47 protein-coding genes (2 of these 47 cut by a window edge) are annotated in these 57,671 nt (G+C 66.9%); 27 read left to right on the top strand and 20 right to left on the bottom strand.

What is annotated here, in order from left to right; translation table 11 throughout:
- The 3 genes in view from glnA (ACIQTX_RS12510) to ACIQTX_RS12500 are tightly spaced (at most 49 nt apart) and all read left to right on the top strand, a layout consistent with a single transcriptional unit that may run on beyond the window.
- A protein-coding gene (glnA, locus tag ACIQTX_RS12510) for a type I glutamate--ammonia ligase (protein WP_017830463.1) crosses the window boundary here: on the top strand, positions 1-951 show its 3' portion. 387 nt of this gene lie to the left of the window's left edge; 951 of the gene's 1,338 nt are visible here — the last part of the coding sequence; the start codon falls outside the window, past its left edge; its stop codon occupies positions 949-951.
- 9 nt (positions 952-960) lie between these two features.
- Positions 961-3,936, top strand: coding sequence for a bifunctional [glutamine synthetase] adenylyltransferase/[glutamine synthetase]-adenylyl-L-tyrosine phosphorylase (locus ACIQTX_RS12505; protein WP_402972459.1), 2,976 nt, complete (start codon positions 961-963; stop codon positions 3,934-3,936).
- A 49-nt stretch (positions 3,937-3,985) separates the two neighbouring features.
- Positions 3,986-4,906, top strand: coding sequence for a diacylglycerol/lipid kinase family protein (locus tag ACIQTX_RS12500; RefSeq protein WP_402972457.1), 921 nt, complete (start codon positions 3,986-3,988; stop codon positions 4,904-4,906).
- Positions 4,907-4,942: 36 nt separating this feature from the next.
- Here the strand turns inward: ACIQTX_RS12500 and ACIQTX_RS12495 are convergent, their stop codons facing one another.
- Positions 4,943-6,076: an AI-2E family transporter gene (locus tag ACIQTX_RS12495; protein ID WP_402972455.1), complete on the bottom strand. Its 1,134-nt coding sequence runs from the start codon at positions 6,074-6,076 to the stop codon at positions 4,943-4,945.
- Between the two features lie 105 nt (positions 6,077-6,181).
- Entirely contained in the window at positions 6,182-7,657 is a 1,476-nt protein-coding gene (locus ACIQTX_RS12490) for a LuxR C-terminal-related transcriptional regulator (protein WP_402972453.1), read from the bottom strand.
- Between the two features lie 216 nt (positions 7,658-7,873).
- Here ACIQTX_RS12490 and ACIQTX_RS12485 point away from each other — a divergent pair, with 216 nt between their 5' ends.
- The 4 genes from ACIQTX_RS12485 (at position 7,874) to ACIQTX_RS12470 (ending at position 12,419) form a co-directional block, all read left to right on the top strand.
- The gene (locus ACIQTX_RS12485) at positions 7,874-8,248 is read left to right on the top strand and encodes a PLDc N-terminal domain-containing protein (protein ID WP_402972451.1); all 375 of its coding nucleotides are present in this window, start codon (positions 7,874-7,876) and stop codon (positions 8,246-8,248) included.
- A 31-nt stretch (positions 8,249-8,279) separates the two neighbouring features.
- On the top strand, positions 8,280-9,221 hold the full coding sequence (locus tag ACIQTX_RS12480; RefSeq protein WP_402972449.1) for a DUF1214 domain-containing protein: 942 nt from the start codon (positions 8,280-8,282) through the stop codon (positions 9,219-9,221).
- 57 nt (positions 9,222-9,278) lie between these two features.
- Positions 9,279-10,085 carry a tyrosine-protein phosphatase gene (locus ACIQTX_RS12475; protein ID WP_402972447.1) on the top strand — a complete coding sequence of 269 codons (807 nt, stop codon included), beginning with the start codon at positions 9,279-9,281 and terminating at the stop codon, positions 10,083-10,085.
- A gap of 93 nt (positions 10,086-10,178) precedes the next feature.
- Positions 10,179-12,419: an arylsulfatase gene (locus ACIQTX_RS12470; protein ID WP_402972445.1), complete on the top strand. Its 2,241-nt coding sequence runs from the start codon at positions 10,179-10,181 to the stop codon at positions 12,417-12,419.
- A gap of 86 nt (positions 12,420-12,505) precedes the next feature.
- Here the strand turns inward: ACIQTX_RS12470 and glnA (ACIQTX_RS12465) are convergent, their stop codons facing one another.
- On the bottom strand, positions 12,506-13,930 hold the full coding sequence (gene glnA, locus ACIQTX_RS12465; protein ID WP_028501741.1) for a type I glutamate--ammonia ligase: 1,425 nt from the start codon (positions 13,928-13,930) through the stop codon (positions 12,506-12,508).
- A gap of 164 nt (positions 13,931-14,094) precedes the next feature.
- Here glnA (ACIQTX_RS12465) and ACIQTX_RS12460 point away from each other — a divergent pair, with 164 nt between their 5' ends.
- Entirely contained in the window at positions 14,095-14,505 is a 411-nt protein-coding gene (locus ACIQTX_RS12460) for an RDD family protein (RefSeq protein WP_402973056.1), read from the top strand.
- Between the two features lie 9 nt (positions 14,506-14,514).
- Here the strand turns inward: ACIQTX_RS12460 and ACIQTX_RS12455 are convergent, their stop codons facing one another.
- Complete coding sequence (locus ACIQTX_RS12455; protein WP_402972443.1) at positions 14,515-15,006, bottom strand: ATP-dependent zinc protease; 492 nt, start codon at positions 15,004-15,006, stop codon at positions 14,515-14,517.
- Between the two features lie 18 nt (positions 15,007-15,024).
- On the opposite strand from ACIQTX_RS12455, the gene ACIQTX_RS12450 reads away from it, so the two are divergent.
- On the top strand, positions 15,025-16,212 hold the full coding sequence (locus tag ACIQTX_RS12450; RefSeq protein WP_028501744.1) for a RimK family alpha-L-glutamate ligase: 1,188 nt from the start codon (positions 15,025-15,027) through the stop codon (positions 16,210-16,212).
- A 63-nt stretch (positions 16,213-16,275) separates the two neighbouring features.
- On the opposite strand, the gene ACIQTX_RS12445 is transcribed toward ACIQTX_RS12450, so the two are convergent.
- The gene (locus ACIQTX_RS12445; RefSeq protein ID WP_028501745.1) at positions 16,276-16,986 is read right to left on the bottom strand and encodes a DUF4191 family protein; all 711 of its coding nucleotides are present in this window, start codon (positions 16,984-16,986) and stop codon (positions 16,276-16,278) included.
- A gap of 163 nt (positions 16,987-17,149) precedes the next feature.
- On the opposite strand from ACIQTX_RS12445, the gene ACIQTX_RS12440 reads away from it, so the two are divergent.
- Positions 17,150-18,622, top strand: coding sequence for a hypothetical protein (locus ACIQTX_RS12440; protein WP_402972440.1), 1,473 nt, complete (start codon positions 17,150-17,152; stop codon positions 18,620-18,622).
- A gap of 10 nt (positions 18,623-18,632) precedes the next feature.
- On the opposite strand, the gene sucB is transcribed toward ACIQTX_RS12440, so the two are convergent.
- The 3 genes from sucB to ACIQTX_RS12425 form a co-directional block, all read right to left on the bottom strand.
- Positions 18,633-20,339 carry a 2-oxoglutarate dehydrogenase, E2 component, dihydrolipoamide succinyltransferase gene (gene sucB, locus ACIQTX_RS12435; protein WP_402972438.1) on the bottom strand — a complete coding sequence of 569 codons (1,707 nt, stop codon included), beginning with the start codon at positions 20,337-20,339 and terminating at the stop codon, positions 18,633-18,635.
- A 67-nt stretch (positions 20,340-20,406) separates the two neighbouring features.
- Positions 20,407-21,780 (bottom strand): dihydrolipoyl dehydrogenase, encoded by a 1,374-nt coding sequence (gene lpdA, locus ACIQTX_RS12430; RefSeq protein ID WP_105525273.1) that lies wholly within the window; start codon positions 21,778-21,780, stop codon positions 20,407-20,409.
- A 3-nt stretch (positions 21,781-21,783) separates the two neighbouring features.
- Positions 21,784-23,256, bottom strand: coding sequence for a leucyl aminopeptidase (locus ACIQTX_RS12425; protein WP_402972436.1), 1,473 nt, complete (start codon positions 23,254-23,256; stop codon positions 21,784-21,786).
- 113 nt (positions 23,257-23,369) lie between these two features.
- On the opposite strand from ACIQTX_RS12425, the gene ACIQTX_RS12420 reads away from it, so the two are divergent.
- The 3 genes from ACIQTX_RS12420 to ACIQTX_RS12410 all read left to right on the top strand — a co-directional run bounded on the left by ACIQTX_RS12420 (position 23,370) and on the right by ACIQTX_RS12410 (position 26,428).
- Positions 23,370-24,311, top strand: a complete 942-nt coding sequence (locus ACIQTX_RS12420; RefSeq protein WP_028501750.1) for a proteasome assembly chaperone family protein — start codon at positions 23,370-23,372, stop codon at positions 24,309-24,311.
- A 168-nt stretch (positions 24,312-24,479) separates the two neighbouring features.
- Positions 24,480-25,724 carry an RNA polymerase sigma factor gene (locus ACIQTX_RS12415; RefSeq protein ID WP_028501751.1) on the top strand — a complete coding sequence of 415 codons (1,245 nt, stop codon included), beginning with the start codon at positions 24,480-24,482 and terminating at the stop codon, positions 25,722-25,724.
- Positions 25,721-26,428 (top strand): coenzyme F420-0:L-glutamate ligase, encoded by a 708-nt coding sequence (locus ACIQTX_RS12410; RefSeq protein WP_402972433.1) that lies wholly within the window; start codon positions 25,721-25,723, stop codon positions 26,426-26,428. Before ACIQTX_RS12415 ends, ACIQTX_RS12410 begins: the two co-directional genes overlap by 4 nt.
- Before the next feature lie 59 nt (positions 26,429-26,487).
- Here the strand turns inward: ACIQTX_RS12410 and ACIQTX_RS12405 are convergent, their stop codons facing one another.
- Complete coding sequence (locus tag ACIQTX_RS12405) at positions 26,488-27,504, bottom strand: sugar-transfer associated ATP-grasp domain-containing protein (RefSeq protein WP_105525275.1); 1,017 nt, start codon at positions 27,502-27,504, stop codon at positions 26,488-26,490.
- A gap of 80 nt (positions 27,505-27,584) precedes the next feature.
- Here ACIQTX_RS12405 and ACIQTX_RS12400 point away from each other — a divergent pair, with 80 nt between their 5' ends.
- Together ACIQTX_RS12400 and ACIQTX_RS12395 are read left to right on the top strand one after the other, a co-directional pair.
- Entirely contained in the window at positions 27,585-28,289 is a 705-nt protein-coding gene (locus ACIQTX_RS12400; protein WP_258131183.1) for an alanine racemase, read from the top strand.
- Entirely contained in the window at positions 28,286-29,326 is a 1,041-nt protein-coding gene (locus tag ACIQTX_RS12395) for an alanine racemase (protein ID WP_105525276.1), read from the top strand. The genes ACIQTX_RS12400 and ACIQTX_RS12395 overlap by 4 nt, the downstream gene beginning before the upstream one ends.
- An 18-nt stretch (positions 29,327-29,344) precedes the next feature.
- Here the strand turns inward: ACIQTX_RS12395 and ACIQTX_RS12390 are convergent, their stop codons facing one another.
- Positions 29,345-29,563, bottom strand: a complete 219-nt coding sequence (locus ACIQTX_RS12390; RefSeq protein ID WP_021200689.1) for a hypothetical protein — start codon at positions 29,561-29,563, stop codon at positions 29,345-29,347.
- A gap of 178 nt (positions 29,564-29,741) precedes the next feature.
- On the opposite strand from ACIQTX_RS12390, the gene ACIQTX_RS12385 reads away from it, so the two are divergent.
- Positions 29,742-31,883 (top strand): type IIA DNA topoisomerase subunit B, encoded by a 2,142-nt coding sequence (locus tag ACIQTX_RS12385; RefSeq protein ID WP_402973053.1) that lies wholly within the window; start codon positions 29,742-29,744, stop codon positions 31,881-31,883.
- Between the two features lie 42 nt (positions 31,884-31,925).
- On the opposite strand, the gene ACIQTX_RS12380 is transcribed toward ACIQTX_RS12385, so the two are convergent.
- Entirely contained in the window at positions 31,926-34,367 is a 2,442-nt protein-coding gene (locus tag ACIQTX_RS12380; RefSeq protein ID WP_402972430.1) for a DNA topoisomerase (ATP-hydrolyzing) subunit A, read from the bottom strand.
- A 44-nt stretch (positions 34,368-34,411) separates the two neighbouring features.
- On the opposite strand from ACIQTX_RS12380, the gene ACIQTX_RS12375 reads away from it, so the two are divergent.
- The gene (locus ACIQTX_RS12375; protein WP_402972428.1) at positions 34,412-35,533 is read left to right on the top strand and encodes an alkaline phosphatase family protein; all 1,122 of its coding nucleotides are present in this window, start codon (positions 34,412-34,414) and stop codon (positions 35,531-35,533) included.
- A 29-nt stretch (positions 35,534-35,562) separates the two neighbouring features.
- Here ACIQTX_RS12375 and sepH read toward each other — a convergent pair whose 3' ends face one another.
- Positions 35,563-36,615 (bottom strand): septation protein SepH, encoded by a 1,053-nt coding sequence (gene sepH, locus ACIQTX_RS12370; RefSeq protein WP_402972426.1) that lies wholly within the window; start codon positions 36,613-36,615, stop codon positions 35,563-35,565.
- 196 nt (positions 36,616-36,811) lie between these two features.
- Between sepH and ACIQTX_RS12365 the strand changes: the two genes are divergently transcribed.
- Entirely contained in the window at positions 36,812-37,105 is a 294-nt protein-coding gene (locus ACIQTX_RS12365) for a DUF4193 domain-containing protein (protein WP_028501760.1), read from the top strand.
- A 74-nt stretch (positions 37,106-37,179) separates the two neighbouring features.
- Here the strand turns inward: ACIQTX_RS12365 and ACIQTX_RS12360 are convergent, their stop codons facing one another.
- The gene (locus ACIQTX_RS12360; protein WP_402972424.1) at positions 37,180-37,644 is read right to left on the bottom strand and encodes a DUF3093 domain-containing protein; all 465 of its coding nucleotides are present in this window, start codon (positions 37,642-37,644) and stop codon (positions 37,180-37,182) included.
- Positions 37,645-37,656: 12 nt separating this feature from the next.
- Here ACIQTX_RS12360 and dut point away from each other — a divergent pair, with 12 nt between their 5' ends.
- The 5 genes from dut to dxs all read left to right on the top strand — a co-directional run bounded on the left by dut (position 37,657) and on the right by dxs (position 44,526).
- Positions 37,657-38,130 carry a dUTP diphosphatase gene (gene dut / locus ACIQTX_RS12355; RefSeq protein WP_181156669.1) on the top strand — a complete coding sequence of 158 codons (474 nt, stop codon included), beginning with the start codon at positions 37,657-37,659 and terminating at the stop codon, positions 38,128-38,130.
- A complete protein-coding gene (locus ACIQTX_RS12350; RefSeq protein ID WP_402972421.1) occupies positions 38,123-38,710 on the top strand; it encodes a DUF3710 domain-containing protein in 588 nt (195 codons plus the stop codon). Before dut ends, ACIQTX_RS12350 begins: the two co-directional genes overlap by 8 nt.
- A complete protein-coding gene (locus ACIQTX_RS12345; RefSeq protein ID WP_105525283.1) occupies positions 38,707-39,441 on the top strand; it encodes a DUF3159 domain-containing protein in 735 nt (244 codons plus the stop codon). The genes ACIQTX_RS12350 and ACIQTX_RS12345 overlap by 4 nt, the downstream gene beginning before the upstream one ends.
- A gap of 153 nt (positions 39,442-39,594) precedes the next feature.
- Positions 39,595-42,429: an aconitate hydratase gene (locus ACIQTX_RS12340; RefSeq protein WP_402972419.1), complete on the top strand. Its 2,835-nt coding sequence runs from the start codon at positions 39,595-39,597 to the stop codon at positions 42,427-42,429.
- Between the two features lie 156 nt (positions 42,430-42,585).
- Complete coding sequence (gene dxs, locus ACIQTX_RS12335; RefSeq protein WP_402972417.1) at positions 42,586-44,526, top strand: 1-deoxy-D-xylulose-5-phosphate synthase; 1,941 nt, start codon at positions 42,586-42,588, stop codon at positions 44,524-44,526.
- 30 nt (positions 44,527-44,556) lie between these two features.
- Here the strand turns inward: dxs and ACIQTX_RS12330 are convergent, their stop codons facing one another.
- The 3 genes from ACIQTX_RS12330 to ACIQTX_RS12320 all read right to left on the bottom strand — a co-directional run bounded on the left by ACIQTX_RS12330 (position 44,557) and on the right by ACIQTX_RS12320 (position 47,418).
- Positions 44,557-45,252, bottom strand: coding sequence for an SPFH domain-containing protein (locus tag ACIQTX_RS12330; protein WP_028501765.1), 696 nt, complete (start codon positions 45,250-45,252; stop codon positions 44,557-44,559).
- Between the two features lie 139 nt (positions 45,253-45,391).
- Entirely contained in the window at positions 45,392-46,843 is a 1,452-nt protein-coding gene (locus ACIQTX_RS12325; protein ID WP_402972414.1) for a glycerol-3-phosphate dehydrogenase/oxidase, read from the bottom strand.
- Positions 46,840-47,418, bottom strand: coding sequence for a TetR/AcrR family transcriptional regulator (locus ACIQTX_RS12320; protein ID WP_402972412.1), 579 nt, complete (start codon positions 47,416-47,418; stop codon positions 46,840-46,842). The genes ACIQTX_RS12325 and ACIQTX_RS12320 overlap by 4 nt, the downstream gene beginning before the upstream one ends.
- Positions 47,419-47,438: 20 nt before the next feature.
- Between ACIQTX_RS12320 and ACIQTX_RS12315 the strand changes: the two genes are divergently transcribed.
- Genes ACIQTX_RS12315 through ACIQTX_RS12305 form a run of 3 tightly spaced genes read left to right on the top strand, consistent with a single transcriptional unit; the run spans position 47,439 to position 51,583 of the window.
- The gene (locus tag ACIQTX_RS12315; protein ID WP_402972410.1) at positions 47,439-49,061 is read left to right on the top strand and encodes an FAD-binding oxidoreductase; all 1,623 of its coding nucleotides are present in this window, start codon (positions 47,439-47,441) and stop codon (positions 49,059-49,061) included.
- Between the two features lies 1 nt (position 49,062).
- Positions 49,063-49,968 (top strand): YegS/Rv2252/BmrU family lipid kinase, encoded by a 906-nt coding sequence (locus ACIQTX_RS12310; RefSeq protein ID WP_402972408.1) that lies wholly within the window; start codon positions 49,063-49,065, stop codon positions 49,966-49,968.
- The gene (locus tag ACIQTX_RS12305) at positions 49,961-51,583 is read left to right on the top strand and encodes a GMC oxidoreductase (RefSeq protein WP_402972406.1); all 1,623 of its coding nucleotides are present in this window, start codon (positions 49,961-49,963) and stop codon (positions 51,581-51,583) included. The genes ACIQTX_RS12310 and ACIQTX_RS12305 overlap by 8 nt, the downstream gene beginning before the upstream one ends.
- A 45-nt stretch (positions 51,584-51,628) precedes the next feature.
- Here ACIQTX_RS12305 and ACIQTX_RS12300 read toward each other — a convergent pair whose 3' ends face one another.
- From ACIQTX_RS12300 to ACIQTX_RS12285, 4 genes are all read right to left on the bottom strand, one after another.
- Positions 51,629-53,773 (bottom strand): 3-hydroxyacyl-CoA dehydrogenase NAD-binding domain-containing protein, encoded by a 2,145-nt coding sequence (locus ACIQTX_RS12300; protein WP_402972404.1) that lies wholly within the window; start codon positions 53,771-53,773, stop codon positions 51,629-51,631.
- An 8-nt stretch (positions 53,774-53,781) separates the two neighbouring features.
- Positions 53,782-54,987, bottom strand: a complete 1,206-nt coding sequence (locus ACIQTX_RS12295; protein ID WP_105525291.1) for a thiolase family protein — start codon at positions 54,985-54,987, stop codon at positions 53,782-53,784.
- A gap of 72 nt (positions 54,988-55,059) precedes the next feature.
- On the bottom strand, positions 55,060-56,253 hold the full coding sequence (locus tag ACIQTX_RS12290) for a ribonuclease D (RefSeq protein WP_402972402.1): 1,194 nt from the start codon (positions 56,251-56,253) through the stop codon (positions 55,060-55,062).
- Positions 56,246-56,827: a DUF3000 domain-containing protein gene (locus ACIQTX_RS12285; RefSeq protein WP_028501774.1), complete on the bottom strand. Its 582-nt coding sequence runs from the start codon at positions 56,825-56,827 to the stop codon at positions 56,246-56,248. Before ACIQTX_RS12285 ends, ACIQTX_RS12290 begins: the two co-directional genes overlap by 8 nt.
- Before the next feature lie 25 nt (positions 56,828-56,852).
- Between ACIQTX_RS12285 and ACIQTX_RS12280 the strand changes: the two genes are divergently transcribed.
- Positions 56,853-57,671, top strand: partial view of an alpha/beta hydrolase family protein gene (locus ACIQTX_RS12280; RefSeq protein ID WP_402972400.1) — the 5' portion only. The gene runs 336 nt beyond the window's last position; only the first 819 of its 1,155 coding nucleotides appear in the window; its start codon is at positions 56,853-56,855; its stop codon lies beyond the right edge, outside the window.

The following is a 57,671-nucleotide window of genomic DNA, read 5'->3' as shown; positions in this document are numbered from 1 at the left end:
GAGATCGAGTTCTATCTGCTGAAGTCCTCCTCGTTCGGACCCGACGGCCCGGTGCCGGTCGACTCGGCCGGGTACTTCGACAACGTTCCCGGCGGCACGGCGCACGACTTCCGTCGCCGTTCGGTGCGGATGCTCGAAGACCTCGGCATCTCCGTCGAGTTCAGCCATCACGAGGGCGGCCCTGGTCAGAACGAGATCGACCTCCGTTACGCCGACGCGCTCACGACGGCCGACAACGTCATGACCTTCCGCACGGTGATCAAGGAGGTGGCGATCGAGCAGGGCGTCTACGCGACGTTCATGCCGAAGCCGCTCAGCGGCCAGCCCGGCAGCGGCATGCACACGCACATGTCGCTGTTCGAGGGCGATCAGAACGCGTTCTACGAGGAGGGCGCGAAGTACCAGCTCTCGAAGACAGGGCGGCACTTCATCGCAGGGCTCCTCAAGCACGCGAACGAGATCTCCGCGGTCACGAACCAGTTCGTGAACTCGTACAAGCGACTGTGGGGCGGCGACGAGGCTCCGAGCTTCATCACCTGGGGCCACAACAACCGTTCCGCGCTCGTGCGTGTGCCGATGTACAAGCCCAACAAGGGGCAGTCGTCGCGCGTGGAGTACCGTGCGCTGGATTCGGCCGCGAACCCGTACCTGGCGTACGCGCTCATGCTCGCCGCAGGGCTCAAGGGCATCGAAGAGGGCTACGAGCTTCCGCCCGAGGCAGAGGACAACGTCTGGGCGCTCAGCGATGCCGAGCGACGGGCATTGGGCTATTCGGCACTGCCGGCGAGCCTCGACCACGCGCTCGAGTACATGGAGGCGTCCGAACTCGTCGCCGAGACGCTCGGGGAGCAGGTGTTCAACTACGTGCTGCTCAACAAGCGCAAGGAGTGGGAGGCCTACCGCGGTCAGGTCACTCCGCTTGAGCTGAAGAACAACCTCGAGCTTCTCTGAGGGGCGTGCATGGCCCGTCCGGACGATTCGGTCTCGCTCTCGGCGCTGGCCAGGCTCGGGTTCGCCGAGCTGAGCGAGGCCGCCGCATCCCTCTCGGAGCTGGCGACGATCCTCGATCAGCCACGCTCGGTGCTGCTCGAGGCTGCGGACGCCGCAGATCCAGACGCTGCGGTGCGTGGGCTCCTGCACGTGGCGCGCAGAGACGCGACACCGTTGCGGTCGCTGCTCGGTGACGAGCAGACGCGTCGGCGGGTCTGGCGGGTTTTCGGCGCCTCGGAAGGACTCGCCGAGTTCTTCCTTCGTCATCCGGAGCAGCTCTCCGTCCTCGAGGAGCCGATCACGGGTCTGCCGTCGGCAGAGCAGCTGCAGGAACGTCTGTTGGCTTCGGTCGGTGCGCACGACGGTTTCGCCGAGTCAGGTGACGACGACGCGGTCGTCGCGATCCGGGTCGCCTATCGTCGCAATCTCGCGGCCATCGCCGCATATGACCTCTCGCATCCAGCTCCTGAGACTGTCGTCGCAGAGGTGTCGGCGACTCTGGCCGACATCGCGGGTGCCGCCCTCGAAGCGTCGCTCGCGGTGGCCAGAACACGGCTGCAGGAGTCGATGGGCCGCGAGGAGGTCGCGGCCACCCGCCTCGCGATCATCGGCATGGGAAAGGCCGGCGCGCGCGAGCTGAACTACGTCAGCGATGTCGACGTGATCTTCGTCGGGGGAAGCAGTGATGAAGATCGGGTGAGCGAGGCTCGTGCGATCGACATCGCGACGCGCCTCGCCCGCGAGACAATGCGCAACCTCGACGCGATCGAGGTGGAGCCGGCCCTGTGGGAGGTGGATGCCGCGCTCCGCCCCGAGGGAAAGCAGGGGGCGCTGGTGCGTTCTCTCGCATCGCATCTGGCCTACTACGACCGCTGGGCGAAGAGCTGGGAGTTCCAGGCGCTGCTCAAGGCGCGTCCGCTCGCGGGGGACGCCGAGCTCGGAGCCGAGTACATCGCAGCCGTGCAGCCGAAGATCTGGTCGAGTGCCGCAAGGCAGGACTTCGTCGAGAGCGTGCAGCGCATGCGCGAGCGCGTGATGGAGCACATCGACCCGGAGGATGCGCCGTATCAGTTGAAACTCGGCGCCGGCGGCTTGCGCGACATCGAGTTCACCGTGCAGCTGCTGCAGCTCGTGCACGGTCTCACCGATGAATCCCTGCGTACCCGTGGCACGCTCGAGAGCCTCGATGCGCTCGTCGAAGGCGGCTACATCGGACGGGTCGATGCGGCCGCGTTCGCCGACGACTACCGACTTCTCCGCCTCATGGAGCATCGTCTTCAGCTACGCGAGCTCAGTCGTACGCACCTCATGCCTCGCACACCCGCCGGTCTCCGGATCCTGGCGAGAGGCACGGGGCTCGCCGAGAGCGGCGAGGGTGTGTGGGCGCGGTGGGAGAGCGTACGACGCGAGGTGCGTGAGATCCACACGCGCCTGTTCTACCGCCCGCTGCTCAGCGCCGTCGCTGGTCTTCCGGAAGAGGAGCGCACGCTCTCGGCCGCGCAGGCGCACGACAGGTTGGCTGCGATCGGCTTCCGCGATCCGGCTGGAGCCCTGCGTCACATCGGTGCCCTCACGAGCGGGCTCAGCCGTAAGGCGACGATCCAGCGGCATCTGATGCCCATCATGGTGCGCTGGTTCGCCGACGGCAGCGACCCCGACTATGCACTCCTCGCCTTCCGCCGCATCAGCGAGCGCCTCGGTGACACCCCCTGGTTCCTCCGGATGCTGCGGGACTCCTCAGGCGCAGCCGAGAGCCTCACGCGCCTGCTGTCGTCTTCGCGCTACATCGGCGAGCTGCTGGAGTGGATCCCCGAGTCGGTGGCGTGGCTGGACAGCACGGGACGTCTGCGTCCCCGAGGCGCGGCCGCACTGGACGAGGAGGCCCGTGCGATCCAGACGCGGCACGAGACGATCGGCGACGCCCTTCGTGCGGTCAGGGCCCTGCGGCGACGGGAGCTGCTGCGCACGGCCATGGGAGCCGTCCTGGACGTTCTCACGATCGAAGAGGTCGCCGCAGCTCTCACCGAGATCACCGAGGCGACGATCCAGGCCGCCCTTCGCGCAGTGATCCGCGATGTGGTCCCGCCGGAGGACGAGGCGCTCGACTTCGCGGTCATCGCAATGGGACGGTTCGGCGGCGCGGAGCTCGGATTCGGCTCGGACGCCGACATCCTCTACGTGTACGACGCGAACGGCGTCGACTCCCAGCGCGCCCAGAAGCTCGCAACCCAGATCGTGGCGGGTCTTCGCGAGCACCTGACGGATCATCGCCTTCCGCTCGACCTCGATGCCGACCTCCGCCCGGAGGGACGCAACGGACCGGTCGTGCGATCGATCGAGGCTTACACCGAGTACTACCGGCGCTGGTCGCTGTCGTGGGAGGCTCAGGCTCTGCTCCGCGCCCGCGGCGTGGCCGGGAGCACCAAGTTGATCGAGCGCTTCACGGCGCTTGCCGACACGATCCGTTACCCGGAATCCGTCGATCTGCAGGGCACGCGTGAGATCAAGCGCATCAAGGCCAGGGTCGAAGGGGAGCGTCTGCCGCAGGGAGCCGACCCTCGACGACATCTGAAGCTCGGTCCCGGCTCGCTCAGCGATGTCGAGTGGCTCGTGCAGCTGCTGCAGCTGCAGCACGCTCACGCCGTGCCGGGATTGCGCACCACCTCCACCCTCGGAGCTCTGGATGCCGCCGTCGCGGCGGAGCTCGTGGCAGAAGACGACGCCGTGCGTCTTCGAGAGGCCTGGCGCCTTTCGAGCCGGCTCCGCTCGGCGATCACACTGCTGACCGGGCAGACCAGCGACGTCCTTCCCGCAGATCGACGGCAACTCGATGCGATCGGACGGCTGCTCGGCTATCCCGATCGTTCGGCGAGCGAGCTCGAAGAGGACTATCTCGGTGTGACCCGACGGGCACGGAAGACGTTCGAGCAGCTCTTCTACGGCTAGCCGCCAGGCCGAGTTTGCGGTAACGGCTGGTGTGACCCAAGCTGGCGATATGACCCACGCACGCATCGGCATCGTCTGGAATCCATCGAAGGTCGACGATAAGGTCCTGCAGGACGGGGTGGGTCGTGTGTTCGACGACCAGTACGACATTCGCTGGTGGGAGACGACGCCGGACGACCCGGGGCGCGGCATGGCGCGCGAGGCACGTGAAGACGGTCGCGACATCGTGATCGCGGTCGGCGGAGACGGCACCGTCCGTGCGGTCGCCGAGTCGCTGGCCGGTTCAGATACTGCGCTGGGAATCGTGCCGCAGGGGACGGGAAACCTCCTCGCGCGGAACCTCGAGGTGCCGCTGAACAACGTGTCGGCGGCGCTCGAGCGGGTGCGTGACGCAGAACCCCGTCGCATTGACCTGGGCTGGGTCTCGTACGAGGGCACCGAGCATGCCTTCGCCGTGATGGTCGGTTTCGGTGTCGATGCGCAGATGCTGGTGGAGACCGATGACGACCTCAAGTCGAAGGCGGGGTGGCTCGCGTATGTGGAGGCGATGGGTCGCGCCCTCGCCGGCACGGAGATGACCGACATCACTCTCGCCATCGATGGTGAGAAGGCGGTCGCAGTCCGTGGCCACACAATGCTCATCGGCAACTGCGGAATGGTCCAGGGTGGCATCCGCCTGCTCCCGGACGCCGTCCTCGATGACGGCAAGCTCGACGTGCTCATGATCAGTGCCGACGGTGCGCTGCAGTGGCTGGATACCCTGCGCTCCTTCGTCTGGGACAACGGCATCCGTCGTCTCTTCGGCGCCACCGACGAAGCCGTCAGCACCGAGTCAGCGCGTCACCTGCCCGTCGAGAACATCTCGGTGGAGCTGAAGACGCCTCTTGTCTTCGAGATCGACGGCGAGGAGATGGGCGAGGTCTCCGCGTTCGACGTACGGGTGGACCCAGGCGCCCTGCTCGTTCGCTGAGCACCGTCGACTTCGTGAACAGGTCGCCGGGACGGCTCACACGGTGGCAGCAGGGGGAACGATCTTCCGGTCCTGCGCGGGGAACGTCACCTTCTGCACGATGATGATGATGCTCGCGGCGACCGGGATCGCGACGAGCGCGCCGAGGATTCCGCCCAGCGCGGCACCCGCGACCGCGGCGATCACGACGAGTGCGCCAGGCACGGCGACAGCCTTGCTCATGATCCGCGGTGAGAGCACGTATGCCTCGATCTGCATGTAGATGAGGTAGTAGATGATCGCGATCAGGGCGGTCAGGGGCGAGACGAAGAGGCAGATCAGCGAGTTGATGATCGACGCGGTCAGCGTTCCGACCAGAGGGATCATCGAGCCGATGAATGCGATGAGCGCGAGTAGCGCCGGCACGGGGGCACCGATGATGCTGAGGAAGATGAGGCTCAGGATCCCGTTGACGAGGGCGAGGCTCACCTGGCCGATCACGTACCGGCCGACAGCACCCGAGACGTCTTCCAGCAGGCCGCTGAAGGTGTCGCGCTGGTATGCGGGGACGAAGCGGGCTGCGACGTGCTTCATGCTCCGCAGCGACGCCATGAAGTAGAGCGTCAGGATCAGCACGATCGTGATCCCGGTGAAGCCGCCGGCGATACCGGCACCGACCGCGAACACGCCACCGCCGATGTCGACGAAGTTGCCCGGGTCCTTCACGAAGCCGAGCACACCCTGCACAGCATCGTCGATCGTGGAGCCGAACTGGCCGCTGATGTCTTTGAACCAGGCGCTGGCCATGAAGTCCTCGATCATCTTCGGTCCGTCCTTGACCAGATTGGTGATCTGTTCGACGAGGATCGGGACGATGGCGAGGATGATGCCGGCGAAGGCGAGGATCACACCGGCCACGACGATGGCCACGGCGGCGGGGCGCGGGAGCTTCTTCTCGATGAACCTGACGATGGGGTCGAGGCCGAGCGCGAGGAACACCGCGACGCCGATGTAGACGAGCACCGTCGCGAGCTGACCGACGACGCTGCCGATCCCCAGCGCCACCAGCACCCCGAGCGCGCCGAGCAGCCCGAACATGAACGGGTTGGTCCTGGCGTATGCCGCGACCGCATTGGAAGGCTGTGACGGGGCGGCCTCGGCCGCCGTTCGAAGCTCGGTGTTCGTGGTCACTCTTCTACGGCGCATGATTCCCCCGGTCGATGGTCAGACTCATCAGTTGATCACCCTGATGACGCGCGGTCAAGCCGGTGGCGCGGCGTGGCGATGCCTGGGCTGTCACCGTACGTCGGCGGTGTGCACGGCGGCACGTCGCGAGGTGACTCCGAGCTTGCGGTAGATGGAACGGATGTGCGTCTTGACGGTGGGGTAGGCGACCCCGAGGCGTGTGGAGATCTCCTCAGCGGTCATCGTCGTGCGCAGATAAGCGAACACTTCGCTCTCTCGAGGAGTGAGGACACCCGTCAGACGCCGTGCCAGCTCCCCGCGTCGTTCGAGGACCAAGCCGAGGAAATCGTCGTGGCGGGAGCCTCGATGCGCGTGGGCGCTGAGGAGGTCGCCGATGAGTGGGTCATCGGAGAGGAAAGGGGCGAGGATCCGCTCGGGAGCGGCGGCTTCGAGCGCTCGGTCGAGGTGCTCGTGGGCAGCGGTGCCGTGACCGGAAACGGCACGGAGGGCAGCGGTTGTGATCAGCGTGCTGACCCGCGCATAGCGGGGCAGGGGCCCGGCCGTCGCCAGCCGGAGCGCCTGGGCGGCAAGTGCGGGCTCACCGAGAACACGATAGAGCTCGGCGAGCACCGCATGGGCGACGGCGGCGCCCGGACGGGTGAGCGCAGGAGCAGCGATGGTCCGAGCACGGCCGTCGTGCCCTTCGGCATGAGCGAGCAAGGCGGAGATCACCCGACGCAGCGTGTCCCAGGGGATGCCGTGCTTATCGGCCTTGCTCACTCCTTGGAGCAGGCCGGACGCCATGTAGTAGCGGTCCTCGCGCTTCAGCGCCACGAGGCCCATCACCAGATAGAGACGGGCGAGGGCTTCGAAGTTGTTCCCAGGGCCGCTTTCGATGACGACCGAGTCGAGCATGGCGATCGATTCGTCGAAGTCCCCACGCCAGTAGGCGATCGTTCCGCGATTGGCCTGGGGGAGCCCGCCCTCGAAGAGATCCCAATCGGAGAGCGAGGGCGACACGGGCAGGGCATCGAGGGTCTGCTCCGCCTCGGTGAAGAGGCCGGCGTGGGTCAACGCGAAGGCGAGGTTGGACTGTGCGAGTCGGAAGGTCTCGGCCCGTCCGTGCAGGCGCGCCTCGTCTGCTGCAGAACGGAGCAGACCGATCGCGTCGGCGAGATCGCGTCGGAGGCGGACCTCGGTCCAACCGAGCAGGAAAAGCGCGGACGGGTAGTCGTCCTCGGACCCGCACCGGGTCAGAGCATCGCGCGCGCGGTCGGCGGCGGCCGCCTTCGTCGGAGTATCGGCCGCGAGAAGGAGCTCGGTGAAGCACACGACGAAGTCCTCGTCGGCGATGCGCAGTCCCTGGCCCCGGAGGAAGGCGGCGCCGTGCGAGTCGCCGAGGAGGTCACGGCAGCAGGCGCGGATGAGAAGCACATGCGCGTCGTGTGGGTCGGGATGGGCGAGGCAGAGCTGTTCGAGCTCCCGAGTGCGGGATTCGAGGATGAGGCGCAGCCAGTTCCGGCGCAGGGCGGTAGGCGCGAGCTCCGGATCGGCGGCGGAGAGGTCCTCTCGGACGGCGTCGATCACGGGACAACGATATCGGCGCCGCGACCATCGAGGGTCCCGGATTACTGGAGATCTCATCCGGCGAGGATGAGATCTGCGTTCCGGCCGTGACGGAGTCGCCAGACTTTCAAGGAAGCTCGCTCCTGCGGAGTCACTCTCCGAGCGCGAGCACCCGACACTGAACTTCATCCTCGCGGAACGCACTGTGCTCCACGAGAGAAACGGATTCTGACTGACATGCTCTTCTGGGAAACGCTCGGCTGGATGCTCTGGGCGACCGTCTTCATCGGCTACCTGTTCGCTCTGTTCGCGATCATCGGAGACCTGTTCCGCGACCGCGGACTCAGCGGATGGTGGAAGGCGGTCTGGGTCGTCCTCCTGATCTTCCTCCCGTTCCTCACAGTGCTGGTCTATCTGATCGCCCGTGGTCAGGGCATGGCCGAACGGAGCAGCAAGGCGGCGCGAGACGCGGAGGATGCTACCGAGTCGTACATCCGTCAGGTCGCGGGAAAGACCCCGACTGAAGAGATCGAGGCCGCTGCAGCGCTCCGAGACGCAGGCTCGATCAGCGCGGAGGAGTTCGAGCGCCTGAAGGCGAAGGCACTCGCCTGACCCTCATCCGACCACGACAGCAGGGAACACGATGTCTGCAACGAAAGTGAATGTCCGCAACTTCGCACGGGCCGAGTCCGATCTCATGTTCTCCCGGCTCGCGGCCGGCATCGGCCTCGGAACCTGGAATCACACCCGGGGTCTGAAGTCGCTCGACGACCAGCCCATCATCCGGCAGAACCGAGACACGCTCTACAGCAGCGCCATCATCGATGTGCGCGACGACGTCACGCTCACCTTGCCTGATGCCGACGGGCGGTACATCTCCGCGTTCATCGTGAATGAGGATCACTACGGGCCGCTGCTGCTGCGCGACGCCGGCGAGCACGTGCTCACGCGCGAGATGGTCGGCACCGACTTCGCTGCGGTCCTGGTGCGCATCCTCGTCGACCCGAACGACCCAGCCGACGTCCACGAGGTGAACCGTCTGCAGGACGACGTCCTCCTCGCGGGCGGGGGAGCGGGCGAGTTCCCGCTCCCGGCGTATGACGAACCCTCCCAGATCGAGACGCGGGACGCGCTCCTCGTTCTGGGACGCGGCATCTCGACGTACGATCGCGCATTCGGAACGAAGGACGAGGTCGACCCCGTCATGCACCTGCTCGGTGCCGCGGGCGGCTGGGGTGGGCTTCCCGAATACGAGGCCACGTATGTCAGCGTCGACGACGGCCTGCCCGTCGCCGACTACCGGCTTCGGTTGAAGGATGTCCCCGTCGATGCCTTCTGGTCGGTATCGCTGTACAACGCCGCCGGCTATTTCGAGCCGAACGATCTCGGTACGAACAGCATAAACAGCCTGACAGCCGTCACCGACGACGACGGGGGAGTCACGATCCATCTCGGTGCGCACCCTGAAGGCAGACCGAACGCGCTGCCGATCATGCCGGGATGGAACTATACGTTGCGGCTCTATCGACCGCGCCTTTCGGTTCTCGACGGCACCTGGGTCGCCCCGCGGCCCGAGGCGATCTAGGTGACGTACGGTGTCGACCGCAGTGACGGAACGACCGCTGGAATAGGAGATGACCCGATGAAAGCCCCACTCGATCGCCGGATCCCGCTCCACAGTGCGCCCAACCTGCGTGACCTCGGTGGCCTGCGCACGGTAGGCGGCGTCGTCCGATCAGGCGCCGTGTACCGCTCGGCGACCCTCGCCCGGCTCCAGGGGGACGACCTGGAGCCGTTCCGCCGGCTCGGCATCACGACGGTCTACGACCTGCGGACCGCCGGAGAACGCGGCGCGTCGCCTGATCAGCTGCCCGAGGGTGTGAAGCTCGTGGCATTGGACGTCCTGGCTGACAGCACCACCGATGTCGCGGCGGGTGTCGGTCAGCTCGCCGGCGACCCGGCAGCACTCGCCGCTTCACTCGGAGATGGCCGTGGCGCCGCCCTCATGCGGGACTCGTATCGCAACATCGTGAGTCTGCCGTCTGCGCTTCGCGCGTACCGGTCGTTCTACTTCGATCTCATCGATCCGGCACGCTCAGGCGCCGCGCTGTTCCACTGCACGACGGGGAAGGACCGCACCGGATGGGCTGCGGCATCGCTCCTCCTGCTGCTCGGCGTCAGCGAGGAAGATGTGCGCGCCGACTATCTCGAGACGAATGCCGACCTGCTCCCCGCGCTGCAGCCGCTCCTGGCTGCCGCGGCCGAGAAGGGTGTCGACACTCAGCTTCTCCTCCCGGTACTCGGTGTGCGCGGCGAGTACCTCGATGCGGCGATGGACGAGGCGCGGTCACGATTCGGCAGCATCGAGGGCTACGCCACCGTCGGGCTCGGCCTCAACGCGTCGGATCTGGATGCTCTCCGGCGCAGGTTCGTCATCCACCAGGGCTAGAGCCCTCGCCAGCACCGAAAGGGCTCCATCGTGAATCCGCAAGATGTCCTTCCCTTCCCACCGACACCGTCCGCGAGCACCGCAGGTCGGACCATGCAGGAGTCCGTCTACGGCCAGCGTGTCGCACCATCGCGACTACCCGACGATGCACCCAACATCCTCATCGTCCTGATCGACGACGCCGGCCCAGGCCTTCCCGACACCTTCGGTGGTGAGGTGAGGACCGATACCCTCTCCCGCGTCATCGACGAGGGGATCGGCTTCAACCGATTCCACACGACGGCGATGTGCTCTCCCACCCGTGCTTCGCTGCTCTCCGGCCGGAACCACCACCGGATCGGGAACGGGCAGATCGCGGAACTGGCCAATGACTGGGACGGCTATGCGGGGGAGATCCCACCTTCCAGCGCGCTCGGTGCCGAGGTGCTGAAGGACTACGGGTACTCGACGGCGGCTTTCGGCAAGTGGCACAACACCCCCGCGATCGAGACCGGAGCGATCGGTCCGTTCCACAACTGGCCGTCCCAGATCGGGTTCGAGTACTTCTACGGGTTCCTCGCCGGCGAGGCCTCGCAGTACGAGCCCAACCTGGTTCGCAACACCACGAGCGTCCTGCCCCCCAAAACGGCCGAAGAGGGATACCACCTCAGCGAGGACCTCGCGGATGACGCCATCGGCTGGCTCCGCGATCACAAGGCACTGGCACCGGACAAGCCGTTCTTCCTGTACTGGGCGTCGGGGGCGCTGCATGGCCCGCACCACATCATGAAGGAGTGGGCGGACAAGTACGCCGGACGATTCGACGGCGGCTGGGACGAGTATCGCGAGCGCGTCTTCGAGCGTGCGAAGGAGAAGAACTGGATCCCCGAATCCGCAGAGCTGACCGCACGCGATCCGCGGATGCCCGCGTGGGACGACATCCCGGAGGACGAGCGGGAGTTCCAGGCTCGGCTGATGGAGGTCGCGGCCGGCTTCGGTGAGCACGCCGACGTGCAGGCGGGGCGCGTCATCGATGAGATCGAGGCGCTCGGATACGGCGACAACACGCTGATCCTGTACATCTGGGGTGACAACGGCTCCTCGGGTGAGGGGCAGAACGGCACCATCAGCGAACTCCTCGCCCAGAACGGCATCCCCTCCACGGTGCGGATGCATATCCAGGCCATGGACGAGATGGGCGGCCTGGATGCACTCGGCACCGCGAAGGCCGACAACATGTATCACGCTGGCTGGGCATGGGCCGGAAGCACGCCCTACAAGGGCATGAAGCTGCTGGCCTCCCATCTCGGGGGCACACGCAATCCGATGGCCGTGCGGTGGCCGGCACGCATCACTCCCGATGCCACTCCGCGTTCCCAGTTCGTGCACTGCACCGACATCGTCCCCACCATCTACGACCTGCTGGGCATCAGCCATCCACGACAGGTCCGCGGCGTGCACCAGGATCCGATCGACGGAACCAGCTTCGCCGCAGCGCTGATCGATCCGGAGGCTAAGGAGACGCATCTCACGCAGTACTTCGAGATTCTCGGCAGCCGGGCCATCTATCACGACGGGTGGATGGCATCAGCCTTCGGTCCACGGGCACCTTGGGTGCCGGGTCTACCCGAGGGGATCGCCGACTGGACGCCCGACCATGACACCTGGGAGCTGTACCACCTGGCGGCGGATTGGACGCAGGCGCACGACCTCGCCGACGATCACCCGGAGAAGCTGGCACAGCTCAAGGAGCTCTTCGCCATCGAGGCGGCGAAGAACAGCGTCTATCCGGTCGGCGGCGGTCTGTGGGTGCCGATCTATCACCCCGAGCTCCGGATATCGACGCCGTACCGGAGCTGGAACTTCACCGGCAGTCTTCGACGCATGCCCGAGTTCATCGCGCCGGCTCTGGGGAATCGTGCCAACGTGGTGACGATCGATGCGGACATCCCTGAGTACGCCGATGGTGTGCTCTACGCTCTGGGCGGCGCCGGCGGCGGACTGACCTGCTACCTGGACGACGGCTACCTCTGCTTCGAATACAACACCTTCATCATCCACCGCACCAAGATCCGTTCCGAGGAGCGCGTGCCTTCAGGGCGGGCGGAGATCGTCGTCGAGACGGCCTACATCGAGCCGCGCCCGACGGGACCACTGCGCATCGACATCTCGATCGATGGTCGCCAGGTTGCGACCGGCACGGTGCCGGTCAGCGTCCCGCTGCTGTTCACCGCGAACGACTGCCTCGACATCGGAATCTGTCTCGGCGGCTCCGTCTCGCTCGACTACTTCGACCGCGCTCCTTTCGCCTTCACGGGTGAGATTCACTCCGTCGACGTGAGGTACACGAACTGACCTACGCCCGCCGATGCCCGGACGCGGAAGAGCCCGCCCCAGCAGAAGCTGAGGCGGGCTCTTCGCGATGCGCCGAGGTCTTGTGATCAGACCCCGAAGTACAGCTCGTACTCGAACGGGTGCGGGCGCTGGGCCATCGGCAGGATCTCGTTCTCGTACTTGTAGGAGATCCAGGTCTCGATGAGCTCCTTGGTGAACACGCCGCCCTCGAGGAGGAACTGGTGGTCGGCTGCCAGTGCGTCGAGCGAGTCGAGCAGCGAGTTCGGAACCTGAGGGATGTCCTTGGCCTCCTCGGGGGGAAGCTCGTAGAGGTCCTTGTCGACCGGCTCGTGCGGTTCGATCCGGTTCTTGATGCCGTCGAGTCCTGCCATCAGCTGTGCGGCGAAGGCGAGGTACGGGTTGCCGGAGGCGTCGGGCGCGCGGAACTCGATGCGCTTGGCCTTGGGGTTGGAGCCCGTGATCGGGATGCGGATCGCGGCGGAGCGGTTTCCGGCCGAGTAGACCAGGTTGACCGGAGCCTCGAAGCCCTTCACCAGACGGTGGTAGCTGTTCAGCGTCGGGTTCGTGAAAGCGAGCAGTGCCGGCGCGTGCGCCAGGATCCCGCCGATGTACCAGCGTGCGATGTCGCTGAGCTGGCCGTAGCCGGCCTCGTCGTAGAACAGCGGCTTGCCGTCGGCCCACAGCGACTGGTGCGTGTGCATGCCGGAACCGTTGTCGCCGTACAGGGGCTTGGGCATGAAGGTCGCGACCTTGCCCCACTCCTCGGCGGTGTTCTTGACGATGTACTTGAACTTGAGGATGTCGTCCGCCGCGTGGACCATCGTGTCGAAGCGGTAGTTGATCTCCTGCTGGCCGCCCGTGCCCACCTCGTGGTGCGAGCGCTCGAGGATGAAGCCCGCGTCGATCAGGTTGAGGGTGATGTCGTCGCGCAGGTCAGCGGTCTTGTCGACAGGGCTGACCGGGAAGTATCCGCCCTTGTACGGGGTCTTGTTGCCGAGGTTGCCGCCCTCTTCTTCGCGGCCGGTGTTCCACGCGCCCTCTTCCGAGTCGACGCTGTAGAAGCTGGAGTTCGCGGTGACCGAGTAGCGGACGTCGTCGAAGATGTAGAACTCGGCCTCGGGAGCGAAGAACGCGGTGTCGGCGATGCCCGTGGAAGTCAGGTACTTCTCGGCCTTCTTGGCGACCTGGCGCGGGTCCTTCGAGTAGATCTCGCCCGTGCGCGGGTTGTAGATGTCGAACAGCATGACGAGCGTGCTCGCCTCGCGGAACGGGTCGACGTATGCCGTGGTGACGTCGGGGATGAGCTGCATGTCGGACTCGTGGATGCTCGCGAAGCCGCGGATCGAGGAGCCGTCGAACAGCTGACCGTCGGTGAAGAAAGCCTCGTCGACCGTCGATGCAGGAATGTTGAAGTGCTGCTGTACACCCGGGAGATCGGTGAAACGGATGTCAAGGAACTTGACGTCGTTCTCCTTGATGTAGGTCAGTACCTCGGACGAATCTTTGAACATGTACGACTCCTGTAATGCGGATCGATGGCTTCACGGCCACTCTGCAGAGTACGGACGGGGGATTTCTCTACGGTATCCGCTTTGTTTCGGGTGTGTTACAGGAGCCGGGCGACGGAGCGTCATCTCGCGCTCGGTAGGCTGGGGGAGTGACGGATGCTGTGAACATGTACCCCGGTGAGAGACTCGGACTCCCCGAATCCGGATCCAGGAGCATCGCTCGTCCCGGTCGTCGCATCGGCGCCCTCGTGATCGACTACGTCGCGGCGACGATCATCGCCACCGGTTTCCTCGGATACGACCAGTTCGCCCTTCCCACAGAGGCCGGGCTCACCCAGTTCGCACCGATGCTGGTGTTCGCCGTGCTGCAGATCCTCTTCATTCCGACCGCTGGTGGCAGCCCGGGACACCGCATCCTCGGAATGCGTCTGGTGCGTCTCGACGGCAGCTGGATCGGGCTGTGGCGTCCTATCGTCCGCACGCTGCTTCTCGTCGTCGTCGTGCCCGCGGTCATCTGGGACACCGATCAGCGAGGCCTCCACGACAAGGTGGTCGGCACGGTGCTGATCCGCACCTGAGGCTCGTGCTCAGTCCCGGCCGCGGTTGCGCCGACGGGCTTCGCGTGGAGCTCGTCCGCCGAGGAAGGAGCGCGCAGGGTCGACGACGTAGCCACGACGCAGTGCCTCGCGGCCGATGAGCATCCGGAAGCCCATCTCGTCGCGGTTGTTCAGGGTGACCTCTGCGAGCACCTCGCGGTCGACGAGACGGATCAGCAGCTCCACCACGAGTCGCTCCTGGGCATGTCCTGAGGAACTACGTACCGCGCGCCGATCGTGGATCGGGCACTCGACGACCACGGCATCCTCCTGGCTGTCCTGCCAGGGCTTGACCTTGAATCGGACCCAGGGCTGATCGTCCTGCACGAACTCCACGATGTCGAACGCGTGCAGCGATGAGGTGCGCGCACCGGTGTCGATCTTCGCCTTTATCCAGTCGACTCCGAGATCGGGCAGGCTCACCCATTCTCGCCACCCCGTAAGGGTGTTTGAATGGGGGGTAGTCCTACTCACCTGATACATCCTGGCAGGAAATCCCCCGTGAAGATCGCAGTGCTCTCCCGCGCGCCGCAGGCGTACTCCACTCAGCGACTGCGTGCGGCCGCGCTTCAGCGCGGTCACAACGTCAAGGTGCTCAACACCCTGCGCTTCGCGATCGATCTGACCGCAGATGAACCCGACCTCCACTATCGGGGGCGTCAGCTCAGCGACTACGACGCGATCCTCCCGCGCATCGGCAACTCGATCACGTACTTCGGTACGGCGGTGGTGCGTCAGTTCGAGCAGATGGACGTCTACACGCCCAACACCGCGAATGGAATCTCCAGCGCTCGCGACAAGCTGCGCGCGAACCAGATCCTCTCCCGTCACAACATCGCGATGCCGCCGACCGCGTTCGTGCGCAACCGCGCCGACGTCCGTCCCGCGATCGAGCGCGTCGGCGGAGCGCCTGTCGTCATCAAGCTGCTGGAAGGTACTCAGGGGATCGGCGTCATCCTCGCGCCGCAGGTGAAGGTGGCCGAGGCGATCATCGAGACGTTGCACTCCACCAAGCAGAACGTGCTCATCCAGAAGTTCATCTCTGAGAGCCGTGGACGTGACATCCGCGCCCTGGTCGTCGGTGACCGCGTCGTCGCCGCCATGCGACGTTCCGCGGCCGGAGACGAGTTCCGATCGAACGTGCACCGGGGTGGATCGGTCGAGGCTGTAGAGCTTGACCCTGTGTACGAGCGTGCAGCCGTGCGCTCCGCCCAGATCATGGGACTGCGGGTGGCCGGCGTCGACATGCTCGAGGGTGACGAGGGGCCTCTGGTGATGGAAGTGAACTCCTCGCCGGGACTGCAGGGCATCGAGACTGCGACGAAGCTCGACGTCGCCGGCGCCATCATCGACTACATCGCAGGTCAGGTGGCGTTCCCGGAGATCGATGTCAGGCAGCGTCTGACGGTCTCGACGGGTTACGGCGTCGCAGAGCTGATGGTGCACGGAGCCGTCGACCTGGTCGGTAAGACGTTGGGTGAGGCGGGGCTCTGGGAGCGTGACATCACGGTGCTCACGCTGCACCGCGGCGTCAGCGTGATCCCGAACCCCCGCAAGCACGTCGTCCTCGAGGCCGACGATCGGTTGTTCTGCTTCGGCAAGCTCGACGAGATGCGCTCGATGGTCCCCGAACGTCGTCGGCGTCGCGCGAAGGTCCGCCGGCTGCCGCGCCAGCCCCTCTCAGAGTGAAAGAGAACGCGGCCGCTCTCGAAAGAGGACGGCCGCGTTCTTCGTTTCAGCGGAGACGGGAGCTCAACGAGGACGCTGAGAGCGCACCTTCGTCGGGTCGATGCCCTTCGGGATCGGCAATGACGACAGCGACTGCGACACCGAGTCCACGCGGCGGATGACAGCGGCCATCGTGGCCTTGTCGATCGCCTTCGGAAGCTTCTTGATCGTCTTCGAGAGATCGGCGATCGCGACCTCGTCGTCACCGTGTCCGACATAGAGGACGGTGACCGGGACGCCATGTGCGACGCGCTGAGCCTTGCTGCGCTCTTCGTTGACAAGACGGGTCAGCCGCCCGCGGGCACCTTCGCCCACGACGACGATGCCGCCGCGGCCGATGGTGCGGTACACGGCCTCCTGCGTCTTCGGGTTGATGCCGACGGGCGTCTCGGATGCCTGCCAGCTGCGGCCGAGGCTGGTGCTGAGCACGTGCCCGGTTGCGCCGGGCATGCCGTCGATCTTCGAGTACATGGCGGACGTCGACAACCGCGTCATGAGGAACAGAGCGCCGAGGACACCCAGCATCAGGCCGGTGATGCCCCAGAGGACGAGCGTCCACACCTGGAAGGGGGGAATCAGGTACCCGGCGACGAGGCCGAGAAGCACGCCACCGACGAGGATCGCGGCCTGTGCCCAAGGGAGCCAGGCGTACGCCTCACGAGTGAACCGGAAGAGGGACTTGATCTGGGAGAAGAACCCAGGACGCTTTTCGGGTTCAGGAGCACGCTTTGCCATGGGCACCAGCCTACCGAGTCTGCGGGCTCGGTGATGTCGGCGTTCGCGCGAAGCGGAGCGACAGGGACCGCACTTGTTCTGCACATCTGGGGTGTCGGCGACAATCCATCCCTATGGCGCCAGAATCAGCGGCAGCGCGTTCCCGCTGCGCTGTGATGGAGGAATGGCAGACATCGAGATCGCGGAGAGCCGGGGGACGTCACTCATACCGGGTGCGCATCGGGTGATCAGGGCTATCGACGCGACCGAGGGTCCGTTCGCGGGGACGCTGGTAACCCAGGGGGAAGGGGTGGTGGTGAGGGTCGATGCGGCCGCCCTCAGCGAATGGGTGGGGTGGCGGTTTTCGGGCGCGGAGCACGTCGCTGCACCGCTCGACGTCAGTCGGCGCCAGGGAGGACACGATGCGCTGCTTCCGTGGTGCACGGACCGGGTGCTGGGGTTCCTCGGTCGTCGGACAGCGGCAGGAGGGGGCTTGGCGTCCGGGGAGTGCAGCACGGTCGTGGTCAGTCTTCTGCGTGGTCTCGATGAGCTGGGGGAGGGCGCAGAAGGTGTGCGCACCGGAGTGTGGTGGCTCACCGATGGTGGCCGCCCCGTGTTCGTCCTCGGGCACGGGGCCGATGCCAGGACGGGGGTCGTGGAGATCATCCAGCAGTTGAGCGAGCTCAGCACCGACAAAGTGCTGCGACGTGCGCTGGGAGTGATCGAGGAGGGGCTGGGCAAGACCCTCGCGCAGCCGCGTCTTCCGCGCAAGCTCACCGAGGTCTGGGAGCAGGAGTTGCTGAGCGTCGCCGCCCCGCAGCCGCTGCAGCGCGGAGCCCCCGCCCCTGAGCGCGCGAGGGACGTTGCGCGGACGATGACTTCGCGTGAACTCGTCGTGCCCCCGCGCGAGCTTCGCCTGCGAGCGGATCGATCCCGCAGGGGGGAGGCACGGAGGATCGTCGACAGGGTCGGGGGCGTTCGCAGCGCCGCACGCACTTTGGTCGGTGTGATTCAACTGCGGCTCGAGTCCGTGCGGCGCATCCGTTCCGCGCGAAGCACGCCGATGGCTAAGGCGACAGTGGGCAACGAGCCGCGGGGACACCTCCGACGACGTTCGTTGCTCGTCGCGGGAGCCGCCGCAGCACTGGTGCTCGCCGGCGGGTTGCTCTGGCCGAATGGCGACGCGCCAGGCAAGGCTTTGGATGAGGCTGGGGGAGCCTCATCCGAGGGGCCGGCGCCGACTCCCGATGAGACGCAAGCTCCGGGAACACCGGCGGCTAGCGAGGCCCCCGATGAAGACGACGGTAGTGGGCTCCCGTCGGCGGCAGACGAAGACCCGGCGGCGGCCGCGCCCGCGCTTCTGAAGACGATCGCGGATTGTCGAGCTCAGGGGGACAGCTCGTGCGCTGACGCGGTGGCGGGGGATTCAGAGGGTGTGGTGGAAGCTCTTCGCGGGGTGGAGCCGGCACCATCGTCAGCGGAACTGGTCGATGCCTACGGTGATGTGGCGGTGATCCGACTCGGCACGGATGCCGGCAGTGGCGATGCGGTGGAGGAGAGCAGACGAGCTTCCGCGCAGATGATCGTCGTACTCATCCGGACCGAAGAGAAATGGCTGGTCCGCGACGTCTATGACGTCGCGGACCAGCCAGGATGACTTCTTGCGATCAGGCGCCGAGCTGAGCGGCGAACTGAGCCGCCTCGAGTCGAGACTTGATGGCACCGAGGAACCGGGCCGCGTCGGCGCCGTCGATGATCCGGTGGTCGTAGGAGAGGGCGAGGTACACGTACGAACGGATGGCGATCGCATCTGCACCCCCGACCTTCACAAGGCCCGGACGCTTGACGACCGTGCCGGTGCCGAGAATCGCGGACTGCGGAAGGAAGACGACCGGAGTGTCGAACAGCGCGCCACGTGAACCCGTGTTGGTCAGCGTGAAAGTACCACCGGCGAGCTCGTCGGGCTTCAGCTTGTTGTCGCGGGTGCGTGCGGCGAGATCGGCGATCTCGTGTGCAATCTGAGCGATGCTCTTGGAAGCAGCGTCACGCAGAACCGGAGTGAGCAGGCCGCGCTCCGTGTCGACAGCGATCGAGACGTTCTCGCTGGCCGGGTAGACGATGTTCTCACCGTCGACGGTGGCGTTGACGATGGGGAACGCCTGCAGGGCCTCAGCGGTGGCGAGCGCGAAGAACGGCAGGAACGACAGCTTGTCGCCCGTCTTCTCCAGGAACGATGCCTTCACGCTGTCGCGGTAGTCAGCGACAGCCGTGACATCGACCTCGACGACCGTGGTGAGCTGAGCAGTCTGCTGCATCGACTCGACGGCACGCTTGGCGAGAACCTTGCGCAGACGCGACATCGGCTGCGTGGTCCCGCGAAGAGGCGAGACCTCGAGCGGAGCAGGTGCGGCAGCGGTAGCAGCGGGTGCTGCCGACGCGGTCTCTGCTGCCTTGAGAACGTCTTCCTTGCGGATGCGACCTCCAACTCCGGTTCCGGTGACAGAAGCCAGGTCGACGCCCTGCTGCGCAGCCAGACGTCGCACCAGCGGCGTCACATACAGGTTGTCGCTGTCGGTCGGCAGCGTGAGCTTCGATGCGGCCGGAGCCGATGCAGCCGCAGGCGCAGGCGCAGCAGCAGGTGCGGGCGCGGCGGCAGCGGGTGCCGGGGCAGCGGCAGGTGCAGCGGCCGGAGCCGGGGCGGCGGCGGGTGCCGGGGCGGGAGCTGCGGGGGCCTCAGCAGCCGGTGCAGCTGCGGGAGCAGCACCGGAGCCGACGCGCGCGAGCACAGCACCGACGGAGACTGTCTCATCCTCGCCGGCGACGATCTCCTGCAGCACACCAGCAACCGGCGACGGGATCTCGGTGTCGACCTTGTCGGTGGAGATCTCCAGAATCGCTTCGTCGACTGCGATGCTGTCGCCGACCTGCTTCAACCAGCGGGTCACGGTGCCCTCAGTGACGCTCTCACCCAGCTCGGGAAGAACGATGTCGGTCGCATCGCCTGCGGGCGCAGCCTCGGCGGCGGGAGCCGGTGCTTCTGCTGCCGGGGCGGGGGCCGCCGGAGCTGGCTCGGCGGGTGCCTCTTCTGCTGCGGGTGCAGCGGCAGCCGGAGCATCCGTTGCCGGGGCCGGAGCGCTGCCATCGCCGATGCGCGCTAGGAGGGCGCCGACCTCGACGGTCTCGTCTTCGGATACGAGGATCTCCTCGATCACACCGGAAACGGGGGAGGGGATCTCGGTGTCGACCTTGTCGGTCGAGATCTCGAGCAGGCCCTCGTCCGCCTGCACGGTGTCTCCCACCTGCTTGAGCCAGCGGGTGACCGTACCCTCTGTGACGCTCTCGCCGAGAGCGGGGAGGACGACGGATGTGCTCATGACTGAGTCTCCTTCAGGAAGTTGTATGACGCTTGTCTAGCTTAGTGACTCGGGCACCGGTTGGTGCTCAGAGGGCGTGCAGGGGCTTGCCGGCCAGGGCGAGGAAGGCCTCGCCGAGGGCCTCGCTCTGTGTCGGGTGGGCATGGATCAGGGGGGCGATGTCCTCGGGGTGAGCCTCCCACGCGACCGCGAGCTGCCCTTCGGTGATGAGCTCGCCGACACGATCGCCGAGCAGATGCACACCGATGACGGGGCCGTCTTTGAGGCGGACGACCTTGACGAGTCCGCCCGTCCCGATGATCTCGCTCTTGCCGTTTCCGGCGAGGTTGTACTCGTAGGCGACGATCGCGTCGGCGCCGTGCTCGGCGGTCGCAGCTTCCTCGGTCACGCCGACAGAGGCGACCTCGGGGCTCGAGTACGTGACCTTGGGGATCTGCACGTCCGGGATGTTGGCCGGAGACAACCCGGCGATCCGCTCGGCGACGGCGATGCCCTGCTGGAATCCGCGGTGGGCGAGCTGGAGGCCGGGGACGATGTCGCCGACAGCCCAGACGCCGGGAACTCCGGTGCGCAGATCTTCGTCGACGGTCACGAAGCCCCGGTCGAGGGTCACACCGGCCTCTTCGAAGCCGAGGTCGGCTGTGACCGGTCCCCGCCCGACAGCGACGAGGAGATAGTCGGCCGTGAATTCCTTGCCGTCTTCGAGTGTGACGGTGACGGACGAGTCGTCCTGAACCGCGCTCTGGAAGCGGATACCGAGGGAGTACTGGATGCCGCGACGGCGGAAGGCTCGCTCCAGGCCCTTGCTGAGGGCGATGTCTTCGTTGGGCACGAGGTGTGGCAGCGCCTCGATGATCGTGACCTCGGAGCCGAATGAGCGCCAGACGCTGGCGAACTCCACGCCGATCACACCGCCACCGAGGATGAGGACACGCTCGGGAACCACGTCGAGGGCGAGTGCCTGCTCGCTCGTGAGAATCCGACCGCCGATGTCGAGGCCGGGAAGCGACCGGCTGTAGGAACCGGTCGCGAGTACGACGTCGGCACCGACGTACACGTCGTCGCCGACGGTGATGCTGTGGTCCGGGTTCAGTCGTCCGAGACCTGCGACGGTCGTGATGCCACGGGCTTTGACGAGCCCCTCGAGACCCTTGAACTTCTTGGCGACGATGCCTTCGCGGTAGGCGCGGACGCCCGCGGGGTCGATGCCTTCCAGCGTGGCGCTCACACCGACGGACGCGGCGTCACGCACGTGTTCCGCGACCTCCGCCGCGTGCAGCAGCGCCTTGGTCGGGATGCACCCGCGGTGCAGGCAGGTGCCGCCGACCTTGTCCTTCTCGATCAGCGCGACCGACTTGCCGAGCTCACTCGCGCGCAACGCTGCGGCATAGCCGCCGCTGCCGCCGCCCAGGACGACGATGTCGAAGGTGTGGGTTGTCATATGTCATGCCTCCGTGTGGGATGCTGCGGCGAAGGCGACGATCGATCGGACCATCGCCCCGGTGGGGCCCTTCTCAGTGAAGCCGTAGGGGGCTCCGGCGTGCTCGCCGGATCCCGCGATGTCGAGGTGCACCCACGGGATGCGCGGGGCGTCCTCGGCATCCGACGTGCGCCCGACGAAGCGGCGCAGGAACAGGCCGGCGTACGAGGCGCCGCCCATCCGATCGCCCATGTTCGCGTTCTGCAGATCGGCGATGGGGGACTCGAGCGACTCCTCCATGTACTCCGGCAGCGGCATGTGCCAGGCGGGCTCATCGACCTGCGCGGTCGCGGAGATGAACGAGGAGACCGTCTCGACGTCGCCGAAGACGCCGGTGTGCCGGTGGCCGAGTGCGGCGACGATGGCGCCAGTGAGGGTTGCCACGTCGATGATGACGTCGGGGTGTTCGCGGCTCGCGGCGACCAGGCCGTCGGCCAGGACCAGCCGACCCTCGGCATCGGTGTTGTTGACCTCGACCGTCGTGCCGTCGAGGATGCGGATGACGTCGCCGGGGCGCAGTGCCCGACCGGAGGGCATGTTGTCGGTGATGCAGAGCCATGCCGTCACGTGGACCGGGAGGCCGAGCGTGGCGATCGCGCGGATCGCGGCGAGCGAGGTCGCAGCTCCTGCCATGTCGAACTTCATGCCGACCATCGATGCGGCGGGCTTCAGCGACAGACCGCCGGTGTCGAAAGTGATGCCCTTGCCGACCAGCGCGATGTGTCGCGTGGCATCGGCGGGGGAGTAGTCCAGACGCACCAGCCGCGGCGGGCGGTCAGAGCCCTGCCCGACGCCGAGGATGCCACCGAAGCCCTTTTCTGCGAGGGCGGTCTCATCGAGGATCTCGACCGCGACGTCGAGGTCGGCGACGCTGTCGGCCGCACTCTGGGCGAGCTGTGCGGGGCTCTGCCACTCGGCGGGGACATTCACGAGGTCCTTGATGAGCGCGACCGCGTCACCGATGGTCTGCGCGTACTCGGCGTCCTCGTCGTCGAGTGCGGCGTGCAAGGTGATCGCGGTGGCGCGCGTCTTGCCCTTCTCGGTCCGGTATCCGTCGAACTTGTGTCCACCGAGCACAGCGCCCTCGGCCGCTGCCGCGGCGAAGGACTCGAGACCCTCGGCGAGGGCGACCGCGACGTGCTCGAAGCCGGTGAGCGTTCGCAGCGCCGCTCCGGTCGCGTTGCGCACCGCCGCCGCATCCGGCTTGTCACCGGCGCCGACGACCGCGAAAGGCAGCGACGTCACCTCCGGCGCATACACGCGGGTGAACGATCCCGGCGAACCGGTGAAGCCGACACCGGCCAGCGCATCGGCGAGGCCGGGATAGGCCGTCAGCGATTCCGCCGAACCGGGAAGAGCGGCGACGACGAGCACTGCGGCATCTGCAGCGCTTCCGGGGAACAGATCAGTGGTGTGCGAGAGCACGGGAAGCGTCATGTCTCCATCCTAGGATCTCCGCCGCAGCGAGGTCGCGCGCCCTCCGTGTGCGTGTTCGCTCTCAGCATGAAGCACCGGGCCCCGGTATCCGGACCTGCTCGTAGCATGGACACATGCCCTTCTCCGGTGAGATCCACGAACGCGTCGCGAACGCGCCCGCAGTGCCGCATGGCCTGCCGCTGGTGCTGCTGCTCACCGGCTTCACGGATGCGGGCAGCGCGGTGTCCGGCCTCATCGACCACCTTCGTGAGACGGCGTCGCCGGAGCCTGTCGTCGTGTTCGAGAACGACGCGCTGCTCGACTACCGCGCACGCCGCCCGGTGATCTCGTTCGATCAGGACCATCTCACCGAGTTCAAGCCGCCGAGGCTCGAGCTGTCGCTCGCGACGGATGCGCTCGGGCGCCCGTTCCTCCTTCTCGCCGGCTACGAGCCGGACTTCGCCTGGGACCTCTTCGCGAGCACCGTCCTCGCATTGGCCAGCGAGTTCGAGGTCTCCGGCCTGCACTGGGTGCACTCGATCGCGATGCCTGTTCCCCACACCCGCCCGATCGGTACCACCGTCAGCGGAAACCGCCGCGAACTCACGGTCGCGCACTCGGTCTGGCGGCCGCGCACCCAGGTGCCGGCGACCGCCGGCCATCTGCTCGAGTTCCGCTTCGTCGAGCGAGGCGACCGTGCGGTCGGCTTCGTCCTGCTGGTCCCGCACTACCTTGCCGAGACCGAGAATCCTGATGCCGTCATCGCCGCAGCCGAACGTCTGATGGCGTCGACGGGCCTGGTGCTGATGCTCGATGCCGTCCAGGAGCGTCGGGAAGACTATCTGAAGCGCGTCGACGAGCAGGTGGCGGGAAACGACGAGCTGCAGCAGATGGTGCACAACCTCGAGCGCCGTTATGACGCCTACATGGCGGGGCGCAATCCTGACGATGACTCCTACGACGAGGGTGGCTTCAGCGAGCGCGACCTTCCCAGCGCCGACGAACTGGCCGCTGAGCTGGAGCGCTATCTGGCGTCACGGCCCTCTGGCGATGAGGACAAGCCGGGCCGCGGCTGAGACCGATTCAGGAGAACTTCGACGGAATGCGTCCGCATCGCCACACGTGTGCGATACTAGGACTCTGACCCGTTGTCAATCAGTGTTTTCGAGCGCTGGACTTGACAAGGGTCTTACTAGTGTCCGAAATGTCCCGGGGCTACACAGCAGCTCCGTGAAAGGCGAAACGTGACTCCTGCCACGACGAAGAACACCCGGACGAAGAAGGCTGCCGAAGAGACGACCGCCGACGCTTCGGCCGAGGTCGAAGCTACCGAGAAGCCTGCGCCCCTGAGCGCGGCCAAGCGCGCCGCCGCGAAGCGTGCCCCCGTCAAGAAGAAGAAGTCCGAGGACGTCGTCGAAGAAGACGAGGCTCCTGTTGCTGGCGCTACCGACGACAGTGACGACGACGACGAAGACTCCAAGCCGAAGTTCACCGAGCCGCTGCCGACCGGCGCGATCGTCATCTCCTCGAACGATGACGAAGATGTCCCGGTCTACTCGACGCAGATCACCGGCGCGACGGCGGACCCGGTCAAGGACTACCTGAAGCAGATCGGAAAGGTCGCGCTGCTGAACGCGGCCGAAGAGGTCGAGCTCGCGATGCGCATCGAGGCAGGTCTCTTCGCCGAGGAGAAGCTGTCCGCGATGAGTGCAGCGGAGAAGACAGGCCAGCTCGGCCTCGACCTGCAGTGGGTCGCCCGTGACGGTCAGCGCGCCAAGAGCCACCTGCTCGGTGCGAACCTGCGACTGGTCGTCTCGCTCGCGAAGCGCTACACCGGCCGTGGAATGCAGTTCCTGGACCTGATCCAGGAGGGCAACCTCGGTCTCATCCGCGCGGTCGAGAAGTTCGACTACACCAAGGGCTTCAAGTTCTCGACGTACGCCACCTGGTGGATCCGTCAGGCCATCACCCGCGCCATGGCCGACCAGGCCCGCACGATCCGTATCCCGGTGCACATGGTCGAGGTCATCAACAAGCTCGCCCGCGTGCAGCGGCAGATGCTGCAGGACCTCGGTCGCGAACCCACTCCGGAAGAGCTCAGCCGTGAGCTCGACATGACGCCGGAGAAGGTCGTCGAGGTGCAGAAGTACGGCCGCGAGCCCATCTCGCTGCACACGCCGCTCGGCGAAGACGGAGACAGCGAGTTCGGTGACCTCATCGAGGACACCGAGGCCGTGGTTCCCGCCGACGCAGTCGGCTTCACCATGCTGCAGCGTCAGCTCGAGCAGCTGCTCGACTCGCTCTCCGAGCGTGAGGCCGGCGTGATCCGGATGCGCTTCGGACTCGGCGACGGCCAGCCCAAGACCCTCGACCAGATCGGTGACACGTTCGGCGTGACGCGTGAGCGCATTCGCCAGATCGAGTCGAAGACCATGGCGAAGCTGCGTCACCCGAGCCGCTCGCAGTCCCTGCGGGACTACCTCGAATGAGCCAGGAGAACGGCACCGCGAACGACGGCAAGGCGCTCGAGGCGAGCGTCGACGGCAAGAGCTATGCGCGTATTCCGCTGCGTACCCGAGTCGTCATGCCCGAAGACGATCTCGATGCGATCATCACCGAGTACGCGAAGGATCACGTGCAGCCGGGCGACCTGCTGTTCGTGACCGAGAAGATCGTCGCGATCACGCAGGGACGCTCGTACCGTCTCGATGAGATCAAGCCCCGCAAGCTCGCGCTGTTCCTTTCGAAGTACGTCACCCGCACGCCCTACGGCATCGGGCTCGGCATGCCGGAGACGATGGAGATGGCGCTGCGTGAATGCGGTACGCCACGCATCCTGTTCGCTTCAGCGGTCGCAGCGGTCACCAAGGCGTTCGGTCGTCGCGGTGACTTCTACCGCATCGCGGGCGACAAGGCGCGAGCGATCGACGGTCCCACCAAGCACACCATCCCGCCTTACAACGAGGCGGTCGTGCTCGGACCGAAGGATCCCGACGGTGTCGCCGCACGCGTGAAGGCCCTTATCGGCGGTCAGGCTGAGGTCGCCGTGGTCGACATCAACGACCTCGGCGGCAACATCCTCGGATCGACGCTCGACAAGGACGGCGAACGTCGCCTGATCAAGATCCTCGGCGACAACCCGCTCGGTCAGGGCCTGGAGTCCACGCCGCTCGGCATCGTGCGCGAGATCTGACCCGCGAGAACTCATGAAGAAGGCCCCGGATGCTGCGCATCCGGGGCCTTCTCGTTGTCTCAGAAGCCGATGGCCTCGCGGTAGCGCGGCTTGTGGCCGGTGCGGATACCGGTGACGCTGGGCTTGTTCTCATACACGCCGGCGCCCCAGTTGCCTTCGACCAGTACCGGTCCGTCCGGAGAGACGACGATGTCCCAGCCGACGTACTGCACCTGCGGCACGACGCGAGCGACCTTGTCGATGAATGCGCGCACCTCGTCCATGTACGGCAGCTGGAAGTCGGCGATGCGGAAGCCGGAATCGGGATGCGTCTCATGTACGTGTCCGTGCGAGTCGTAGCCGGCGCCCACGGCGTGTCCGTTCTCGTCGAGCATCGTGTAGAAGCCGCCGAACGTCATCTGATCGCTCACTGCGCCGCGGCCGAACTTCTGCGCCATGGCGAGGATGTGGGCTTTCTCGCCGTCGAAGAATGCGGTGATGCGAGTGGTGTTCACGGTGCCGGGGCACACGGCCGCAAGCGCATCGTGCTGGCGGATCACCTCTTCGATGAGCAGTTCGCCTCGAGTCAGGAGCCCGCGGTGGAACTCGTCCCAGTCGGTGATGTCGGCGGCGTGGTAGCGGTGCACGCCGGTGCCGGCCTGTCCCACCGGCTCCTTCGTGACGATCGTGCCCAGGCGCTGCGTGAGCTCGCGCACAGCATCCGCGTTGCCCGCTTCGACGACCATCCACTCGCGATGCAGGTACTCGGAGAACTGCTTGTCGAACTCGACCTTGTCCTGGAAGATCCAGCGGTAGTCCGGGTGGTCGTACCGCTGCGAGAGCTGGTTCGAGACCGGATGCGTCATGTAGGTCTCACGCTCGGACCTGGTCAGGATGGCGAAGTCGTAGTCGATGTAGTCCTGGAATCCGACGTTGTGACGCGCGGCGGACCAGAGCATGTCGACGACGATGGCCGGGACAGCCTTGTGGTGCTGCTCAGATGCCTCTTTGGCACGTTCCACCACCGATCCGACATCGATACGGCGGGCACGTCCCAGCAGATAGCGGATGCGGGGCGCGAGGGAAAGACGAGACATGAGGCTCCAGGGTCGGGGTCTCCACCAGTCTACGGGGGCCACGGCGGCTGACCTGGGAGGCGGAAGCTAGGGTGGAACACGTGTGTGAGACGACTTCCAGCTCCCTGCCGCGCGCGATGATCTCGCGCTCCGCCCTGGCTGCGGGAGCCACGGCGGCCGTGCTCGGGGGTGGTCGAATCGCCGATCTCCGCCGCGACGCGTGGGGTCACGGTGTTCTCGCCGTCGCTCAGGTGGTTGCCGCTGCCGGTGCTGACCGGGTGCTCGTCGACGCGCAAGGAGAGGTCGAAGCGCTAAAGCTTGAAGGAATCCACGGTGTCACCACCGGTGTGCCCGATATCGATCCGATGCTCCTCTACGGCCTCCCTGATGACGCCGGCACGCTCATCACGCGACCGGTGATGCGCCTGACCGGCAGTGTCCTCTCGACGAAGCGCCTGCGGCCGGGCGATGCGGTCTCCTACGGATACACCTATCGTGCCGCGGAGGCGACCACGGTGGCCCTCGTGACCGGGGGATATGCGCAGGGGATCGTGCGGGCACTCGGCAATCGCGCCGATGTGGAAGTCGGCGGCATCGCCAGGCCCATCGTCGGGCGGGTTGCCATGGACGTCTGCGTGGTGGACCTCCAGGGTGAGGATGCAGAGGTCGGGGCGGCGGTCACGTACTTCGGCGGCGAAGGTCCCTTGGCGGCAGGTATCACGCGCTGGGCCGCGGTGACCGGGATGGACTCCGCGGAGCTCGTCGCCGTCGCCGGAGCACACGCCGTACGGGGGTGGGAAGCATGACGCGCCCCGAGCTCCGCCTGAGCTCCGGCGCCCTCCGCGCGAACGTCGAGGCCGTGCGCGCACGTATCGCCCCGTCCGCCCTGATGCTCGTCCTCAAGGACGACGCATACGGACACGGACTCTCCTGGGCGGTCGAGACCGCGGTCGACTCGGGTGTCGAGTGGTTCGGCAGCTACGACATCCGCAGCGCGATAGCGGTTCGGAGAGTAGCCGGAGGCGATGTCAGGATCTTCGCCTGGGTCACGTCGACCGATGGGGAGATCGATGACGCTCTGCTGCAGAGGATCGATCTCGGCGTCGGCACGATCGAGTACCTGAGACGGATCATCGCGCGCGCAGAAGCTCTCGGCACGAGCGCCAGAGTGCACTTGAAGATCGATACGGGGCTGCACCGCAACGGCATCCTTCCCGAGGACTGGGTGTCAGCCGTGATCGAAGCGCGGCAGGCCGAGCGGGCAGGTCATCTCGACATCGAGGGCGTGTGGAGCCACATCGCCGAGGCGAGCGATGCGGACGACGATGTCGCTCAGACGGTCTTCCTCGATGCTGTCCGCGTCGTGGGGGAGTCCGGTACGACGCCTGCTGCGCTGCATCTGACTGCATCCGCTGCGTCGTGGTGGCGACCAGAGCTTCGCGGCACCATGTCTCGTATCGGCGCGTTCTGCTACGGCGTCCGTTCAGCCGACGGGCCTGAGCTCGAGGGCATCCGCCCGGCGGCGAGCCTCATCGCCACCGTCACAGACATCGCCGACAACGAGGCGACGATCGGTATCGGGAGTTTCGACGGACTCCCGTCGTCTTTGTCCGGCGCCGGCGTCGGTACGCCGGGCGGCAAGCGAGAACTCACGTCTATCGGTCACACGACCTCGGTCGTCCGCAGTTGGCCGGGCGCCCGTATCGGCGACGAAGTCGTCGTCTTCGGTGATGGAGCTCACGGCGAGGAATCGGCGACGACCCTCGCAGAGCGGATCGACACCGTTGGCGAGGAGATCCTCACCAGGCTCACATCACGCGTGCGTAGGGTCGTCGCCGACTGACCTCGGTCAGTCGACGGATCAGACCGTCTCGACGAGACGGGCGGTCTCGTCGTGCCAGCTGGTGGCGATGCTGCGAAGCTTCTCTTCGTACTTGCGACCATGGTGGGCGCAGAACAGAAGCTCGGATCCGTTGACCTCAGCGGCGATGTACGCCTGAGCGCCGCATGAATCACAACGATCCATGGCGGTCAGGCGGAACTCGACGGTGGAGGTGTCACGTTCGGTCGTTGCGTTCATCTCGGTGCCTCCTCGGGTGTCGGCTTCGCTGGGGGATTTGGTCAATACAACCACGCTCCACCTGTACGCATGCCCGGTTTGCGGCGTGTTTCGCTCAGCGCGTACGGGCCCGCGGCCAAGTGGCCTCTCGCGGGGAGTGTCTGCGGAGCCGGAGGAGCTCGCGAGATTAGACTCGGAGATTGTGAATGCCGAGTACTCCGCCCATCATCTTCAGGTGCTTGAAGGCCTTGAGGCCGTCCGCAAGCGCCCGGGAATGTACATCGGGTCGAACGGGTCGCCCGGACTCATGCACTGCCTCTGGGAGATCATCGACAACTCCGTCGACGAGGCGGTCGCCGGGAACGGCACGAAGATCGACATCATCCTGCATGCGGACGGCAGCGTCGAGGTGCACGACCTCGGTCGCGGTATCCCCGTCGACGTCGAGCCGCGCACCGGTCTCACCGGCGTCGAGGTGGTCTACACGAAGCTGCACGCCGGCGGGAAGTTCGGTGGCGGCTCCTACGCGGCATCCGGTGGACTGCACGGTGTCGGCGCCTCGGTCGTGAACGCGCTCTCCGAGCGCCTCGACGTGGAGGTCGACCGCAACGGCAAGACCTACGCGATGTCGTTCCACCGCGGCGAGCCCGGCATCTTCGAAGACTCCGGCGAGAAGCGCCCGGATGCACCTTTCACACCGTTCCAGGAGAACAGCGAACTGCGGGTCATCGGCAAGGCGCCTCGTGGTGTCACCGGCACCCGAGTGCGCTACTGGGCGGACAAGCAGATCTTCACGAAGGATGCGGCCTTCCAGCTCGCCGATCTCGAGACGCGCGCCAGGCAGACGGCATTCCTCGTTCCGGGGCTCGAGATCGTCGTCGCAGACGAGCGCACCAACCGCCCGGTCGCGCCGGACGCCGATGTCGCCGTGGACTCCGATTCAGAGGTTCTGCAGGCTGAAGGGTCGGTGACCTCCTATCTCTATGAGGGCGGCATCTCGGAGTTCGTCGACTATCTCGCCGTCGACCCTCCGGTCACCGACAACTGGCGCATCCAGGGCGAGGGGACGTTCAAGGAGACGGTTCCGGTCCTTCAGGCCGACGGACACATGATCGCCACCGAGGTGGAGCGTGTGTGTGCCGTGGACATCGCGCTGCGCTGGGGCACCGGGTACGACACCAAGGTCCGCTCGTTCGTCAACATCATCGCGACGCCCAAGGGCGGCACCCATCAGCAGGGCTTCGAGCAGGAGCTCCTCAAGGTGCTCCGCTCACAGGTCGAGCAGAATGCCCGCCGACTGAAGGTCGGCAACGACAAGCTCGAGAAAGACGACGTCCTCGCCGGACTCACCGCCGTGCTCACGGTCAACGTGCCCGAACCGCAGTTCGAGGGGCAGACCAAAGAGGTTCTCGGTACGCCTGCCGTTCGGCAGATCGTCGCACAGGTGATCCGGAAGGACCTGGCCCAGCGGTTCAGTTCGACCAAACGCGACGACAAGAATCAGGCATCGCAGCTGCTGGACAAGATCGTCTCCGAGATGAAGGCCCGTGTCTCCGCGCGCGCCCACAAGGAGACACAGCGCCGCAAGAACGCACTGGAGTCCTCGACGCTTCCGACGAAGCTCGTCGACTGCCGTACGAACGAGGTCGAGCGCAGCGAGCTCTTCATCGTCGAGGGTGACTCGGCACTCGGCACCGCCAAGAACGCGCGCAACAGCGAGTTCCAGGCGCTGCTGCCGATCCGCGGGAAGATCCTCAACGTGCAGAAGGCCTCCGTCAGCGACATGCTGTCGAACACCGAGTGCGCGTCGATCATCCAGGTGATCGGCGCCGGCTCCGGACGGACATTCGACATCGACGCTGCCCGCTACGGCAAGATCATCCTCATGAGCGACGCCGACGTCGACGGCGCGCACATCCGCACGCTGCTGCTCACCCTGTTCTTCCGGTACATGCGTCCCCTGATCGAGCACGGCCGCGTGTTCGCGGCCGTCCCGCCGCTGCACCGGGTCATCGTGATGAACCCGGGTTCGAAGCCGAACGAGACGATCTACACCTACAGCGAGCAGGAGATGCACACGCTGCTGGCGAAGCTTCGCAAGGCCGGCAAGCGCTGGCACGAGCCGATCCAGCGCTACAAGGGTCTCGGCGAGATGGATGCCGAGCAGCTGGCGAACACGACCATGGATCGTTCCGGGCGTCTGCTGCGTCGGGTGCGCATGGAAGATGCAGAGGCCGCGGGCCGCGTGTTCGAGCTGCTCATGGGCAACGAGGTCGCTCCTCGTCGCGAGTTCATCATCGACTCTTCCGACCGGCTGTCGCGCGAGTCGATCGACGCCTGAGCCGAACCGGAGGCCGACGGTGATCCGCGGCCTCCGGTTCGCTCAGACGAGAGTTCGCCCGATGCTGCCGATCACACCGTCGATGGGCTGACCGGATGCGTCACGTCGTGCTCCTGCCTCTGGCAGCTTGCGCACGGCTCCGGTCGGGTCGACGGCCTGCGGCGGATTCGGACCCACCCATGCGACGGTGAGCCGGTCCTCGCCCTTCAGGAACGAATGCGCGCGCACGCCGCCCGTGGCCCGGCCCTTGGCGGGGTATTCGGCGAAAGACGACACCTTCGCACGTCCCGGATCAGTGCCGGGCAGGATGCTCTCGCCGCCGGATACGGTCGCAACGACGGCCTCCGCCGTCGGATCGACCACGCCGAAGAAGAGCACCGATGCACCGGATCCGAGCTTGACGCCCGCCATGCCTCCTGCAGGTGCGCCTTGCGGACGCACTGACGATGCCGCGAAGTGCAGCAGCTGGGCGTCGGTCGTGACGAATACGAGTTCGGCGTCGTCCGGCGCCTCAGCCGCGCCGACGACGGTGTCGCCGGGCTTCATGCCGATGACCTCGAGGTCAGGACGCACGGGGAGAGTCGAGGGGACGATGCGCTTCACCGTGCCCTGCGCGGTGCCGAGCGCGATCGGCGTCTCGCTGTCGAAGCGCACGAACCCGACGATCCGCTCACCCTTGGTCGTGATGCCGAGGTAGTCACGCAGGGGTGTCCCCGCTGCGAGCTGCACCGACGTGGCCGGCACGGAGGGAAGGTCGACGGGGGAGAAGCGCACGACGCGTCCGAGGCTGGTGAGCGCGCCGAGCTCGGCGCGGACGGTGGTCTCCACCGTGGTCAGGATCGCGTCGTGCTTGCTGCGGCGCGCGGGGACAGTGAGCTCCTGGCCCTCGCCGAGATCGACGCGGACCGTGCGTCCTGTGGTCGAGAGCAAGAGCACCGTAGGTGCGTCCGCGATCTGCAGATCGACCGCGCCCTTCGTGGCGCGCGGCTTGGGCGGCGCAGCGTTCATCAGCAGCGTGCGCCGAGGGGTGCCATAAGCGTCTGCAGCGGCATCCAGTTCCTTGGCGACCTCGGCGCGGAGCAGCACGGGGCTGCCCAGGAGCTCTCGGAGGGCCGCGATCTCCGCCAGCAAGGCATCGCGCTCGGTCTCGAGCTCGATACGGGAGAACTTGGTCAGGCGGCGCAGTCGCAGTTCCAGGATGTACTCCGCCTGCAGCTCGCTCAGGTCGAAGACGGAACGCAGGCGCGAACGGGCCTGCTCGGAGTCGTCCGAGGAGCGGATGACCTGGATGACCTCGTCGATGTCGAGGATCGCGATGAGCAGGCCCTCGACGAGGTGCAGGCGCTCTTCGCGGCGCCTCAGCCGGTATCGGCTGCGACGCGTGATGACCTCGAGACGGTGGCCGACGTAGACGCTCAGCATCTCCTTGAGCCCGAGCGTGCGCGGCTGCCCTTCGACCAGGGCCACGTTGTTGATGCTGAAGGAGTCTTCCAGCGGAGTCAGTCGATAGAGCTGATCGAGGACCGCGTTCGGGTCGAACCCGGTCTTGATGCCGATCGCGACGCGTAGACCGTGGTTGCGGTCGGTGAGGTCGGTGACGTCGCTGATGCCCTGCAGCTTCTTCGACTGCACGGCATCGCGGATCTTCTCGAGCAGGCGTTCGGGGCCGACCATGTACGGCAGCTCCGACACGATGATGCCGGTGCGTCGAGGGCCGAGGGGCTCGATCGACGTCTTCCCGCGGACCTTGAGGGCACCGCGCCCGTTGGTGTAGGCGTCTTTGACGCCGTCGAGGCCCATCAGGATGCCGCCGGAGGGGAAGTCCGGTCCCGGCACGAACTCCATCAGGTCCTCGGTCGTGGCATCCGGGTTCTCGAGGAGGTGAATGGCCGCGGCCACGACCTCGATGAGGTTGTGCGGCGCCATGTTGGTCGCCATGCCGACCGCGATCCCGCTCGCGCCGTTGACGAGAAGGTTCGGAAATGCGGCGGGCAACACGGCCGGCTGCTGGAACTGACCGTCGTAGTTCGGGATGAAGTCGACGACGTCCTCGTCGAGGTTCTCGGTGAGCGCGAGTGCCGCGGCCGCGAGTCGAGCCTCGGTGTACCTGGCAGCGGCTGGACCGTCGTCGAGGGATCCGAAGTTTCCGTGTCCGTCGACGAGGGGCACGCGAAGAGCCCATTCCTGCGCCAGGCGGACGAGGGCGTCGTAGATCGCGGAGTCGCCGTGGGGGTGGAGCTTACCCATCACCTCGCCGACGACGCGCGCGCTCTTGACGTGACCGCGATCGGGGCGCAGGCCCATCTCTGCCATCTGGTAAAGGATGCGACGCTGTACGGGCTTCAGGCCGTCGCGGGCGTCGGGCAGAGCGCGCGAGTAGATCACCGAATACGCGTACTCGAGGAACGAGCCCTGCATCTCTGTGGAGAGATCGATGTCCTGGATGCGCTCCTCGACAGGCTCGGGCGGCGGGGTTTTCGGCATGGACTTCCTGAGGGCGTACGGGAGCCTGTGTCAGACTGGCTCGGATGTCCCTCATGTTACCGTCCGCGTCGCCGAGCGCCCGGAGCGTCGTCGGGGTGGCGGACGACCTGTTCGCCGTGCTCCGCGGCGAATCCCCGGTGCTCCCTCGCGCGGAGTCCGTCGTCCTCGTCGTGATCGACGGTCTCGGTGCGATCAGCCTCCGCGGGCACACAGGGCACGCACGTGCCCTCACCGTCGGGATGACGAAGAAGGATGTCGCCCAGTCGGTGTTCCCTTCGACCACGGCGGCGGCGCTCACGAGCATCGTCACCGGAGTGTGGCCGGGCGAGCATGGTCTCGTCGGCTATCGGGTGCTCGATGCGAGCCGGGACCTCCTCGTCAACCAGCTCAGCGGCTGGGAGACCGACGGGATCGATCCGCTCACGTGGCAGTCGGCACCGACCATCTTCGAGCGGGCTGGCCACAGCGGTCATGCGAGTTTCGCGGTCGGCTTCGCCGGATACGCGCACAGCGGGTTCACCAAGGCAACGCTCCGCGGAGCGGAGTTCGTCGCGGCCACGACGGCGGGTTCACGCATCGAAGCCGCCTACGAGCTCGCCCACGCTCATCCTGGTTCGCTCGTCTACTGCTATCTCCCCGAAGTCGACAAGGCCGGCCATAAGCACGGCATCGCCTCTCGCGAGTGGGTCGCGGCACTTGAGGATGTCGACGCCGCGTTGTCGATGCGGGTGCCGCCCGGGGTCGGCGTGCTCGTCACGTCGGATCACGGCATGGTCGATGTGGCGCCGAATCGGCAGGTCGTCTTGGAGGAGGAGCATCTCGAAGGCATCCGCCATGTCGGTGGAGAGCCCCGGATGCTGCACGCCTACCTCGAACCCGATGCGGATACGGCCGCCGTCACGGCAAGGTTGCGGAGAGACCTGGAGGGTGTTGCCGACGTCGTCACCCGCGACGAAGCCGTGCGCGGCGGGCTTTTCGGTCCGACGGTCACCGCCGCGGCATCATCGCGGATCGGCGACGTTCTCGTGATCGCCCGTGGCACCTGGGCTGTCTACGACGGGACGGCGGCAGATCAGCGCGGGCGCGGCATGGTCGGCCAGCACGGTGCTCTCACACCTGAGGAGCGACAGGTTCCGCTGATCCGGCTCGGCGCGTTCGCTCGCTGAATCGCCGAGCTGACACGGTCACCCGCGAGTCACTCGTCGGTGCGGGCACCGAAGACGATCTCATCCCACGAGGGCATCGCGTTGCGGCGGCGCCGGCGACCATTGGTGTCACCCGAATCTGAAGCGTTGGTCGCCTGAGGAGCGGGCGTCGGCGGTTCCGGCTCGTCGGCAGGCTGGTCGAAAGCCTCGAAGAGCGAGATCGGGCTCGGGTCGGAGCGCTCAGAGTCTTCGGTGTCATCGAGCAGTGGCGCGGTCTCTCGCTGGCCACGACGACGACGGAGCGCCTCGAGAAGATCGGCCGTCTCCGGGCTCGTCGTCTGTGCGGCGGGTGCGCGCTTGATCGCTGCATCCTGCGCGGCAGCGTCGGAGCGCTCGGGGAGGGATGGATCTTCGATCTCCGCGTCCGGCGCAGGCAGCAGGCGCGGGCCGAAAGCACCGGAGTCGAAGCGACTCTCGTCCTTGTACGGAGAGGTGATCCGGTCGGCATCCACTGCGCGCAGGCGGGGGATGAGGCCTTCAGGCAGGGAACCCTGCCGAGACAGTTGCGTGGCGTCGGCGTTGAGCGGCGACAGAGCGCTGCGGCGAGGATCGAAACTCCAGCGGGCATCGTGCTCGACGTCGTTGGCAGCGAACTCGAGCTTGATGGTCCAGCCGGAGTCCTCCTTCCAGCTCGCCCAGCGCTCCGACGTGGCGTCGATCTCGGCGAGCTTCGCGCGGACGGCGACGCCGAAGGTCGGCTGCGCGTCAGGCTCGACTTCGCTGCCGATGAGGACGGGAACCGCGAGCGCCTGCCCGATCACGTGCTCGCGCTCGGCGAGGACAGGCCCCTCGAAACGGGCGACGTCATCGACGCTGATGCCGAGCAGCTCGGCAACCTCGGGCGCGGTGAGACCGGCACGGATCTGCGCCTGGATATCGCGCGGGCTCGCGGCGAGTTTCTGCGCGGTCGGCTCGCTCTGGCGGGTCGCGCGACGGATCTCGCGCTGCAGCATGTCGTCGATGGGCAGCGCGAACCGCTCGCCCGACTCGGTCGCGAGTACGAGGACTCCTGCTTCTGTGCCGACGATGGTGACGTTTTCCATGCGAATGCCCCTCTGATGGGTGTCCGATCATGGTGTCACGCATGGGGCGTCGGGGCCGGGAATACCCTGGGCGTGCCGTGAGTTTGCTCTGTCGAACGGACAGCATTTGCGTTATCGCGTCCGGTCGTGCAAACTATGGCCGCCGATACCCGACGGCGCACCACCCACTCGCACCATGAAAGTGGAGATTTACCGCATGGCAACCGATTACGACGCCCCCCGAAAGAGCGAAGACGACTCCGAGTCGATCGAAGCCCTCAAGGAGCGTGTGCCGGACAAATCCTCCGGCTCTAGCGGGGACGAAGACTCCGACAACCCGTCGAGCTTCGACCTTCCGGGTGCCGACCTTTCCGACCTCGAGCTCGACGTCGTCGTGCTGCCAGCGCAGCAGGACGAATTCACGTGCATGAGCTGCTTCCTCGTGAAGCACCGCTCACAGCTCGACCACGAGGGCGCATCCGGGCCCATCTGCAAGGAGTGCGCTGCGTAAGCAGTCCTCCGAGCGACGTATCACGCGCCCCCGACCACTCCGGTCAGGGGCGCGCTGTCGTGTACGGGCGCTTCTCAGTTCTGGGAGGCGTGGATCGCTGCGGCGAGGCGGTCCGGTGTTCGGGTGGAGATCGTCCACGCATCGACCGGGTCGTCCTGATCGAGGTTCGGGATCACCACGATGCCATCGATGCCGCCACGGATCAGATGCCATCCGCGCGCCGGGAGACCGGGACCACGAGCCTCGCGGGCTTCTGCACCGGTCAGCGCCACAGGCTCGCCGAGATGCTTCGTGTCGATATGCGCGCGGCCCGCGCGCAGCACGGTGCCGACGACCGAGACGACGGGCGTGGCCGCTATGAAGCCCGCCACCAGGAGCGCGGAGACTGCCGCGCCGAGGACGAGCGCGACGGTCGAGCCGATCGGCACGAAGACGAGCGACACCATGGGGCCGGCCACGGCGACGGTCACGAGCAGCCAGAGGCTCGGAGCGAGTCGTTCGCGGTAGCGGGGACGTGTGTCAGTGGTGGGGTTCTGCATTAGCCTCATTGGGTGACCGATTCCGTTGATGTCCCCATTATCGCCGCAGTGGTGCCCGGGTATGCGCATCCGGGTGATGCCGGTGCCGATCTGATCGCGGCAGAAGCCGTGCACCTCGAGCCGGGGGAGCGCGCACTTGTGCCCACAGGGGTCAGCATCGCACTGCCGGATGGATACGCCGCATTCGTGGTTCCGCGCAGCGGGCTGGCGGCGAAGCACGGGATCTCGATCGTGAACTCGCCGGGTACGGTCGACGCCGGCTATCGCGGAGAGATCAAGGTGAGCCTGATCAACACCGATATCAAGAGCGCGTACGATGTGGCGGTCGGCGATCGTATCGCGCAGCTGATCATCATGCCGGTCACGCGCGCCACGTTCATCCCGGTCGACGAGCTGCCGGACAGCGTCCGTGGTGCCGGTGGATTCGGTTCCACCGGGTACCAGGCAGCGACCCCTCAGAACGAAGCAGGACAGGCCAATGACTGACAACAACGAGACTCCTTCGAAGTCGGCACCGCTGAACCGTGCTACCGACGGTCCTTTCGATGACTCCGAGGCGAACCCGGTCCGCCCGTACATCGATCTCGGCGGCATCAAGATCCTTCCGCGCGAAGGACTGAATCTGCGCCTCGAGGTCGAGGAGCAGTCGAAGCGCATCGTCGCGGTCGGTCTCGACTACGCGGATTCCTCGCTCCAGGTGCAGCCGTTCGCGGCCCCCCGTACCGGCGGACTGTGGGACGAGACGCGCGTGCAGCTTCGCGACCAGGTGAAGGCGCAGGGCGGCCGCGTCGAAGAGAGGGAAGGCCCTCTGGGCAAGGAGCTCCTCGCCGAGGTTCCCGCGACAGCTGCAGAAGGATCCGGTCTGCGGCTGGCACGCTTCATCGGCATAGACGGCCCGCGTTGGTTCCTCCGCGGCGTGATCGGCGGAGCCGGCGCCTCCGATCCGGAAGCGGCCGAGAAGGTCGAAGACCTCTTCCGCTCGATCGTCGTCGTCCGCGGCGGCACGCCGATGCCTCCTCGCGACCTGATCCCGCTGAAGATGCCGGCGACCCCTGGTTCCGCGTGAGCACCCCGGAACCCGACGCCGAACGCGAGAAGAGCACCTCCGAGATCCTCGGCGAGGCCCTCGGCGGCGTTGCGCGTCGTGCCGGGCTCGACCCGTCGGAGAGCTCGGCCACCCACAAGGTGGTGTGGACCGCCATGGGCGGGTGGCGGGGCATCCTCGAGTCGGTGCTGCCCAGCCTCGCTTTCGTCATCATCTTCACGATCCGCCCTGAACCGCTTGTCCTCTCACTCGGCATCTCGGTCGGTCTCGCCGCCGTCTTCACGATCGTGCGCCTCGTGCAGAAGTCGCCGCCATCGGCAGCCCTCGGCGGGCTCATCGCCGCCGTCGCCGCAGCCGCACTGGCGCTGTGGACCGGCCGCGGTGCGGACAACTTCGTCCCTGGTCTCATCACGAACGCGGTCTACGGATCGGTCATCTTGGTATCGGCTCTGATCGGGTGGTCGCTGATCGGACTCGCGGTGGGATTCCTGATGGGGGAGGGCACGACGTGGCGCAACGATCGCCGCAAGCGTCGTGCGTACTTCTGGCTCGGAATCGCCTGGGCCGCGCTGTTCTTCACTCGCCTGGCCGTGCAGCTGCCGCTCTATCTCGCAGGCGACGTCACGGCGCTCGGCACGCTCAAGCTCATCATGGGTCTGCCGCTGTTCGCCCCGCTGATCGCCGTGACCTGGCTCGTCGTTCGCGCGCTCCATCCGCGCGCGCCTGCGCGCGAAGATGCCGCTGAGGCGTGATAGATTTATCTTGACATCAAGATAAATCGCAGGCTTTCGCCCGTGAGCTTCGCGGAGCAGACTGGTTAGGTCCGCCTTGCTAGCCGCAGGGGCTCTCTGGCGAGCAAGATGGAGGCGCCTGTCGCTCCCATCCGAATAGAAGGAGACGGATTCGTGTCCACGGTGAACAGCTTCGGTGCCAAGAGCACCCTGACAGTCGGCAGTACCGACTACGAGATCTTCCGCATCGACACGGTGCCCGGTTTCGAGAAGCTCCCCTTCAGTCTCAAGGTCCTCCTGGAGAACCTGCTTCGCACCGAGGACGGCGCGAATGTGACGAAGGCGCAGATCGAGGCTCTGGGTTCGTGGGACGCCGCGGCGGAGCCGAACACCGAGATCCAGTTCACGCCGGCCCGTGTGGTCATGCAGGACTTCACCGGTGTTCCCTGCATCGTCGACCTCGCCACCATGCGCGAGGCCGTCACGGCCCTCGGTGGAGACGCCAACAAGATCAACCCGCTCTCGCCGGCCGAGATGGTCATCGACCACTCCGTCATCGCCGACCTGTTCGGCTCGGAGAACGCCCTCGAGCGCAACGTCGAGATCGAATACGAGCGCAACGGCGAGCGTTACCAGTTCCTCCGCTGGGGCCAGACCGCCTTCAGCGACTTCAAGGTCGTCCCGCCGGGAACCGGCATCGTCCATCAGGTGAACATCGAGCACCTGGCGAAGGTCATCTACGACCGCGACGTCAATGGAGTGCTCCGGGCATACCCCGACACCTGCGTCGGCACCGACTCGCACACGACCATGGTCAACGGCCTGGGCGTGCTGGGCTGGGGCGTCGGCGGCATCGAGGCCGAGGCCGCGATGCTCGGTCAGCCCGTGTCGATGCTCATCCCGCGCGTCGTCGGCTTCAAGCTCTCCGGTGAGATCCCAGCCGGCGTTACCGCGACCGACGTGGTGCTGACCATCACTGATCTGCTGCGCAAGCACGGCGTGGTCGGAAAGTTCGTCGAGTTCTACGGCAAGGGCGTCGCATCGGTGCCGCTCGCGAACCGCGCGACGATCGGAAACATGAGCCCCGAGTTCGGCTCCACCGCCGCGATCTTCCCGATCGACGACGTGACGCTCGACTACCTGCGTCTCACCGGTCGCAGCGAAGAGGCCGTCGCCCTGGTGGAGTCCTACGCCAAGGAGCAGAAGCTCTGGCACGATGCCGCTCATGAGCCGACCTTCAGCGAGTACCTCGAGCTCGACCTCGGCACGGTCGTTCCGTCGATCGCCGGTCCGAAGCGCCCGCAGGACCGCATCCTCCTCTCCGAGGCGAAGACGCAGTTCGAGCACGACATCCTGAGCTACGCGACGGCATCGACCTCGGACTCGATCGTCGACCTCGAGTCGAAGCACTCGTTCCCGGCCTCCGACCCCGGTCAGTCGCCCGGCGATGAGGAGACGACGACGCGTCCTGTGCACATCAACAGCGGCGCCCCGGCGAACGCCTCCACGCCCGTGCCGGTCACGACGCCGTCGGGGGAGAAGTACATCCTCGACAACGGTGCCGTCACTCTCGCCGCCATCACATCGTGCACCAACACGTCGAACCCGTCGGTGATGATCGCCGCCGGTCTCGTCGCACGCAAGGCGCTCGAGAAGGGCCTGAAGCAGAAGCCGTGGGTCAAGACCACGCTCGGCCCGGGTTCCAAGGTCGTCACCGACTACTACGAGAAGTCCGGACTCGACAAGGATCTCGAGGGCCTCGGGTTCTACACCGTCGGCTACGGCTGCACGATCTGCATCGGCAACTCGGGCCCGCTGATCGAAGAGGTCTCCGAGGCGATCAATTCGCACGACCTCGCCGTGACAGCTGTGCTCTCGGGTAACCGCAACTTCGAGGGTCGCATCAGCCCCGACGTGAAGATGAACTACCTCGCCAGCCCGCCGCTGGTCATCGCGTACGCACTCGCAGGGTCGATGCACTTCGACTTCGAGAACGACGCGCTCGGCAAGGGCACCGATGGCGAAGACGTGTTCCTGAAGGACATCTGGCCGACCCCGGCCGAGGTCCAGGAGCTCGTCGACTCGTCGATCTCGCGCGAGCAGTTCATCAAGCAGTACGCCACCGTCTTCGACGGAGACGAGCGTTGGAAGAGCCTGCCGACGCCGGATGACGCGATCTTCCAGTGGGACGAGAACTCGACCTACGTGCGCAAGGCCCCGTACTTCGACGGCATGACGATGGAGCTCACTCCGGTGCGCGACATCGAGGGTGCTCGTGTGATGGCCACGCTCGGCGACTCGGTCACGACCGACCACATCTCGCCGGCCGGAAACATCAAGACGGGCACGCCCGCGGCGCAGTACCTCACCGAGCACGGCGTCGACCGCAAGGACTTCAACTCCTTCGGATCGCGTCGTGGCAACCACGAGATCATGATCCGCGGCACGTTCGCGAACATCCGTCTGAAGAACGTCATGGTCTCGGCCGTGAACGACGGCCAGGTCGTCGAGGGTGGCTACACCCGCGACTTCACGCAGCCCGGAGGCCCGCAGTCGTACATCTACGACGCGAGCATGAACTACCAGGCGCAGGGCACACCCCTCGTCATCTTCGGTGGCAAGGAGTACGGCTCCGGTTCGTCGCGCGACTGGGCTGCAAAGGGCACGAGCCTGCTGGGCGTCAAGGCGGTCATCACCGAGAGCTTCGAGCGCATCCACCGCTCCAACCTCATCGGCATGGGCGTCGTCCCGCTGCAGTTCCCTGCGGGCGAGAGCTGGGAGTCGCTGGGTCTCGACGGCACCGAGATCGTCTCGATCTCGGGCCTGGAAGAGCTCAACAACGGTGTGACCCCGAAGACCGTCAAGGTCACGGCCACGCCGAGCGAGAACTCGGCAGAGGGCAAGCAGCCGGTGGAGTTCGACGCGGTCGTCCGCATCGACACCCCGGGTGAGGCTGACTACTACCGCAACGGCGGCATCCTGCAGTACGTGCTGCGTTCGCTGGTCTGATCCCACATACGAAGGGGCTCCGATCTTCGGATCGGAGCCCCTTCGTCGTGTCAAGGGGGTGCTGTTTCACCGTGCTCTCGGAGCCTGGCGGGGTAGGATCGAGACGCGCCCGCACCGTCGTCGGGCGCTTCTGACGGAGCCTGTGAGGAGGTGCAGATGCCCATTCTTCCGAGCATCTCAGGACCCCGTGATCTGGACGCGCTTTCGACTGACCAGCTGGCCGAACTCGCTGCGGAGATCCGGGCATTCCTGGTCGAGAACGTCTCGCGGACGGGTGGCCACCTCGGCCCCAATCTGGGCGTCGTCGAGCTGACGATCGCCCTGCACCGGGTGTTCTCATCCCCGGACGATCCCTTCATCTTCGACACCGGGCATCAGTCCTATGTGCACAAGCTCCTCACCGGACGTCAGGACTTCTCGGCGTTGCGGGTGCGGGGAGGCCTCGCGGGCTACCCGCAGCGCGGAGAGAGCCCCCACGACGTCGTGGAGTCCTCGCATGCCTCCAGCTCTCTCAGCTGGGCGGACGGCATCTCCCGGGCGCTGACGGCTACCGGCCGGGCCGATCGGCATGTGGTCGCGGTCGTCGGCGACGGTGCGCTGACCGGCGGCATGACGTGGGAGGCCCTGAACAACATCTCCGACGACAACGATCGCAACCTGGTGATCGTGGTCAACGACAACGGCCGCTCGTATGCGCCGACGATCGGTGGCATGTCGCGGTATCTCAACCGCGTGCGTACCGCGGCCGCCTACAAAGACCTCCACCGCAAGTCCGACCGCCTGTTCCGGGCCTTCGGTCCCGTCGGACGTGCCGTGTTCCGTGGCGTCCGCGGGGGCACGCACGGTTTCCTCTCACGATTCACCAACAACGAGGCGCTGTACTCCAACCTCGACATCAAGTACCTCGGGCCCATCGACGGACACGACCTCCCCGCCCTCCTCGAGACGCTGGAACTCGCCAAGTCCTACGGCGCCCCGGTGATCGTCCACACGATCACCGAGAAGGGCCGCGGCTATCAGCCGGCCCGCGACGATGAGGCCGATCAGTTCCACGCCGTGGGAAAGATCGATCCCACGACCGGTGAGACGTTGTCGTCCGGCGGGCGCGGCTGGACGGATGTGTTCTCGGAGGCGCTGGTCTCCGTGGGGGAGCGGCGCAGCGACGTCATCGCGATGACGGCTGCCATGTTGCGACCGACCGGCCTCGCGCCCTTCGCCGAGCGCTTCCCCGATCGGGTCTACGACGTGGGCATCGCCGAGCAGCACGCGGTGGCTTCCGCCGCCGGGCTCGCGTATGGCGGTCTGCACCCCGTGGTCGCGCTCTACGCCACGTTCATGGGGCGTGCTTTCGATCAGGTGCTGATGGACGTCGCGCTGCACCGCGCCGGCGTCACCTTCGTGCTCGATCGCGCGGGAGTCACCGGTCCAGACGGTCCCAGCCACCACGGGATGTGGGACCTTGCGATGCTGCAGATCGTCCCGCATATCCGCATAGCCGCACCTCGTGACGGCGCGCGACTGGCGGAGGCCCTCGCTGAGGCTGTCGAGGTAGACGATGCTCCGACCGTCATCCGCTTCCCGAAGGGGGAAGTCGCCGCCGATCTTCCAGCGATCGAGCGGCTGAAGGATGGGGTCGACGTGCTCGCCCGCGGCGAGTCGGAAGACGTGCTGATCGTCGCCATCGGCCCGTTCGCCGAGCTCGCACTCGATGTCGCCGAGCGCCTGCGGGCACAGGGGATCGGCGCGACCGTCATCGATCCTCGCTGGGCGATCCCGGTGCAGCCCTCGATCGTCGAGCTGGCGGCCCATCATCGCCTCGTGATCACACTCGAAGACGGCATTCGCGTGGGCGGCATCGGCACCCGAGTACGCCAGGTCCTCCGCGAGGCAGGCATCGATACCGCCGTCGACGAGCTGGGTCTACCTGACGAGTTCATCGACCACGCCTCCCGCGACCAGATTCTGGCCGATGCTGGTCTCACGGCGCCGAAGATCGCGCAGGACATCGTGTCGCAGGTGCTCGGAACGCGCATTCCCAAGGCGCGTCACGCCGGCGAGACCGGAACCATCGACCTGCCGCTGCACGAGCGGCGCTGACCCCGGGAGGTCGCGGCGCCTGTAGCGTCCTCAATTCAGGGCGTGCAGCGCTGCGACCGCCTGCGCTCCTCGATCTGCGTCGCGGAGCGCGGTCGCCATCAGGTACCCGTCGGTGAGTGCGTCGCCGGTGACCATCACACGCACGAGTTCCACACCGCAGGCGCGGCGGACCTCTTCCGCGCTTGCGGCGATCACGCGGGTGTTGATCTCGTCGTTGTGTGGCAGTTCCGAGCCGTCGAGCCCGCGGATGACGTCTCTCAGCGCCGCACCGACGATGTTGGAGGCGCGTTCCTTGACGTTGACGACATCCAGCTCGAAGACGCGCAGGTCACCGCCCGTCGGTATCGGGCGCCATTCGAACGACGCGTGAACCCGATGCTGATGCCCGCTCGCGCCGCTCATCTCGCGTGCGGGGAGATCTGTCGCGCGGCAGCGCACGTCGATGAGCCGATACCAGTAGAACAGCGGGAACGCTCCATGCGACCCCGGATCGAGCACGACCACCTCGCCGACCGCCCCGCCGCGGTTGGTCGGTCGGCGCTGCGGACGATTCCGGATGATCGGCTTGCCGTTCCGCGTGCGGATCGCCGCCCAGCCCTCGTCGACCGTGACGACGAACAGCTTGAGCAGAGCGGGGAGGATCAGGAGAGTCGTGAGGAGCGCCGTGCCGGTCTTCAGCAGCCCCGACATTCCCTTGCCGCCCAGCATCGTGAAGAGCATGTCCATGACACCACTGTGCAGGGTCGTCGCGCGTCAGGACGCGGCGTGGAGGCGCCGGGAGGGGGAGTTCATGCGCTGTTCGCCACACGTTCCCCGCGACGCTGTGCAGTGGATACGCGCCGGCCCGGATCCGCCGGGGAAGGGGTCAGGCGAGGTCGGCCAGTGTGCGCGCGACCACCTCTTCGACGGCTTCGCGGCACCGCTCGCGATCGGCGTCCACGAGTCCGACACGCGTGCGTCGGTCGAGAACGTCATCCGGGGTCATGGCGCCTTCCACGCGCAACGAGAACTCCACCTCCGCGCGGGTCAGCCCTGTCGGTTCGTCGAGCAGATCGTCGGATGGGGGAATCACGCGCTCGACGAGTCGGAGCGATGCCGTGCGGCTCGGCGCCGCCTGCAGCCCGAGGGTCCGCGATGCGAGGTCGACGGCATCTTCCGCCATCCGCCGGTAGGTCGTCAGCTTTCCACCGAGCACCGTGATGAAGCCCGATTCGGAAGCGGTCACGAGGTGCCGGCGCGACACGTCGGCCGTGGCATCTGCTCCGCTGCGCACCAGCGGCCGCAAACCCGCGAAGGCGCCGCGCACGCGGTCACGACCGATCGGTTCCGCGATGACACGGTTGAGGCTTCTCAGCAGGAACTCGATCTCGGGTTCTGTCGGCTGAGCCACGCGCGGGACTGCGCCGGGGGCGTCCTCGTCCGTGAGGCCGACGATCACCCGGCCGTAGGCCTGCGGCAAGGCGAAGACGTAACGGCTGATCGACCCCTCATGGGGGATCGTCAGCGCCACCGTCGGAGCACCGAGATCCTCCGCATCGAGCACGATGTGGGTGCCTCGGCTCGGGCGCACGCTGATCGTGTCGTCGAGGGAGCCTGCCCACACGCCGGTGGCGTTGATCACAGCGCGGGCGCGGATCTCGAATCGCTCGCCTGTGAGCGTGTCTTCGGCAGTCGCACCGTCGCCTCGCAGCTGTATCGCGCGGACTCTCGTGAGGATCCGCGCACCGAGTGATGCCGCGGTGCGGGCCGCCGTGGCCACGAGCCGGGCGTCGTCGACCAGCTGGCCGTCGTACGAGAGCACGCCGCCGCGCAGACCGTGTGGGGCGAGCGCCGGTGCTAGTCGGATCGCCGTGCGTGCGGAGATGAGGGTGGGAGAGGGCAGCACCGCGCGGGGCGTGCGCGCCTTCACCCGCAGGAGATCACCCATGCCCATGCCTACCGCGCCAGCCGCACGCTGACGCAGCGTGACAGCCGGGCTGAAAGGCAGCAGCTGTCCGAGCGGGCGGATGAGGTGCGGAGCGATCCTCGTCATGAGGAGGTGGCGTTCGATCGCGCTCTCCTTCGCGGTCGCGATGTCACCGGTTGCGAGGTAGCGCAGTCCTCCGTGCACGAGCTTCGAGCTGAACCGGCTGGTGCCGAAGGCGAGGTCCTCGGCTTCGACCAAGGTCACGCTGAGGCCGCGCGACGCCGCGTCGAGAGCGACCCCTACACCGGTGATCCCGCCGCCGACGACGAGCACGTCGACTCGCTCGTCTGCGGAGAGCGTGAGATCGACTCGCCGTCGCGCGATGTTGAGCGCGGAAGATTCCCTGATCATGGGCGGAGCAGTCCGTCGAGCGCCGCACGCAGCTCACGCTCCCACGCGGCCTCGGAGATGAGGTCGGCCACTGTGCCGTGGGAGAGCACCGCGGACTGGGCGATGAGCAGCAGCATCACAGAGATCTCCTGCGGCGCGCCGGGTCTGACCGAGCCGTCCTCCTGCGCTGAGACGATGGCCGTGGCGAGCCACGACAGGATCATCCGCTGACTCGACCCGACGCGCTGCAGCGTGTAACGGGTGAACGCTTCTGGTTCGTCTGCGAGAAGGCGCGCGTATAGCGGGTCGTTCCGGAAGAGCGTCGTGAAGCGCAGCACGTCATCGACGAGGGCTGTTCTGGTGCGCGCGTGGGCGGGGAACGTGCCGAGGATGCCGCCGACTCGCCGCAGGAGAGCGGCCCGGACGACGTCGTCGGCATCGCTCCAGTTGCGATAGATCGTCGGACGGCTGAGGTCTGCGCGGCGCGCGAGTTCCGCAATAGTCACCCCGTGCACGCCGCGTCGCTCGATCAGTGCATCCGCGGCATCGAGGATCCGCGTCTGCGTCGCATCCCAGAGAGGTTGACGTTCTTCCATGATGTGTCACACTGTAACGCATGGGCCAAGACAATGGCAGGGTCGATGCCGACCCGTCGATGAGATGGAACGGCTGGGGCGATCCGGCCAAGGCGAAGGATCTTCCGCTCGCGGTTCGCGCGCTGCTGCCGCTGCTGCTCGGGCGCATCCGTCGACCGGAGCCGGCTGTCGAGCTCGCCGAGGTGCGGCTGGCGCCGTCTGCGTTGACCGATGGCGACCTCGAGGCGTTCCGCACTGCGGTCGGCCCGCAGAATGTCGATGACTCCGCCGAGGCTCGGATCCGTCACGCCGGTGGGCGGTCGACTCCCGATCTGCTGCGTCGACGGCAGGTCGAGCAGGAAGTGCCGGATGCCATCATCCGTCCTGCCGGTCACGACGAGGTCCGTGCGTGCCTGGCGGTCGCGGCCGCTCGCGGCGTCGCCGTCATCCCGTTCGGCGGCGGCACGAGCGTCGTCGGGGCGCTGGATCCCGAGAGGGGCAGACATCACGGGGTCGTGAGCCTCGACCTGCGACGCTTGAGTGGCCTGACCCGTCTCGATGAGATCAGCGGTGAAGCGGTGCTCGCTGCCGGCACGACGGGACCGGAGGCGGAGGCGCTGCTCGGCGCGTACGGACTCGAGCTCGGTCACTTCCCGCAGAGTTTCCGTTACGCCACGATCGGTGGATTCGCCGCCGCACGCTCCTCAGGGCAGAACTCGGCGGGCAACGGTCGGTTCGACGCGATGGTGACGGGAATCCGGGTGGCGACGCCCACCGGCGACATCGAGCTCGGGCGTTCGCCCGGATCCGCGGCCGGCCCTGATCTGATCAGAGTGTTCCTGGGTTCGGAGGGGATCTTCGGGGTGATCACGGAGGTGCGCGTGCGCGTGCACCCGATCCCGCGAGACAGGGTCTTCGAGTCGTGGTCGTTCCCTGACTTCGCCGGCGGCGTCGAGGGGCTGCGTCGGGTGGCACAGCAGGGGGCAGGCCCGACCGTGATCCGCCTCTCCGACGAGGCGGAGACGGCCGTGAGCCTCGCCCAGGTCGGCAAGATCGGTAAAGCCCTCGCAAAGGGCGCGAGTGTCGTGACGGTGTACGAGGGCGACGCGATAGCGGAGCGTCGAGCCCGTGCCAGTGCACATCTCACGGCGGCAGGTGGAATCTCAGCGGGCGAGGGCGCGGCCGAGGAATGGTTGGAGGGCCGTTTCGACGGGCCCTACCTCCGGGACTCGCTGCTCGACGCCGGTGTCTTCTGCGAGACGCTGGAGACGGCGACGACCTGGTCGAACCTGCAGACGCTGCGGGCCGCCGTCGAGAGCGCGCTCAAGGACGGTTTCGCCGACGCGGGTGCCAAGTCCTACGTCATGTGCCATGTGTCCCACATCTATCCCACAGGTGCATCGCTCTACTTCACCGTGCTCGCCGGAATCCGCTCCGGTCCTCTCAGCGCGTGGGAACCCGTCAAGGCGAGGGTCAACGATGCGATCATCGCGGCCGGCGGCACCATCAGCCACCACCATGCGGTCGGTCGGGATCATGCTCCGTGGCTGAAATCGGAGATCGGGGAGACCGGCATCCGCATTCTCGCCGCGATCAAGCGGGAACTCGACCCCACCGGCATCCTGAACCCCGGCGCCGTGATACCGATCGAGCGGACGCGCTGACGTGGCTGAGCACATCGCCGTGCTCGCGAACCCGTTCTCCGGCAAAGGCCGGGGTGGGCGAGCGGCGGAGACCGCTGTTCTGCACCTCAGAGAGCGCGGTGCGGACGTACGTACATACGCGGGGGCTTCCGCGGCGGACACCGCTCGACTCGCCGTCGTGGCCCTCGCTGACGAACCTCGGGCGCTGGTCGTGGTGGGTGGCGACGGAACGCTGTCCGGCGTGCTCGACACGGTGTGCGCCGCGTCCGTCCCGGTGGTTCTGGTCGCTGCCGGCACGGGCAACGACCTCGCCCGCGCCCTCGGTCTGCCTCGCAGCGATGCCGCAGCCGCCGCGGAGCTCGCGCTCACCGGTGTTCCGCGGGCGATCGATGTGGGAGAGATCCGCACCGCGGGGGGAACGCGCAAGTTCCTCACGATCGCAGCACTCGGGTTCGATGCGAAAGTCAGTGATCGAACCAATCGGCTTCGCTGGCCCCACGGCGCACCGCGCTACTACCTCGCCCTGTTGATCGAGCTCGTACGCCTGCGTGCCATGGCCTTCACCCTCGCCGTCGACGACGAGCCGCCAACGAGTTCTCCCGGCACGCTGATCGCGGTCGGAAGCACATCGAGCTACGGCGGCGGGATGCCGATCTGTGCGGGGGCCGTTCCCGACGACGGGCTGCTCGACTTCGTGCACGTCGCTCCACTCGGACGACTGCGTCTGCTGCGTCTCTTTCCGTTGCTGTTGCGGGGGACGCACCTGAACCGGCGGGAAGTCGTGCATCGCCGTGCGCGGACAGTGACGGTCGCAGCGCCCGGCCTCGTCGTCTATGCGGACGGCGAGCGGATCGGCGAAGACGAATGCACGGTGTCGGTGCTTCCCGCAGCCTTCACGATGCTCGTGCCGGAGGAGAGCAATGGCTGAGTTCGACGAGGACGTCGTGATCGTCGGCTCGGGTTTCGGAGGCTCGGTCGCCGCCCTTCGACTGGCCGAGAAGGGCTATCGGGTGCGCGTGTACGAGGCGGGGCGTCGTTTCGAGGACGACGATTTCGCGAAGACCAGCTGGAACCTGCGCCGTTACCTGTGGGCTCCCGCGATCGGTTGCTACGGCGTGCAGCGCATTCATCGACTGCCGGACGTGATGATCCTCGCGGGTGCTGGGGTCGGCGGGGGCTCGCTCAACTATGCCAACACGCTCTATCAGCCGGGTGCCGCGTTCTTCCAGGACCCGCAGTGGCGGGGCATCGCCGACTGGGAGTCCGAGCTCTCCCCGCACTACGCGACGGCGAAACGGATGCTCGGCGTGGTGGAGCACTATCCGCACACCGGACCCGTCGAGCGGATCATGGCCGGCGCGGCCGACGACCTCGGAGTCGGCGCCACCTTCCGTCACGCGCCGGTAGGGGTGTGGTTCGGAAAGCCGGGGGAGCGCACGCCTGACCCGTTCTTCGGCGGCGAGGGCCCCGACCGCACCGGATGCACGCTCTGCGGCAATTGCATGGTCGGATGTCGTGTCGGTGCGAAAAACACCCTGATGAAGAACTACCTGGCGCTTGCAGAGCGCCGCGGCGTCGAAATCGAAGCGCTGCGCACCGTCAGCGAGGTGCGTGAGCTCGCCGGCGGTGGTTTCGCGGTGACGACGCAGCGCAGCGGCGCCTGGTTCCGGCACGCGCCTCGAACCGTGACAGCCGCGCAGGTCGTGCTGGCAGCCGGCACCTGGGGCACACAGCAACTGCTGCACCGGATGAAGGAGTCCGGCGCGCTGCCGCGGATCTCGGATGCGGTCGGCCGCCTCACCCGCACCAACTCGGAGGCTCTCGACGGTGCGGTCGCCACGAAGGTCCCTGAATCCCTGCAGCTCGCTCGGGGAGTGGCGATCACCACTTCCTTCCACGTCGACGATCGCACCCACGTCGAGAACGTCCGCTACGGACCAGGCTCGAACCTGATGGGAGCACTCGCGACCGTGCTCGTGCCCGGCGATCGGCGCCTCGGCGCCCGATTGGGCAGCCTCCTGACGCAGGTGGTCGGTTCGCCGGTGCGACAGTTCCGACTCGGGAACCTGCGCCGGTGGAGCGAGCGAGGCATCATCGCCCTGGTCATGCAGACTGCGGACAACTCGCTCACGCTCTCGTTGCGGAGGCGGTTCGGCAGGCTCGTGATGACGAGTGCCCAGGGGCACGGAGAGCCGAATCCGAGTTACCTTCCCCAGGCCCACACTGCTGCCGAAGCCATCGCGGCGCGGGTCCAACAGGAGGGCGGCGTGTCGGCGCAGGCGCGCGGATCATGGCCGGAGGTGTTCGGCATCCCGCTCACGGCGCATTTCCTCGGCGGTGCGGTGATCTCCGCCTCGCCGGACGAGGGTGTCATCGACGCCTATCACCGTGTCTGGGGTCATCCCGGCCTGCACGTCGTCGACGGTGCGTCCGTTCCCGCGAATCCCGGTGTGAACCCGTCTCTCACGATCACCGCGCTGGCGGAACGGGCGCTGTCCTATTGGCCGAGGGCCGACGAAGCGGATTCCCGGCCGTCGCAGTAGACGACGAAGGGGCCGCATCTCTCGATGCGGCCCCTTCGACTGCGATCAGCGGCTCTCGATGCCGCGGATCTGCGGGGTGTGGAACGAGCCGCCGAACGCTCGCTCCGAAGCCCCTTCACGGTCGAGATACGGCGACGCGCCACCGTCGATGAACGGCCAGCCCGCACCCAGGATCAGGCACAGATCGATGTCTTCGACCTCGGGGACGACTCCCTCGTCGAGCATGAGCTTGATCTCGGTGGCGAGACCGTCCTGTACCCGCTGGAGGATGGTCGTAGCCGTTGCCGGAGTCTTGCCGACAGCCGGCTTGAGAACCTTCTCGGCCTGCTTGCTCCAGCCGACGACACGCCCGCCCTTGTCCTTCTCCACGACCGCGTCGAGCTCGGCGAGAGCGTGGAAGTTCTCGTTCGCGTAGAACCGTTCGGGGAAGGCGTGCACCATCGTGTCCTGCACGTGGGCTGCGACCTTCCAGCCCACCAGGTCGATCAGCTGGAAGGGTCCCATCGGCAACCCGAGCGGGCCGAAGGCCTTCTCGACATCAGCGATCGGCGTGCCCTCGTAGACGGCACGAGCGGCCTCGCCCATGACCTTCGCGAGCAGTCGGTTCACGACGAACCCGGGCGCATCCGCGGTGAGGACCGCGTTCTTGCCGAGGTTCTTCGCGACGACGAAGGCGGTCGCAAGCGCCGCGTCTGCCGTGTGCGGCGTCTTCACGATCTCGATGAGCGGCATCACGGCGACCGGGTTGAAGAAGTGGAACCCGACCAGGCGCTCCGGGTGCGCGAGCTTCGACCCGATCTCCTCGACCGAGAGCGACGAGGTGTTCGTCGCGAGGATCGCGTCCTCTGCGATGATCTTCTCGATCTCGCCGAACACCTGCTGCTTGACGCCGACCTCTTCGAACACGGCCTCGATCACGAAGTCGCAGTCCGCGTAGAGGCTCTTGTCGGTGGTGCCGGTCACGAGCGCGCGCAGCTTGTTCGCGCTGTCGGAGTCCAGGCGGCCCTTGGCTTCGAGCTTGCCGATCTCCTCGTGGATGTACGCGACGCCCTTGTCGACGCGCGCCTGATCCAGGTCGGTGATCAGAACGGGCACCTGGAGCTTGCGCACGAAGAGCAGCGCGAACTGGCTCGCCATGAGGCCTGCGCCGATGATGCCCACCTTGGTGACCTTCTTCGCGAGCTGCTTGTCAGGTGCGCCGACAGGTCGCTTCGCGCGCTTCTGCACCAGGTCGAACGCGTACATCGAGGCGGCGAACTGGTCGCCCGTGACGAGATCGGCCAGAGCCTCGTCCTCGCGGGCGAAGCCCTCTGCCTTCGTGCCGCTCTTCGCCTTGTCGAGGAGGTCGAGTGCCGCATACGGCGACTTCGGCATGGTGCCGATCTTCGACTCCAGCATCCCGCGGGCCATCTTGATGGCGATCGGCCACTTGGTGAGGCGCTCGATCTTGCCCGGCTCGTTCTTGCGCTCGACCTTCTTGCCGCCGAGGACCGCATCGGCCCACGCCAACGAGTTCTCGAGGTAGTTCGCTGCGGGGAAGATCGCATCGAAGATGCCGAGGTCGAACGCCTGCTGCGGCTTCAGCATCCGGTTCTGCTTGAGCGGGTTCGAGATGACGACCTCGAGCGCATTCTCGATGCCGATCAGGTTCGGCAGCAGGTACGCGCCGCCCCAGCCGGGGATGATGCCGAGGAAGACCTCGGGCAGCGCGATCGCGGCGGCAGAGGAGTCGACCGTGCGGTAGCTGGAGTTCAGCGCGATCTCCAGGCCGCCGCCGAGGGCGAGTCCGTTCACGAACGCGAACGACGGTACGCCGAGGTCGCCGAACTTGCCGAGGACCTTGTGGCCGAGCTGCGCGATCAGCCGCGCGTTGTCACGGGATCCGACCTTGCTGATGTCGGACAGGTCGGCGCCGGCGGCGAGGATGTACTGCTTGCCGGTGATGCCGACTGCCTGGATCTCGCCGGCCGCGGCCCGCGCCTTGAGTCCGTCGAGGGTCTCACCCAGCTGCGTGAGCGTCGCCGGACCCAGGGTGTTGGGGCGCGTGTGGTCACGACCGTTGTCGAGGGTGATGAGGGCGAGGACCTTGCCGGAGGCGAGACGGATGTCGCGCACGGGGGAGTGCGTGATGACCTCGCCCTCGGTGAGCGCCTGGATCGGGGAGAAGTCGATGGTTTCGTAGTTCGTCACGTCCGCGCTCACTTCTTCTTCTTGCCGTCGTAGTGCGGGTTCTCCCAGATGACCGAGCCACCCTGGCCGAGTCCGACACACATGGCGGTGAGGCCGTAGCGGACGTCGGGACGCTCAGCGAACTGGGCCGCGAGCTGGATCATCAGACGCACACCGGAGGCGGCGAGCGGGTGCCCGATCGCGATCGCGCCGCCCCACTGGTTGACGCGGGGGTCGTCGTCGGCGATGCCGAAGTGGTCGAGCAGAGAGATCACCTGGATGGCGAACGCCTCATTCAGCTCGAACAGGCCGATGTCGGCGATGGTGAGGCCGGCCTTCTTGAGCGCCTTCTCGGTCGACGGGATCGGGCCGATGCCCATGATCTCGGGCTGCACTCCGGCGAAGGCGAACGACACCATGCGCATCTTCGGGGCGAGGCCGAACTCCTTCACAGCACCACCGCCCGCGAGCAGCGACATGGTCGCACCGTCGGTGAGGGGAGACGAGGTGCCGGCCGTGACACGCCCGTGCGGACGGAACGGCGTCTTCAGCGCGGCGAGGTCTTCCATGGTGGTCTGCGGGCGTCGGCCCTCGTCCTCCGTGGCGAGACCCCACGCACCATCGGCGGTCTTGGTCGCCACCGGCACGAGGTCGGGCTGGAGCTTGCCGGCATCGTATGCCGCCTGCACCTTGTGCTGGCTGAGCATGCCGTAGCGGTCGGACCGCTCCTTGGTGAGGTGCGGGAAGCGGTCGAAGATGCGCTCGGCGGTGACGCCCATGTTGAGCGCGCCGGGGTCGACCATCTTCTCGGCCACGAAACGCGGGTTCGGATCGGCGTTGGCGCCGATCGGGTGGTGTCCCATGTGCTCGACGCCGCCGGCGAGGGCGAAGTCGTACATGCCGACGCCGATCGATGCGCCCATGGTCGTGACGCTGGTCATGGCGCCGGCGCACATGCGCTCGACGGCGAGACCAGGCACGCTCTGCGGGAGTCCGGCGAGGATCGCCACCGAACGGCCGAGGGTCAGTCCCTGATCGCCGGTCTGGCTCGTCGCGGCGATCGCGACGTCGTCGATGCGGTCGGCCGGGACGGCCGCGTTCCGCTCCATCAGGCCGATGGTCGCCTTCACGGCGAGGTCATCAGCGCGGGTGTTCCAGTACATGCCCTTTTCGCCGGCACGCCCGAAAGGCGTGCGTACTCCATCGACGAAGAAGACGTCCGAGATCTCGGCCACTCTGCCTCCAAGTTAGTGCGTGACCTCAGTCTATGAAGCCCGCGAAACCGGGAGGAATCGGTTGGATCGAACCTACGAAGCCGGTGCGGAGGTGGTGTCGGGCTCTTGCGCCGCATCTACAAAGGCGGCCGCGATCTTCTGTGCGGTCTGTTCAATCTGCCAGGGGCGAGCACCCAGCGCGGCGAGCGCCGCAGCGATCTCCTCCGCAGTCTCGCCAGGGAGATCCCACGCGACGCGACGGAGGTACTCCGGCGTGAGCAGGTTCTCGGTGGGCATCCCCAACTCCTCGGCCACCGCTTCCACGACGGGGCGTGCGGCCTTCAGACGAGCATCCGCCTCGGGGTTCCGGTCGGCCCAGGCACGGGGTGGAGGGAGAGTGTCGCTCGGCACACGTTCGCGGGGAAGTTCTTCGGTGGCGCGGCCGTCGAGGAATGCCTGCCACCAGCGATCGAGCTGTGTGCGGCTCGCGCGGCCCTGGAACTCCTTGATGCCGGCGAGCGCCTGCTTCGACTGCGGGTTCGCCATCAGCGCGGCCACCAGGGAGCGGTCAGGGACGAGGCGACCGGGGGAGACGTCCTGTTCCTGAGCGTAGGATTCGCGGGCCTGCCACAGCGAGCGGGCGACGGCGAGGTTTCGAGCTCCGCGCACCTGGTGCAGTCCGCTGAGTCGACGCCATGGGTCCTCGCGGGGAGGTTTGGGCGCGCGAGTGAGCGTTGCGGCGAATTCCTCGGCGGCGTAGGCGGTCTTTCCCTGTTCCTCCAGCTCGGCGACGAGGATGTCCCGCACATCGATCAGGTGCAGCACGTCGAGGGCGGCGTACTCGAGCCAGGAGTCGGGGAGCGGACGCGTCGACCAGTCGGCGGCCGAGTGCTCCTTCTTGAGGGTGATGCCCAGAGTGTCCTCGACGACGGCACCGAGACCGACACGCTCATGCCCGAGGAGGCGCGAAGCGAGCTCGGTATCGAAGATGACCGGAGGCTCGAGGTGGAGCTCCCGCAGCGAAGGGAGATCCTGACTCGCTGCATGCAGCACCCACTCGACATCGCCGATGGCCTCTTGGAGCGGCGCGAAGTCCCCGATCGCGGGTGGATCGAACAGGAAGACCCCGGCTTCTCGCCGGAACACCTGCACGAGATAGGCGCGCTGAGAGTAGCGGAAGCCGGACGCGCGCTCCACGTCCACGGCGACGGGCCCGGTGCCTGCGGCGAGCACGGCGCAGGCTGCGCGGAACTCCTCAGCATCCGAGATCACGGAGTATTCAGTCACGTACAGCCTTTCGCGCGCCGATCACGGCGATGCCCTCGGAGCCGGGCGGAAGCCCCGCCAGCATTCCGACCAGCTCGGCCCATGCTTCGACGTGAGGTCGGAACGGGCCTTCCGGAGTCCAGGACGCCCGCAATTCTATCTGGGCGCCGTCTCCTTCGACGGCGAGACCGCCGAATCCCTTCGACAGCGTCTTCGTCGAGGTACCGGACTCCGAGTGATAGACCGCGTCGCGCGAGTCGAGAGCGTCGACCAGCCAGGACCACGTCACATCGGCCAGAAGCGGATCGGTCCCGATCTCGGTCTCCAGCGGTGCCTGCGCGAAGATGACGATGCGCCACGACCCACCCCAGGCGCCGGGCTCGTCGGGATCATGCAGCAGCACGAACCTGCCGGTGCCGTACACGGACTCGCCTTCGCCCTCCGGGCGCACATCGGCGGCGAGCGCGATGGCGAAGGGGGCGAGGCCCTGTGGGGTCGCGATCTCGCGCACCGTGATGTCATCTCGGAACTCGGTTTCGCGCAGTTCAGCCACGGCGCTCTCGAAAGGCGTCCCGGCTTCGGGGGGTGCGGTCACGGCAACAGGCTAGAGTCAGGAAGCGATGAAGAGTCTCAGGCACGCCGTTACGCTCCTTGTCCCTGCCTTGCTCGCACTCGGAGCGGGGTTCGCCTTGCTCGTGTTCGCGGTCGCCCGACGCGTCGTGACGCCCATGCGACGCGCCACCGACACCGAGATCATCGCCGTCGACACCGGCGCGCAGACGATCGAACTGCAGCGCACCCTCGACACCGAGCTGCCGGGGAGATACGGCCTCTTCACCACCGGTACCTACGGATACGTCAAGCTCGGCGCCGTTCTCAGTGCTGACGGGACGAGTGTGCGTCGCAAGCTCCTGACCCAGATCGAGCCCGGTGCTCGTGTCGATCGCGCTGCCGCATTCAGCGGGTACTACTACTCATCGCCGAGCGAGCTCCACCTGCGCTGGGAGAACCTGTTGATCGGCTCTCCCGCCGGCCCTTGTCCTGCGTGGTACTTCCCCGCAGCTTCGTCGACCTGGGTGATCCAGGTGCACGGACGGGGTGCGACCCGTGCGGAATGTCTGCGGGCAGTACCGGTGTTGCATGCCGCTGGTCTGCCCAACCTGGTCGTCTCCTATCGGAACGACGGTGAAGCTCCGCGCACCAGGGCAGGGGCATATGCGTTGGGGGCGTCGGAGTGGCGCGACGTCGATTCGGCGATCGCCTACGCGCTCCGGCATGGTGCGGAGCGGGTCATCCTGATGGGATGGTCGATGGGTGGAGCGGTCTCGCTGCAAGCCGCAGTGACCTCCGGTCACCGAGATCGAATCGCCGGGATCATCCTCGAGTCCCCGGTCGTCGACTGGCGCACCGTGCTGCGCTTCCAGGCGAGACTGGCCGGG

Origin of the sequence: Microbacterium sp. NPDC090281 (assembly GCF_044769635.1) — a bacterium.
Classification (GTDB): Bacteria; Actinomycetota; Actinomycetes; order Actinomycetales; family Microbacteriaceae; genus Microbacterium.
The sequence above is the reverse complement of the archived record's forward strand: the minus strand, read 5'-3'. Positions and strand labels throughout refer to the sequence as shown.

What these genes read in the sequence shown, in the direction of transcription:
- ACIQTX_RS12305 (WP_402972406.1), top strand. Translation starts at nt 49,961, where the DNA reads ATGGCTGAGTTCGACGAGGACGTCGTGATCGTCGGCTCGGGTTTCGGA.
- ACIQTX_RS12455 (WP_402972443.1), bottom strand. Translation starts at nt 15,006, where the DNA reads ATGTATCAGGTGAGTAGGACTACCCCCCATTCAAACACCCTTACGGGG.
- ACIQTX_RS12410 (WP_402972433.1), top strand. Translation starts at nt 25,721, where the DNA reads ATGAGCCAGGAGAACGGCACCGCGAACGACGGCAAGGCGCTCGAGGCG.
- ACIQTX_RS12445 (WP_028501745.1), bottom strand. Translation starts at nt 16,986, where the DNA reads ATGGCAAAGCGTGCTCCTGAACCCGAAAAGCGTCCTGGGTTCTTCTCC.
- ACIQTX_RS12350 (WP_402972421.1), top strand. Translation starts at nt 38,123, where the DNA reads ATGACTGACAACAACGAGACTCCTTCGAAGTCGGCACCGCTGAACCGT.
- ACIQTX_RS12375 (WP_402972428.1), top strand. Translation starts at nt 34,412, where the DNA reads ATGTCCCTCATGTTACCGTCCGCGTCGCCGAGCGCCCGGAGCGTCGTC.
- ACIQTX_RS12420 (WP_028501750.1), top strand. Translation starts at nt 23,370, where the DNA reads ATGCCCTTCTCCGGTGAGATCCACGAACGCGTCGCGAACGCGCCCGCA.
- ACIQTX_RS12330 (WP_028501765.1), bottom strand. Translation starts at nt 45,252, where the DNA reads ATGGACATGCTCTTCACGATGCTGGGCGGCAAGGGAATGTCGGGGCTG.
- ACIQTX_RS12485 (WP_402972451.1), top strand. Translation starts at nt 7,874, where the DNA reads ATGCTCTTCTGGGAAACGCTCGGCTGGATGCTCTGGGCGACCGTCTTC.
- ACIQTX_RS12425 (WP_402972436.1), bottom strand. Translation starts at nt 23,256, where the DNA reads ATGACGCTTCCCGTGCTCTCGCACACCACTGATCTGTTCCCCGGAAGC.
- sucB (WP_402972438.1), bottom strand. Translation starts at nt 20,339, where the DNA reads ATGAGCACATCCGTCGTCCTCCCCGCTCTCGGCGAGAGCGTCACAGAG.
- ACIQTX_RS12500 (WP_402972457.1), top strand. Translation starts at nt 3,986, where the DNA reads ATGACCCACGCACGCATCGGCATCGTCTGGAATCCATCGAAGGTCGAC.
- ACIQTX_RS12440 (WP_402972440.1), top strand. Translation starts at nt 17,150, where the DNA reads ATGGCAGACATCGAGATCGCGGAGAGCCGGGGGACGTCACTCATACCG.
- ACIQTX_RS12325 (WP_402972414.1), bottom strand. Translation starts at nt 46,843, where the DNA reads ATGATCAGGGAATCTTCCGCGCTCAACATCGCGCGACGGCGAGTCGAT.
- sepH (WP_402972426.1), bottom strand. Translation starts at nt 36,615, where the DNA reads ATGGAAAACGTCACCATCGTCGGCACAGAAGCAGGAGTCCTCGTACTC.
- glnA (WP_028501741.1), bottom strand. Translation starts at nt 13,930, where the DNA reads ATGTTCAAAGATTCGTCCGAGGTACTGACCTACATCAAGGAGAACGAC.
- ACIQTX_RS12380 (WP_402972430.1), bottom strand. Translation starts at nt 34,367, where the DNA reads ATGCCGAAAACCCCGCCGCCCGAGCCTGTCGAGGAGCGCATCCAGGAC.
- ACIQTX_RS12315 (WP_402972410.1), top strand. Translation starts at nt 47,439, where the DNA reads ATGGGCCAAGACAATGGCAGGGTCGATGCCGACCCGTCGATGAGATGG.
- ACIQTX_RS12360 (WP_402972424.1), bottom strand. Translation starts at nt 37,644, where the DNA reads ATGCAGAACCCCACCACTGACACACGTCCCCGCTACCGCGAACGACTC.
- ACIQTX_RS12320 (WP_402972412.1), bottom strand. Translation starts at nt 47,418, where the DNA reads ATGGAAGAACGTCAACCTCTCTGGGATGCGACGCAGACGCGGATCCTC.
- ACIQTX_RS12405 (WP_105525275.1), bottom strand. Translation starts at nt 27,504, where the DNA reads ATGTCTCGTCTTTCCCTCGCGCCCCGCATCCGCTATCTGCTGGGACGT.
- lpdA (WP_105525273.1), bottom strand. Translation starts at nt 21,780, where the DNA reads ATGACAACCCACACCTTCGACATCGTCGTCCTGGGCGGCGGCAGCGGC.
- ACIQTX_RS12365 (WP_028501760.1), top strand. Translation starts at nt 36,812, where the DNA reads ATGGCAACCGATTACGACGCCCCCCGAAAGAGCGAAGACGACTCCGAG.
- ACIQTX_RS12390 (WP_021200689.1), bottom strand. Translation starts at nt 29,563, where the DNA reads ATGAACGCAACGACCGAACGTGACACCTCCACCGTCGAGTTCCGCCTG.
- ACIQTX_RS12480 (WP_402972449.1), top strand. Translation starts at nt 8,280, where the DNA reads ATGTCTGCAACGAAAGTGAATGTCCGCAACTTCGCACGGGCCGAGTCC.
- ACIQTX_RS12460 (WP_402973056.1), top strand. Translation starts at nt 14,095, where the DNA reads ATGTACCCCGGTGAGAGACTCGGACTCCCCGAATCCGGATCCAGGAGC.
- ACIQTX_RS12505 (WP_402972459.1), top strand. Translation starts at nt 961, where the DNA reads ATGGCCCGTCCGGACGATTCGGTCTCGCTCTCGGCGCTGGCCAGGCTC.
- ACIQTX_RS12395 (WP_105525276.1), top strand. Translation starts at nt 28,286, where the DNA reads ATGACGCGCCCCGAGCTCCGCCTGAGCTCCGGCGCCCTCCGCGCGAAC.
- dxs (WP_402972417.1), top strand. Translation starts at nt 42,586, where the DNA reads ATGCCCATTCTTCCGAGCATCTCAGGACCCCGTGATCTGGACGCGCTT.
- ACIQTX_RS12475 (WP_402972447.1), top strand. Translation starts at nt 9,279, where the DNA reads ATGAAAGCCCCACTCGATCGCCGGATCCCGCTCCACAGTGCGCCCAAC.
- ACIQTX_RS12470 (WP_402972445.1), top strand. Translation starts at nt 10,179, where the DNA reads ATGCAGGAGTCCGTCTACGGCCAGCGTGTCGCACCATCGCGACTACCC.